Below are 57,671 nucleotides of genomic sequence, written 5' to 3' on the forward strand. Positions count from 1 at the left end.
CCACCATCCATTGGAGACGCGAGGGCATGCGCTACATCATCCGGCAGGCTCCAGGTCCGCAAAATGCACTGGGCAAGGTGAAATTCATGTTCCCGAACAAATACAATGTTTACCTGCACGACACCCCGTCGCGCGAGCTTTTTGCCCGCGACGAACGCACCTTCAGCTCAGGATGCATTAGGGTGGAAAAACCCTTTGAGCTTGCCAGGCTGCTGCTCGACGACCAGCCCGAATGGACCGACGAACGCATCCGGCAGGCCATGAACAGCGGAACAGAACGCACAGTATTGTTGCGCAAACAACCTGGAGTGTACCTTTATTATCTGACCGCCTGGGCCACTGCCGATGGACAAATTGCCTACAGAACAGACATTTACGACCGCGACGAAGAAGTGTTTACAGCGCTGCAGCAAAAAAAGCGCAGTTCGCTTTCATCAAGTGAACCCGATTGAGCATTTTTGCAAGGGACTTTGTGGGATGAAACAGAAGTTATTCCGACTTGCATTGATATTCCTCCTCATGGCTGCCGCCTGGTGGCAAAGACCAGGATATGTTCCGGTTGAACTGCCTGAGCCTGACAATACAGCACAGATCGTGTTTCCGGACGGCATCAATCCCGCACTGAAACAAGCATTTCTGGAACGCTATGAGCTGTTTGGTCAAATGGCCGCTAACCCTGTGATGACCTTTATCGATTACAGCCTGCCTTCGACCGAGCCAAGGCTCTGGGCTTTCGATCCCGCAACAGGTAAAGTATTGTTGCACAGCCTTGTGGCGCATGGTCAGCAGACAGGCGAAAACCAGGCCGTTCATTTCTCAAACCGTGATGGCTCGCACCAGAGCAGCCTTGGATTTTATCTGACGGACGAGGTGTATCATGGCAATCATGGCCTGTCGTTGAGGTTAAGGGGACTTGAAGAAGGCATCAATGACAGGGCCTTCGACCGGGCTATCGTCATTCACGGAGCCGACTATGTGTCGGACGATTTCATACGGCAGCACGGCCGGTTGGGCCGGAGCCACGGCTGCCCCGCCCTGCCCCATGAAAATGTTCCCGAATTCATTCGGTTGACCGCCAAAGGCTCCCTCATCTTTGTGTACCATCCGGAATACCTGGCGCTGTTGCAATCGGTCAGCCAGCCTGTGGCCCAGCAGTTTAGCGAATTGAACAAATCGCAAACAATTGATTAGAAATACGTCAGACCAATCCACCACCTGTCCGTTGTGCAGAGGAAGTTCGGTGTATTTTCACAAGCAAAAAGACCGGGTATTTTTCATATGCACTCAGTGTGGGGGAGTATTTGTGCCAGCATGGCATCATCCCTCAGCTGAAGCCGAATTTCAGAGATACCTCAAACACCGGAACGACGTACACAATCCGGGGTACAAAGCCTCGGTGCAGCCTGTGATTGATTATATCCAGCAAAACTACGCCCCGTCGCACCAAGGTCTCGATTTTGGCTGCGGCCCTGCTTCGGCGGTGATGTACTGGCTAAAGGAAGCCGGCTATAATATCGTTGGTTATGACCCTTTTTTCGAGCCATCCACCCGACTGGAGGAGGAAAATTACGACTACATCACCTGCACCGAAGTGATCGAGCATTTCCGCCGCCCTGCCGAAACCTTCGGCCTGCTTTACAGCCTGCTCCGGCCGGGCGGACAACTGGTTTGCACCACAAAACTCCTGCCCGAGACAGGCGACTTTAAAAATTGGTATTACAAAAACGACCTGACGCATCTGTTTTTTTACACCGAAACCAGCCTGTACAAAGTGGCTGAATTGTGTGGTTTTAAAAGCTATGCTATTGATGGTCTGCTAATTAAATTTGTAAAGTAGATTTTTTGCAAAATTCAATACGGAAAAAATACTGAAAAGTGGCAATCTGGAACCATATCAGTTTTCGGCCAGGCCGCCGTTTTGCCCTGGATTCACTTCTCTCGCAACGGTTTTAAGTGATTCTTTGCGATTTAATAATATGCTTTCAGCGTATCGGGTAAAGCGATTGTTGTAATATTGTGCCTTAAACTCAAATCGGGAATTAGTGGAAACGATTTACTTGATTTTTGTCGTCGTTCTTTTCATTCTGGCTATATCCGACCTGGTGGTTGGTGTGAGTAACGACGCGGTGAATTTCCTGAACTCGGCCATCGGTGCCAAAGCTGCCCCGTTCAGGATAGTGATGCTGGTAGCTGCGCTCGGGGTGTTGGTTGGAGCCACTTTTTCGGGTGGAATGATGGAGATTGCCCGTTCGGGGGTATTCAACCCGGAAATGTTCAATTTTTCGGACATCATGATCATCTTTCTCGCGGTAATGATAGCCGACGTGATCCTGCTCGACACGTTCAACACCCTCGGATTGCCCACATCCACCACTGTATCAATTATTTTTGAATTGCTCGGTGCTTCAGTGGCCATCGCGCTGATGAAAGTGAGCGCTGCCGACAGTGGCCACAACCTCAGTGAGTACATCAACAGCAGCCGGGCGCTGGCCATCATCTCGGGCATCCTGCTGTCGGTGGTGATCGCCTTCACCTTTGGCGCATTGATTCAATACATTACCCGCGCAATTTTCTCGTTTCGTTATGAGCCTCGGCTCAAATACCTGGGAGGTGTGTTTGGCGGTTTTGCCATCACCTCAATTGTTTATTTTATCCTGCTCAAAGGCGCCAAAGATGCCTCTTTCATGACCAAGGAAGCCTATGCCTGGATTTCAACACATGGCAGCACCATTCTTATCACCAGCTTTGTGGGCTTCAGCATCATCCTTCAGGTTCTGTATTCTTTGTTCAAAGTTAACATCCTGAGAATCATCGTACTCACAGGCACCTTTGCCCTGGCCATGGCTTTTGCGGGCAACGACCTGGTGAACTTTATCGGGGTACCGCTTGCCGGTTATGAGTCATACAAAACGTATATCAACAATCCCGGCATCGACCCCAACCTTTTCCCGATGTCGTCGCTGCGCGAAGCCATCAAAACCCCGACAGCCTTTTTGCTTCTTGCCGGGCTGATCATGGTGGTCACCCTGTACACCTCCCGCAAAGCCCGTTCAGTCATCAAAACTTCGGTTGACCTGAGCCGGCAGGACGAAGGACAAGAACGCTTTGGCAGCACACCACTCTCGCGGGCCATAGTCCGGCTTGCATTGAATATTTCGGAGAGTGTATCCCAAATCGTTCCACAAAATGTTAAGACAAAGCTGTCGCAACAGTTCGTGCAGCCGCCACACGACAAACACGATACGGATGCTCCGGCATTCGACATGCTCCGTGCGGCTGTGAATCTGGTGGTTGCGTCTGGTCTTATTGCTTTCGGCACCTCGCTCAAATTACCCCTCTCGACCACCTATGTCACTTTTATGGTGGCCATGGGCACCAGCCTTTCCGACGGAGCCTGGGACCGCGAAAGTGCAGTTTACCGCATCACGGGCGTATTCTCGGTTATTGGTGGGTGGTTTATCACTGCCCTGTCGGCCTTTCTGCTCTCTTTCACCATTGCCATTGCGTTCTACTTTGGAGGCAACATCGCCATCTTCCTCATGATCGGCCTGGCTGTGTTGCTGGTATATCGCACCCATGTGTTGCATCACCGCAAAGAAGCACAGGAAGCCTCGTCGCGCAAAGAGGTGATGGAAATCAATTCTGAAAATATCCTCGACACCTGCATCAACAACATCACCGAAATCCTTTCCCAAACCCAACTGGAATACAAGCGTTGCATCGACGCCGTATCTGACGAAGACATCAAATCGCTGAAAAGACCCGCAAAAAGGTTGAAAAACTTGCAGCCAAAGCCAAAGAGCGCAAAAATAACGTGCCTATTATCATTTCCAAACTCAGGGAAGACGCCTCTGAATCGGGACACTATTACGTGCAAGCCCTGGATTACCTGCGCGAAATATTGCATGCGATGAACTTTATTGTTCAGCCGGCATTTGAGCATGTGGACAACAACCACAAGCCCTTTACGCAGGCACAAACCAACGAGCTCAGACTGTTGAGCCAGCACATCGGCAAGTTCATGACCCATGTGGCAACCGATATAACTGATAAAAACTTCAGCAACCAGGAGTTTATCCTGAGCGAACAACAGAAGCTCCTGGCTACGATCGACCTGTTCAGGAAAAACGAGGTACGCCGGCTAAAAAAAGGCGCCTCTTCAACCCGCAACAGCCTGCTTTTCATGAACATCCTGCAGGAATCGAAAAATCTGCTGCTGTTTGTGGTCAACCTTTACAAAGCTCAGCGCGACTTTGTGAACTACCACGAAATGCGCAAAAAAACACCCCCTCTCCCGCCGGTTGAGCCACCTCAGGCCTGAGGCAGCACTACCTCACATCAGTATCCGAAAAAACAAAGACGCTGCCGGCTGAGGTTCTGGCCGGCAGCGTCTTCTATTTTCTGTGAAAGCAATTATCTTCTTGTTGGCTGGTAAATTTTCTCCGGGTTCCTGTATCCGGGACGGTCTTTGTACCAGTCGTTGAAAAGCTCTCCGCCGCTTTCGGCCCATTCGCCAAACTTAAGGTGGGCATCGAGCACTTCGGTCTTTTCGATGGGGTATTCAAAGCGCTCGACGATGTTGATGGCCCATGGCAGGTTGTTTGAGGTTTTGTAGTAGCGGCCCTGCGAGGGAATGCTGTTGTCGTGGCCACTGCCGAGCAGGGCAGGATCGGCCAGGGCTGTGGGCGCTTTATCAGGCAGGTGCACTTCCACCCCGCGTTGCTTGTTCACGATGATAAACGGATTGAAAGGCGCAATGCCCAGCTGGCTCAGTGGCACAGGCTGGTTGAATACGACATTGACCTGAAGGGTATCGGGTGTGATGAAAGGCACCTCGGGAGTGGTATTGGCCCCGATGCTGGTGCCAACCGGAGGTAAAACGTCGTAGGAGTCATCCCAGACAATAATCACGGCATTGGGCTGATTGGACTCAGTACCATTTGTGTTTAGCTGAATATAGTTGCTGACTAACCGCTGGCCGCTTACCGATTGCACTTTGTCGTAAGGCACGGGCAGTTCGATACCAAAACCATTGTGGTAAAAGGCTCCGTGTGCCCGCAGGATAAAGGTTCCCTGAATCTCAACCACCTGATTGCTGCCATTGGTAATCTGGTTGAAATTGTAGTCGATCACGGCATCGTTGAAGTCGTAGTCGCCGCGATATGGCCACAAATCCTCGAATGCCAGGGTGCCAAAATTACCCTGCGAGAAGAAATAGTTGTTGAAAGCCCTTTCGGGGTCGTCGGGATAATCGTCAAACTGATCGGGGATGCCGTCGCCATCACGATCCTGGCCTGTGTAGTCCACAATCGGGAGTTTGCTCGGATCGATGGACTGTACTGGATTGGCAGTCACATAAAAGATTGCGTCGTTGAAGTCGTGGTCGCATCCACTCTGGGTGCGTTTGATGTCTTCGATGCCCAGCAGGAACAGCTGGCGGCCGGGGTCGCGCAGGAGCACTGTTTGCTGCGACAATGGATTGCTTGCCGGCCCGTTGAGGTGCTTGGTGGAATAGACAATCCAGCGGCCATCGGTGACCTGTCCGTTTTTCCAGCCATCAGCAATGAGCGCAAAGGCAATGGTGGTGCCGGCATTAAAACGCCCGATTTTGACCTTGTTGCCCGGCTGCAGGCCACCTCCGCTCCCCTGCATCGAAGCATTCGGAAAGATGATGGTAATAGAATCAATAGCGGACGGTGTGGCAGGCGGATTGTTGGTGGGATATGTGTAAAAACCCAAAACGTTCAGGTAGCCTGCCCCTTCGGTCACGAAAGTTACCCAAACATCGCAGGTTTCGACCAGGTTGATGTTGTGATCGTATTGCGGAAAGAAATATTCGGGATGGGAAACGTCGAGCCGAACGCGCTCAGGAAGCGTATTGTTGACATCGTCGAGAAATGATGCGGTGATGGGATCGTTGACCGGCTCCAAATAAGCCGGAACTCCCTGGGAGTTGTATGCCCCGAGAAATTTATACACTGCATTGGCAGCCTTTGGCACCATCACCTCCCTGAGTTGCGGAGCCGACGGAACTCCGCCAAACACCACATCGAAACCGTTCGGACCAAGACTCACTTCCCTCGCATTGACCAATCCCACATAGTCGGTGCGAACATACAAACTGGTGTAGTAGGCCGGCACCTGATAATCAACTATATATTTGCCATCCTGGCCAGTCACCCCGCTTGTGATCAATGTACCCCCTTCGGCAGGGTCATGTGTGTACACCTCAAACTTTGCGCCGGAAATGGGCTGACCGAGGTTGTCGAGCGCCCTTATCGAGAACCTGGCATTTTTTGTCGTTTGCCATGTGAAACTACTGGGCACCGAAAGGCGCTCCATCTTTGTTTTTCCCGAATCATCCGGGCCTGTAATCTTGCGGCACGAAACTAAAGCAGCGCAGCAAACTGCCAGGGAAATAAGCGCAAGGTTCTTCATAGCAAAATCGTTTTTTTCCCGCGGGCAAATTTAATGCCAGCTGAACTTAATTACTGTATATCAATCATTTGCGATAAATTACCCTTTTGCCTGTCTCCAAAGAAAAGACGATTTTTCCACGAAAGGAAAACGATATCTCCACAGGAATTGGACCGACCGGGTTCAATTGTCGGATAAAGTTAAAGCTGCTTGGAAAGCTGGTCAAGCCTTCAGGAAAAAATCTTTTAAAAAAAACTCGCCTGTTCAGCTTTAACGGATAAGTCAGCTCCGGCTGTAATTCTGAAAAGCGACCACAAAGCGTTCCCGCCCGTGATGATCCTCGTGCACCCGCACATCGGCCAGACCGGCCTCCTTGAAAAGCTCTGCCACATCGGAAGCATACGCGCTGTGGCATTCCACAGCCAACATGCCCCCGTTCTGGAGTTGTGTTGTGGCCAGCTTTGCCAGGGCATGGTAAAAAATCAAAGGCGATGCATCAGGAACAAAGAGCGCCAGGGCCGGCTCGGCAAGCACATGTTTTGCCAGCGTATTCTTCTCGCTTTCGGGCACGTAGGGCGGATTGGAAAGAATCAGATCATAGGGGGCGTTTTCATCCGGCCCCGGATTAAGCAGATCCTGATGAATAAATTCTACTTCCGCTCCTAAGCTGACCGCATTTTGCCGTGCCTGTTCCAGGGCAGGTAGGGAAACATCGCTGGCCCAAACCTTGACCGAGGGATGCCGCAGCTTCATGCTCACCGCAATGCAGCCCGATCCGGTGCAGGCATCGAGCGCCTTCAGCTCATCTCGTTTTCCGATGAAGCCGGAGGCCAGCATGAGCATCCCTTCTGTCTCCTGTCTTGGTATGAGTACCGCCTCATTGACAGCGAAAGGGTGTCCGTCAAACCAGGCCACACCGGTCACATACTGCAACGGTCGCCCGCTGCGCACCTCTTTAACGGCAAAGTGCACCTCAAGCATCTCGGATTCCGAGATGCGCAAATCCGGTTCGAGGGCCATCGCCATGCGGTCTATTCCAAGAAAATGACGGATGATCTCGCGGACAATATTAACCGCCTCGCGGGCATCATACAATTCGCTGAGCTGACGGGCGTAATAGGACATCACATCACTCAGCCTGTTCGAAGGCACTTTCATGCGTCGGAAAATGAAAAAACCCGGCTTTTGCCGGGCTTGGGTGGCAGATGGGACTCGAACCCACGACCCTCAGAACCACAATCTGATGCTCTAACCGACTGAGCTACAGCCACCGCTGCAAAGATACAATCTTTTTCGAAAATGAAAACAGATTTTTCATCATTTCGCCTTGTGGAGCTTTACTCAGCTTACAACCAATTGTATCACAATAACATCTTTTTCAGCGAGAATTAATTGAGCCATTCATCTGACAGCAAATCATAATTGTTAGCTTTACACGTTCTTTCCACAAAGCAATATCTAACCAAAAACCTGCAGTCATGAAAAAGCTTTTTCTTGCAGCACTATTGCTCAGCCTGACAGGCCTGGCAAAAGCACAGTTCGACCTGGGTCCCAAGGTTGGTTTTACGGCCTCCACCCTCACAGTTGATCAGGATTCCATCACGAACGGATTCCGGAACGACTTTCTTTTTGGTGCATTTGCCCGCATTGGCAACAAAGTGCACCTGCAACCCGAAATTATCTGGTACACCAAGGGCACAGTATTTAAGCCGGTTGAACTCAACTCGCTTTTACCGGTTGAACAGGAAATCACCCTGTCAGGAATTGAAATCCCCGTACAACTTGGCTTTGAGCTGATCGACCTGGAGCTGATCAAACTGCGTGTATTTGGCGGACCTGCTGCCAATTTTGTGGTCAATAAACAGATCCAAACCACACAAGGCAGCTCCTATACCAATCCCATCAAGGAAACAGACATCAAAGACATCTTGTGGGGCCTTAAACTTGGGGCAGGGATAGATATTTTGATGTTTGCCATCGATGTGAAGTATTCCATGGGACTGAACGATGTGATTGGTACGGTGAACATTGGCGGAACCCCTGTGCAGTTCGACTCGCGCAGCAAAGCGTTTGAAGTAAGCATTGGCTGGAAAATCCTCTAAGCACGCATGCAGAAGATCTTTGCCTGGTTTTTCATCTTGCTGATTATCCTATATCTATCTGTGACCAGTTGCAAGTCAGGTCGTAACAGATTCGATATTGATCAGCGCGAATTACCGCAAGTCAGTCTGATTTTCCGAGATTTTAGTTCAGCTTTGTTCGAAGCCGACACCGCACGTTTTGCCGAATACCTACGGCAGCTTCAACCCGACTTTCTTCCTTTTCTGAACGCCAATCTGGAGGATACAGCCAACATCAACAGACTGAAAAACTTTGTTGCTGATACCCTGGCACGCAGGTTATATCACCGGACCAAAGAAGTCTTTAGCCGCACAAACACCTGGAAATCACAACTCGAAACCTCGTTCAGAAGGTTTCGCTACCATTTTCCGGAGATTCAACTACCCGAGGTTTACACCTTTATCTCGAACGTGCAACCCGAACAGGCTGTCATGGTTGGTTCAGGTGAGTTGCTTGTGGCCCTCGACTGTTTTCTGGGAGCAGATGAAGCCGTTTATTCCAAACTGGGGATTCCACGCTACATGGCTGCAAAAATGACTCCTGCACATCTGGTTCCAGCCATATGGTCGGCCATGTATGAAGCGCATATTGAGGACAGAACACTGCGCACCAGGGTGTTGGACGAAATGATAGCCTCCGGCCGGAAATACCTCTTCATGGAAGCCATGATGCCCGATCTGCCTGATCACATCCTTTTTGGCGTGGAGCCTGAAAAGATGCGATGGCTCGAAGCGCACGAGGGCGAGATCTGGCTTTCGCTGGTCAGCGAAGGACTGCTCTACAGCAGCGAACCTGTGGTATTCCGGAAGCTTCTTTCCGATGGACCTTTTACGGCCGAATTCTCCTACGATTCACCGGCCCGTATTGGCGAATGGGTAGGCTGGCAAATCATGCGCAGTTATGCCCAACAGCAAAGCCAGAAGCCCCTGCAGGCTTTGCTTACAGAAGGAGACGCCCAAACCATCCTCAGCCTCTCGAGATACAAGCCAAAACGTTGATTCACTGATGTGTAAAATATGCCCACGTATTTAGAATCCAAAAATAACCCGTAATTATTCCAATCCTAAGCAAACGCAGCGTATTATCCCTTCATTCTGGTAATCATCCCAATCACAAACCAACATGACCACATTTAAGCAGCGCATACAAACCCTACAACCCAAAAGTATTTTCAGGCACCTGGTAGCCGGCTGGGCCATCGGCATGGTGGTTGTCAGCTTTTTCATCCTCACCGCAGACTCCCCTCATCCGGAATGGGGAGCCTTCTGGATGGTGCGACCACTCATCCTCACCCCGCTGATATCAGCCACCGGAATGCTCGCATTTTTCCTGCGATCCCTGGCAGAACCAAAATCAAAGATCGGGAACACACTACTGTTTTTCAGTGGGTTAATGCTTTATCCGATCGCCCTTCGGGTGGGTATTGTGCTTGGTTTCGACGGCACCATGTGGAACTGATAAAGCATTTTCGGCTCATTTTGTTTTTCCGGCTACACTTTGTTACCTTTGGTCAACCAATGACCAAACCATCGTTACATGCTTGTTAAAACATTCGGAAGCGCGCTATTTGGCATCGAAGCCATCACCATCACCATTGAAGTAAATATTGACAAAGGCATACAGTTTTTTCTTGTCGGGCTGCCCGACAGCGCGGTAAAGGAAAGCCAGCAGCGCATCGAAGCCGCCCTTCACAACAAAGGATATAAGTATCCAAAACAAAAGGTTGTCATCAACATGGCTCCGGCCGATATCCGAAAGGAAGGTTCGGCCTACGACCTGCCCATTGCCATCGGCATCATGGCAGCTTCGGGCCAGGTGAAGCCCGATATGCTTGAAGACTTCATTATTATGGGCGAGCTCTCGCTCGATGGCGGCCTTAAACCCGTAAAAGGAGCCCTTCCCATCGCAATCAAGGCACATGAGGAAGGCTTCAAAGGCATGATCATCCCTCGCGAGAACGCCGCCGAAGCTGCCATTGTGTCGGAACTGGAGGTGTATGGGGTGGACAGCATCGACCAGGTGGTGGACTTTCTGAACAACGAATTGGTGCTTGAACGGCAGATGCCGGGTATTGATGCCGACTTTGGGAGCAGCCTCGACGCTTATGAGTTCGATTTTTCGGATGTCAAGGGACAGGAAAACATCAAACGCGCATTGGAGATTGCTGCAGCTGGCGGACACAACGTCATCCTGATTGGGCCTCCAGGCTCAGGAAAGACCATGCTGGCCAAGAGGCTGCCCTCCATCCTGCCACCCCTTACATTGGAAGAGGCTCTGGAAACCACCAAAATACACTCTGTGGCCGGATTGCTTGGCCGCAACACCTCTCTGGTGAGGGTACGTCCTTTCCGCTCGCCGCACCACACCATCTCCGATGCGGGTCTGGTGGGTGGAGGCACCTATCCCCAGCCCGGCGAAATATCGCTGGCCCACCATGGGGTGCTTTTCCTCGACGAATTGCCGGAGTTCAAACGCTCCGTGCTCGAAGTGATGCGTCAACCCATGGAAGACAGAATTGTGACCATCTCGCGCGCCAGGTTGTCGGTTGATTTTCCGGCCAGCTTTATGCTTGTGGCCGCCATGAATCCCTGCCCTTGTGGCTACTACAACCATCCCGAACAGGAATGCGTGTGCGCCCCCGGCCAGGTGCAGAAATACCTCAACAAAATCTCCGGCCCGCTCATGGACCGCATTGACCTTCATGTGGAAGTAGTCCCCGTACCTTTTAAAGACCTTGCCAACCGAAGCACAGGCGAGCCAAGCGCCCTCATCCGGCAAAGGGTACTCATGGCCAGAAAAATACAGGAGGAACGTTTCAAAGCACATCCTAAGGTGTTTGCCAATGCCCAGATGAGCAGCAAGATGCTGCACACCTTTTGCGAAATTGACGATACCAGCCGCAACCTGCTGAAAAATGCCATGGAACGCCTCAGCCTTTCGGCCAGGGCCTACGACCGCATCCTCAAAGTGGCCCGCACCATAGCCGACCTGGACCAAAGCCCTCGCATCCGCCCCGAACATATTGCCGAAGCCATCAACTACAGAAGCCTGGACCGCGAAAATTGGGGGAGCTGATATTGTGCTAATTATCCGCATTAAGATCATCCTGCAACAACTTAATTCAACCATCCTGTAACCGGAAAAAACTGAAGTGAAGCGCTGGGCTTACATTAAAGGTCAAACGACCCTCTGCTGGAGTGAAAATCGTCCGATAGATTCATGTAGCATAAGGGCAGGATTAAGACATCAATAAAAACGCCGGCAGCAAAATTGCCACCGGCGTTTTTAGATTGGAGTTCTTTAAAATATTATTTCATCACCCAGTAGCCCCAGGCTGGCAGGGTTATTGGCTCACCGGAGGCAAGGGTGCGCGTTTCGCCACTGATCAGATCGGTGTAGGTACCGGCAAGGTTGCCATCGTTGATCACCAGCTCCTGAGGTTCGGAGGTGACATTCAGGAACACCATGAGGCGGTTATCGCCTTTCTGCCGGATAAACGAGAGCACTTCCTTGGGTTTGTCTGTTTCAATTTTGTCGAAACTTCCGCCATTATTGGCATTCCACAAGGCTTCGTTTTCCTTTTTGATCCGGTTGAGGGTAGTATAGAATTCGGTGAACTCAGCACCTTTGTTCCAGTCGATCAGGTCTTTTTCGAAGAAGAGCAGGCGGTGATCCAGGCCCACTTCCTGACCGTTGTAGATAAGCGGAAATCCGGGGATGGTATAGGTCATGACGGCAAAAGTTTTGGCGCCCTCACCCATGCGTTCGAATTCGGTGCCGTTCCAGGAGTTCTCATCGTGGTTCGAAGTAAACATCATGCGGTAGGAACTGGGGGCAAACAAGGTGTCTTCCTTGGCAAAGTAAGTCCAGACATCCTCGGCCGTTTTTTCACCTTTGGCCATGCTGTTCATGATATGGTGAAATTCCCAGGCGTAGTTGGCGTCGAAAGCCCGGACCATCAGGTCGCGCTGCCCTTCGTCTTCGGCAAGCATAAACACAGGTTTGATGGCATCGAGCTCGGTGCGGGCTTTTTCCCAGAAAGCTGTGGGGACCATGCCGGCCACATCGCAGCGGTATCCGTCAATGTTGGCCTCCTGCACCCAGAACTTGAGGGCGTCGATCATGGCATCCCACAAGGCGGGGTTGTCATCATAATTGAGGTCGGCCACATCGGTCCAATCGAAAGGCGACACGATGTCGCCATTTTCATCGCGGTTGTACCATTCGGGATGTTCCACAGTCCAGGGGTGGTCGTGGGCCGTATGGTTGGCCACCCAGTCGAGGATCACCTTGAACCCCATGGCATGCGCCTCTTCCACAAGCTGTTTGAAGTCGTCGAAGGTGCCAAATTCCGGATTGACGCCTTTGTAGTCTTTCACAGAGTAATAACTGCCCAGGCTGCCTTTACGATTCTCAACCCCAATGGGGTGAATGGGCATGAACCAGAGAATATCCACGCCAAGCTCTTTTAAGCGGGGCAGATGGGCAGCAAAGGCTTTAAACGTTCCTTCGGGGGTAAACTGCCGGGTGTTCACCTCATAGATGACAGCGTTTTTGGCCCATTCGGGGGTTACCACCTGCGAAAAGGGTTTGGATTTTGTCTCCGCAGTTGTTTTGGTGCCTTTGCAACCAACGAATACCATGCCGGTTACCAGCAAGGTGAGCATGAAAGCGAGGATTTGCAACATGTGCTTTTTCATTACGTTAAGTTTTGGTTATAAATAATTATCTGATATACAATTCATTATCTTCTCCATACCACACAAATCTCAGGTGCCACTGGCCACTGTCGTCGAGCCAGAAACCTGGAACGGGTGCGCTTTGCTGCCGACGGTCGAGCTTGCGCAGCTCGGTTTGACCAAACCTGGCTTCGCGGACGTTTTTATTCTGTCCGTAGAGGATCACCTCAACCAGGCGCGATTCGGGCATCCCGGCCCAGCCTTCGCCCTGGCGCGAAAAATTCAGGCTGATATGGGCAGGTCCCTGCTGGCCTTTAAACCGCAAAAGCTCGTAAGCCCCTGATTCATAGGTGCCAAAGCTTGCACCATCGTCTTCAAACATTTCCCCACTTAAATCCTGGCCCGAGCCCGGAAGATAAGTGTGTAAAAAGAGCTTGCGCGAGCTGTAATGGTCGGTGGTATTGAAAGGCTCCACGCGGGGAATGATGCTTCCGGCTTTGACAAAAACGGGAATGGTTTCGTCGGCGGTTTGCACCTGCATTCTGCGTCCGCCGTTCACGCGCTGCCCGGTCCAGAAGTGATACCATATCCCCGTTGGAAGTTCGACATTGACCGACCTCACACCCGGAGCCGTTACAGGAGCCACGATCATGTCGTCGCCAAAGTAATAGGCATCGAAGTACGCATCGAAGCGCTGGTCGGCCGGGTGATGGAAAAACAATGGCCGGGTGATGGGTATTCCGCTCAGGCTGTGCTTCCACGAGGCCGTGTAAATATAGGGGTGCAGCTCGTTGCGCAGCTTCATGAAGCGACGGACAATGTCCTGTGTTTTCTGACTAAAATAGACAGGCTCCGATGGGATGGTCGAACCGTGAGGCCTGAGGATGGGTGTGAAACAGGCAAACTGCAGCCATCGGGTATAGAGCTCGTCGTCTTTCGTCCCGGTGGCAAAACCGCCGGCATCGGAATGCATGTAGGGCAGCCCTGACAGGCTCATGTTGAGCATGGCAGGCAGCTGGGCTTTGAGCCCGCCCCAGCTGCGGCTCACGTCGCCGCTCCAGGGCACGATGCCGTAGCGCTGTGTGCCGGCAAATCCGCTCCGCGCCAGGAAGAAGAGCCGCCTGTCGGGGAAGTCTTTCCGGAAGTTCTCCCAGATCATCTTTGCCCAGTAATGCCCGTAAATGTTGTGTACCTCGTCGGCCTTGCCCCACACATGCACTATGTCGGACGGATGACTTTCCGGTTCGCCCAGGTCGCCCCAAAGGCCTTCGACCCCAATGTCGAACTGCTTGCGGTATTGCTCCCAAAGCCATTGCTGGGCTTCAGGCCTGAAAATATCAATCAGCGATCCGGTGCCGAAATAGAATTGTTTGTCGAGGTACGACCTGCCCAGGCTGTCGCGAACGAGGATGCCCAGTTCGTCGGCTATCTTCCAGTTGGCCAGGGTGTCGATGATGTAGGGCTCGGAAATGGTGATGGTTTTCACCCCCTTCGACCTGAAATCTGCAATCATCTTTTCGGGATCGGGCCAGGAAGGTTTCCACCAGTCAAGTCGGCCCAGGTGACCCATGATGCTGTCGCCAAACCAGTAAAAATCGAGGATGATGGCATCAATAGGAAAATCGTTGTCAATCATCAGATTAACAATGCTGTCGGTTTCGGCCTGGGTGCGATAGGCCATGCGCGACTGCAGGTTGCCGAATGCCCAGCGTGGCAGCATCGGCTGGGTACCGGTCAGACCGGCATATCGCTGCATCAGGGAAGGAAAATCTTTCCCGACAACCAGGTAATATTGCATCGGCCCGCCTGCAGCACCAAACTCCAGCACCCCGTCGTTTTTCGAATCTACATCGAACCAGGCTTTGTGCGGATTGTCCACAAACAGCATGTATTTCTTTGAGGAGACGAGCAAGGGCACCTGATAGTTCAGATTGTCGGCACCAAACTGGTAATTGTAATCCGGCCGGTTGTACAAACCAAGCTTTCGCCCGCGCAGGTTGATGCCGCTTGCCCGGAAACCCGATCCGTACAACTTTTCATCCTCATCGAGCCGGAAGCGCATGCCCGACGCATCGGTGTGCGCAAACAGACCCCGCTCGTCCTGCAGCAGCAGTTTACCGTCTTTAAAATAACTTACCCTGAAAGGTTTTTTGTTGACAAGCACCTGGATATCAGGCAGATCGTAAATAAGCGCGCTCTCCGATTCAACAACCGTACCATGGATGCGTTCAGGCCTGGCCACCACGGCATGCGAACGGGCAAAGCCTTTGAACCCGGCAGGATGCCAGCTGGTGTGCAAAATCTGTGAGCTGAAAGGCCTGAACACCACATCGCCCCGTGAGGTTTTGACAATCAATGCGCTGTCGGTTTGCTGATAGCCCTGATAACCAAGGTCTTCGAACAGGTATTCGGCAGGCCTGACCACAGGTGGCTTGTATCCTTCAAGCGGGATGTAGATGTCGGTTTCTTCTTTGGTTTTGCCAACCAGCGAACCATCTTCGTTGCGGAAAACGAGGGCAATCTGAAGGACTTTGAGGTCTTTGTCCACCCCAAAAAATTCATAGGGCACAAAACTCACTTCATAAACATCCTGTTTCACCCGATTCATTACTACCCTCTGGTCGGGCTGACCCCAGTTGCCCACCACGAACTTCCAGTCGCGCTCATCGCGACTCTGGGCGGTAATCAGACCTGCATGAAAGTACACCTTACCCTGGTGTCCTTTGAGTGCGGCATTGCCCCGGCTGGCATCGTAGGTGATTGTGATGCGGTCGGCCACACCGGGTTGTGCAGGAATTACCGTAACTTCCTGGGCATGAGTATTTTTTACCAACAGGAAAAGTCCGGCAGTAAAGAGCTCAAACCAATACTTAAGTCTTTTCGACATATTTTAGTCCTCGATTTTAGCGTTTTAGTTCGATGATCCGGGCCGACATGGCCGGTACCGAAATGGTACGAAGCTGGTCGAACCAGGTGCGGTGGAGCACATCGGTACCCGAGGTGAAACCATCCAGGTTTTCAGCAAAACGTTCCGTGGTAAATGTGCGGCTTTCTTCGTTGTTGTTCAGCACCACCATCACCGATTCGTTCTCATCGTGCCTGAAATAAACGTAAACTCCGTTTTCGGGGACATAGTGGGTAGTTTTTCCGTAGTGGATCACCTTTTTATTTTTTCGCCAGTTGAGCAACATTTGCATGAAATCCAGCGCCTCGAGCTGGGTGGGCTTGAGGTTCCTGCGGTCTTTTACGCTGCTTTCATCGCCGGGCCATCCGCCGGGGAAATCTTCGCGGATAAATCCATGTCCGGAATGTTCCCAACCGGTCATGCCAATTTCTGTGCCGTAATAGATCTGCGGGATGCCTCGTACCGTGAGCAAAAATGTCATGGCCATACGAAACTTGCGCATATCTTCGCCCAGGGCCGTAAAGATGCGATCGGCATCGTGGTTGTCGGCAAAGACCACAATATTCATGGGTTCGGAAAACAAAAAGTCGAGGCTGAGGCTTTCGTAAAGACGGGAAACACCTGTGCTCCAACCATTTGACTCATTAAAGGCATCGCGTATGGCATATTTGAGCGGGAAGTCGAAGAGATGTTTCAGCTCCGAGTCGAAACCGTTGGCATTGGCCGCACGGCCCATCCAATAGGCCACCTGAGGGGTGGTGTTCAGCCATACTTCGCCCACAACAGAAAAATTGGGGTATTCCCGGTTGATGCGTTGTTTCCATTGCTTCATGAAAGTCTTTCCGCTGTAGGGATAAGTATCTACCCGGATTCCGTCCAGGCCGGCATATTCTACCCACCATACGCTATTCTGAATGAGGTAGTTAGCAACAAACGGATTGTCCTGGTTGAAATCGGCCATGCTGGTATCGAACCAGCCGCGCAACATGCGCTTTTTATCGGCTTCCGAGGCGTAGGGGTCGGTGAGGGTTCCCCCACGGTAGTTCGATCGGGTGAATTCTGGCCAACGGTTGATCCAGTCGGAAGAGGGAAGGTCGTTCATCCACCAGTGGTTTGTGCCGAAATGATTGAAAACCATGTCTTTAACTATCTTCAATCCTTTGTCATGGGCTTTGGCTATGAACCTGACATAGTCGTCGTTGGTTCCGAATCGGGGATCAACTTTGTAAAAATCGGTTATCGCATAACCATGATAAGAAAATGCGGGCATGTTGTTCTCGAGCACCGGATTTAGCCAGAGGGTCGTCACAGCGAGCTTGTTGAAATAATCAAGATGCGCCTCGATGCCGGCCAGGTCGCCACCATGCCGTCCGTCGGGATTTGATCGATCGGCCTTTTCGAGCATACCCGGCATGTTGTCGTTGTTTGGATTGCCATTGGCAAAACGGTCGGGCATAAGCAGGTAAATGACGTCGGAATTGTCGAATCCCCCACGCAATGCCGAGCCAGGTTTGCGGGCTTTGAGTTCGTAATTATATACCAGTGGTTTTTTCCGCAGGCCGCTGAAACTCAGCTGCATGTTGCCTGGTTGTGCTTCCGGACGGATGAAAAGATTGATAAACAAATAGTTCGGATTTTCAACCATTACCACATCCCTGAGCTCGACCCCCGGATATGAAAGGCTGACGCGGGTTTTTCCGATATCTCGCCCATACACCATAAGCTGCAGTTCACCCTCGGCCATTCCGGTCCACCAGAAGGGAGGCTCAATGCGGCTGATTTCCTGGGCCTGAAGGAAATTGTGTCCCGTAAAAAGGACAAAGGCAAAGGCAAGTAAACGGTGAAAACGGGAAATTTTCATGCGGATTGAAGATTGTTAAACAGAGTTGAAGTTTACTTTGTAAAGATATGAAAATGGCGGTAAGAGGTTGGAAAAACCGCAGCTACAATTTGGCAGGCGCCTGCAAACGGTTGTGATGCTTTAGCAGGTCATGCTTTTGACCAGGCGCTCAATGGTCTGGCGGTCGGGCTTTCCAGAACCGGTAAGTGGGAGCCGCTCGAGGGTGATGATGCGCCTTGGCAATTCTTGTGCCGGCAGCCTGAACTCGGCTGCTTTCCAGAATGAATAGAGCTGACGGGGCGTCAGCCTGCCTTCGAGCACCACAACAGCAATGGCCCCTGCCTCAGGGTCGGGCATTGGAACCACTGCCAGCGGCCCTTCAACCAGGTCAGCGAGACGCTGCTCTACAATTTCGGGATGAATCTTCACGCCAGCGCTGATGATCACATTATCGGCCCGGCCCAGGATTTCGAAACTGTTGTCAGGGTAAAGCCCAACCAGATCGTTGGTTATCAGATGTTTATCTGTAAGCATGGGTGCTTCAATGCACAGGCAACCACGATGGTCGGTGCTCAGGTTGATGCCCCTTAGCGGCCTGAACCTGTTTTCTCTGCCAACTCCGTTCACTTTGCGCAAGGCAATATGACTCACGGTTTCGCTCATCCCATAGGTATGCCAGATTTCGGTCTCCAACACCTGGGCAGATGCTTCGATGGCAGGCGCAATTGATGCGCCGCCTAAAATCAACTTCCGGATACGGCCAAATCGTTCAGGCGATTCGCTCAGTGCCCGTGCAAACTGAAAAGGCACCATGGCGGCAAAGTCAATTTCAGCTTCCAAACCTTTCAGGGGGTTATCTTCCGGCCTGATTACCAGAAGGTTCATCCCGGCAAGCAAAGCCCTGACTACCATAATGCGGCCGCCAATATAGGCAGGAGACATGCAGAGCAGCGCGGTTTGCCCTGATTTGAGACCAAAAAACTCAATGGTCAGGGCTGCACTGTTGCGCATATGGGTTTTGGAAATCCGGATAAGCTTGGGCTGTCCGGTTGAACCCGAGGTTTGCTGGTCAATGAATTCATCCTGATCAAACCACTGGCGCAAAAAAACACCCAGCTCCCGAAGGTGCTGTTCGGGCGAATCTGTAAGCCACAAATGAGTTTCCGGATCCCCGAAAGAGAGATGCTTCCCGTTGATGATCAGTGTGTTAGAGTTACCTATACGCATCATCATAGCTCAGGCAATTTCCAACCCAAACCGGAATCATACCATAGGGATGCATCGCGGATATATAGCGGACTGGGGATATTGTTGTGATAAAGCTGACCGGTGCCCAGACCTTGTGGCATGTTGTTGTGCAAAGTGGCCGTCCATTGGGCGATCGCATTCAAGCCCAGATTCGACTCGAGGGCCGACGTGACCCACCAGCCTATTCCCAGCCTTTCGGCTGCGGCTATCCACAATGCGCTCTTGCGCAAACCACCCAATAAACTGGGCTTCAGTATGATGTAATGTGGACGTATGGCATCCAGCAGATTGAACATCTCTTCGTCGGGCTGGCCAGTCAGCTCTTCATCCAAAGCAATGGGAACCGGGCTCTGCCGGCATAGTTCGGCCATCAGCTCAATCTGGCCAGCTTTTATGGGCTGTTCGATGGAGTGAATGTGATAGTCGGAAAGCCTTTTGAGTTTTTCGAGGGCCTCGTCCGCACGGAAAGCGCCATTGGCATCGAGCCGGAGGGTAATCTGCTCCGGGCCGTAGTGTTTTCTTATTTCGGCAATCAAAGCCAGTTCGTCCTCAAAGTTCAGGGCGCCAACCTTGAGCTTGATGGTAGTGAAGCCCCCGGCGATTTTTTCGTTGATTCGGGCTTTCATTGTTGCAATGTCGCCCATCCAGATCAGCCCGTTGATAGGAATACCTTTTTGCCCTTCTGTAAAAGCTGACGGAAACAGACACATGCTGCCTTGTTTTTCGAGCGAGGCCAGAGCGGTTTCGACAGCAAATGCCAGCGCAGGAAAACGAGCAGCGTGCAGAGAAGTGAATTGGTCAACATCCAGGCCATGGGCCGAAAGTTGCGCAATGAGCTCAGATAGTTCTTGAACCGGATCCGGACTTAGCCCGGGAATGAGGCTGCATTCGCCCAAACCCGTGCGGGCAGGGTCGTCCGGATCGGTAAGGCGGATAAACCAGCCATGCTTTTCGGTGAGCACCCCCCGGGAGGTTCCGGCCTCAAAACGAAATTTTAAGGTGTATGGCCTGGCTTTAAACGCGAGCATCAGAATTGAAGACTTATCCCGTAAACAAGCACAAGCAAAAAGGTTTTGACAGCCTGCCGGCGAAGGTAGGGGTCCAGATCGGCGTAGCCGGGTGAGTTGAGCACGCCCCTCAGGTCTTTAATGAACAGCGGCATCAGCAACAAAAAGAGCCAGGGGGTGAGCCCATCAGTACGGATAAGGTTGTAGATCGACAAAAGCACAAAAGGAGTGATAACCAGAAAAATGTGATAAAGCAAGGCGTTGTTGTAGCCCATGATCACCACCAGTGTGCGCTTTCCGCTGAAACGATCGGCAGCCATATCGCGCATATTGTTGATATTGAGCACGGCTGTGCTTAGCAAACCCACCGCTGAGGCTGGCAGAAAGATGGCCGGATCGAATTGCCCGTCGAGGACAAGAAAATACGTACCTGCCACTCCGGTGAGACCAAAAAACAGAAAAACGAAGAGGTCTCCCAGGCTGCGGTAACCATAAGGTCGGCTGCCAACCGTGTATTTAATTGCTGCCAGGATGGCTGCTAAACCGAGTAAAAGCATGGCTACGGCAGCAGCGCTATTCAGGTTCGACAGGCCAAAAAGCAACCAAAGTCCACTGACCAGCGAGAGCATTGCCATGACAATGACCCCTGTTTTCATTTGAGCGGCACTGATGGCTCCGCTTTGCACCATTCGTTTTGGGCCTACGCGCTGGGCACCGTCAGTACCTTTGGTGGCATCGCCCAGGTCGTTGGCAAAGTTGGATAAGATCTGCAGAAAAAGGGTGGTCAGGGCTGCCCCAAATGCAGCAGCTCCGTTGAACGAGGGCTCCCTGGCTGCCACAAAAGCTCCCATACCCATGCTGGCAAATGCCAGAGGAAGCGTGCGCAGGCGGGCTGCACTGATCCAGTCTTTGATAGGAGCCATCAGAAATCAGGGAAATTTGGGAAAACGATGAAAATCGGGTTCACGTTTTTCGAGGAATGCCCGTTTGCCTTCCTGAGCCTCCTCTGTCAGGTAATACAACAATGTGGCATTGCCTGCAAATTCCTGCAAACCAGCCTGACCGTCGAGTGCGGCATTGAGGCCAAGCTTGATCATCCGCAGGGCAATCGGGCTGCGCTTCATCATAATCTCACACCATTCCACTGTGGCATCCTCGAGCTGCGCGAGTGGCACCACACGATTGACCAGTCCCATCTCAAGCGCCTCGGCTGCAGAGTAGAACAAATTCAGAAACCAGATTTCCCGGGCCTTTTTCTGCCCCACGATACTTGCGAGATAAGAAGATCCAAAGCCGGCGTCGAAACTGCCCACCTTTGGACCAACCTGCCCGAAACGGGCGTTTTCGGATGCGATGGTCAGGTCGCATACCACATGAAGCACATGGCCCCCGCCCACAGCCCAGCCATTCACCATGGCCACTACGGGCTTGGGCATCGAGCGGATCTTCTTTTGTACATCCAGCACATTGAGTCGCGGAATACCCTGTTCGTCTATATAGCCTCCCTCACCTTTCACCTGCTGGTCGCCACCACTGCAAAATGCCTTGTCGCCGGCACCGGTCAGGACGATTACATAGATATCCTGGTCTTCGCGACAAATATCGAGCGCATCGGCCATCTCAAATACCGTCGTGGGCCGGAAGGCATTGTGCACCTCAGGCCGGTTGATGGTGATCTTGCCGATATGGTTCCATTTCTCGAACAAAATGTCTTTGTACTCCTTAATTGACTGCCAGTTACGTTTTGTGCTCATGAGAATCTTTTTGAAAATAACGCCAATTGATATGTTTGGTTCACTGTGCAAAGTTAATATATGAAAAACGAAGGCAGAAACGCGACCCGACCGAAGCTTCGAATCTCGCAGATCAGGCCATCTTTTGGCTGTTGGATGCCAGAAATTTAAAATAGCATTTCAGCATGGCCGCACTTCTGGCTGCGGGGGTAAACACTTCGAGTATCGAAGGTTTGTCGGATGGCGCAAAGAATGCCGGCAAGCTCCGCCGCAGGCTTTCGATATCGCCGGCCACGAAATAGTGGAGCCCGTAAGCCGAGGCCAGCCCTGCAGCACTGGTGCGGTGCGACGCCTCGAAAAAACGCTCCAGCAATCCGCTGTCCGATGGACCATCAATAAACCGGAAGATGCCGCCACCGCCATTGTGGATGACGATGATCTTCAGATCAGGACTCAGATGCTTGTGCCACAGCCCGTTGGTGTCGTAGAAAAATGCCAGGTCGCCGGTGATAAGCAAGGTAGGCCGGCCACTGGCCAGGGCAGCCCCGGCCGCAGTGGAAACGCTGCCGTCGATGCCGCTGGTGCCCCTGTTGGCAAACTGCCTTCGGCCATGCGGATGATCAAAAAGCTGGGCGTAACGCACCGGCGTGCTGTTGGATAGCTGCAGGTCGTAGTCCTCAGGCAAATGGTTGAAAACTACCTCGTAAACCTTCAGATCGCCAAAGCTGCAACGGTCAAGATACTGATCATGAAGCTGTTTACCTTTTTCCTGCAACTGCTGCCACAGCTGCCTGAACGTACTTTCACTCCTCTGGATTCGTCCGGACAGCAATGGCAGAAAAACAGATGGCGCAGCAGGAATATGGATGTTGAGATGCTTGTATGTATCAGGACTGTCATGGGCGGGATCCACATGCCAGTGCTGCATGTTTTTTGCTTTCCTCAGAAAAGCCTTGATGCGCTTGGAGACCACCTGACCGCCCAGAGTGAGCAATATTTCCGGCTCATAGGCCTCCGGTTCCGGCATCACACTCAGGCTGCGGTCGATGGCGCTGACAAAACCATGACCGTACAGGTTGGAGGTGGTTTCGGTGAGCACAACCACTGAGGGATCGGCGGCAAGCAGGCGCACCGCCTCCTGCACCTGAGGGTCAGGCATCATCTGACCCACAAGAATCATCTTCCGGGTGCTGCCATTCCAACTTGCAACTAGCTTATCAAGTTGTTGCGGATGAGGCAAAAACTCACCTCGGAGGATGCTGATATCTTTAATTTCGCCCGGAAATTCAGCCGGCAGGTTGTACAAGGGCTCACGAAACGGCAGGTTGATATGCACCGGCCCGGCAACAGGCCATTGCAGGGCGTTGAGTGCTTCAGCTGACAGGCGGCCGGCAAACCAGAGGTCATCTTCGTTGTGTACTTCGGCAGGTAGGCTGACACTCTTGCGCACATGCAGATCGAACAAGCCTTGCTGGCGGATGGTTTGTCCGTCGGCCTGGTCCACCCATTCGGGCGGACGGTCGGCCGTGAGCAGCAGCAAGGGAATGCGCTGATAAAATGCCTCGGCCACAGCAGGGCCATAGTTGAGGGTGGCTGTTCCAGAGGTACAGGTCAACGCAACAGGTTCGCCTGACTGCTGGGCCAGACCCAGCGCAAAAAACCCTGCACTACGCTCATCCACAATGGTATAGCATTCCATGCCAGGCATGTTGCACAATACTGACACGATGGGTGCATTGCGCGAACCCGGCGAAACTACCAGCCGCCTGATGCCACGCCGGCGAATCAGGGTAGCCAGGTATAAAAGCCCGCTTTTGGGATGTATCATGGTGCAAAGTTGCTCATTTGGCTTCAAAAAGCCAAGAAAGTGTGCCCGACTTCCAGGCTGTTTCGTTCCACTCACGCAGGACGTCCGATCCAGCGGTGATGCCGCCTCCTACATAAAGCAGGCTTCGTGTAGCCGAAAAAGCCATGCATCTCAGGTTGACAAACAGCCAGGCATCGTCATTTGTTGACCAGGGACCTAAAAATCCGGCATAATACCTGCGCCGGTGTTTTTCGATGCGCCGGATCAGCGGCAAGGCGGCCTCTCGCGGACTGCCACAGACGGCCGGCGTGGGGTGCAAGGTTGTGACTATTCCAAGCCTGCTGGTATTGGCCGTCAAGCTGAAGCGGATTTCCGTTTTCAGATGTACTAACCGGCCCGCAGGAGATTCTTTGGTTTTGCCAATCTCAACATGCTCCGCACCGGCCTGCTTTAACTGATCAACGATAAAATCTGTTACAATTTGCTGCTCCTCAGCCTCTTTAGCCGTCCAGTCCATCCCCTGCCCTGCAGGTATAGTACCGGCCAGCGACATTGTAAAAGCATGATCACCCGTGAATCGCACCAGGGTTTCGGGGCTTGCGCCCATCCAATGTTCATGCTGACCGTCGGAAAACACGTAAACAAATGCCTCGGGATAGCGGCTGCAAAGTGCAAAAAAAGCACGCGAAGCTTCGTCAGGTGACAGGCCATGTGTTTCGATGATGCGCGAAAGCACCAGCTTCGAAACTTCACCGGATTTGATGTGATCCAGCACTTCATCGAACTGAGCCTGATAAGCAGAAAAGCCGGCAACTTCATCAGCCTGGTTTCCGGGCGGAAAACCGGCTGCCGGGTACGAGATTTCAGAATGTTCCTCCATCCCTCCGGTAATGATGAGCGGCTGAGCCACTGAGTGGTCAAAAGGATAAAACACAAAGCCCTCTTCCCCTGAGGATGGATTGAAAAGTTTCATGCCTCCGGCAAGCAGATGCACCTCACTGGTTGAGGGCAAGCGCCACGCGGCAAAAGGTACTGCCCGATGGAGCAGCTTTGCAATCTGTGCTTCGTTGACCAAGCCCGTTATGTTTATCTGGCAATGACAAAATTGGTGAGCCGGCAGGTGGACACCATCCTGCCCTGCTCGTCCATGATGTCGATATTCCAAACATGGGTATTGCGCCCACGGTGGATAAGCCTTGCTTCGGCAAACACCCATCCTTCGCGCACTGCACGCAGGTGGTTGCCACTGATTTGTGCACCTCGCACCTCGTACTTTTCGCGATCGACAAGCAAAGCCGAACCAAAACTTCCGACTGTCTCGGCCAAAGCCAGGCTGGCTCCGCCATGCAACAGCCGGTTGGGCTGAAAAGTGCGATGGTCAACCGGCATGCGCGCCTTGAGGAAACCTTCGGCTACCTCAAGATATTCAATACCAAGCTGTTCCATCAACGTCCCTTTGTTCAGGGCATTGAGCTGGCTCATCTCGAGCGAAGCAAAATCAACAGGCTTTTCCATTTATCAAACCAGGTTTAAGTTTTAATTCTTCATCCCCAGTTCTTTGAGCATAAAGGCAAAGATGAGCGCCTGCTCTTTGAGCGCCTGAAAACGTCCCGAAGCACCTCCATGCCCATAGTCCATCTCCGTCTTGAGCAAAAGGGTGTTGTTGTCGGTTTTCGTTGCACGCAGTTTGGCCACCCATTTGGCAGGTTCCCAGTATTGCACCTGGCTGTCGTGGTAACCGGTGGTTACGAGCAAGGCGGGATAATCTTTGGCTTCCACGTTGTCGTAAGGCGAATAGGAAAGCATGTATTCGTAATAAACCGGATCGTTGGGATTGCCCCATTCGTCGTATTCGCCCGTGGTAAGGGGGATGGATTCGTCGAGCATGGTTGTCACCACATCCACGAATGGCACCTGAGCTACAACACCTTTCCAAAGGTCGGGACGCATGTTCATCACCGCACCTACCAGCAGACCTCCTGCCGAGCCGCCCATGGCAAAGAGGCGATCGGTGGAAGTGTACTTTTCTTTTACCAGGTAATCGCCGGCGGCAATAAAGTCGAGGAAAGTATTCTTCTTGTTCAGCAACTTACCATCTTCATACCAGTGGCGGCCCATCTCCTGACCTCCGCGAATGTGCGCAATGGCCCATACAAAGCCCCGGTCGAGCAGGCTCAGGCGCGACGAACTGAAATAAGTATCCATGCTTGCGCCATACGACCCATAACCATAGAGCACCATCGGATTGCTACCGTCGTGGCGGAACAGCGATTTTTTGTACACGAGCGACACCGGCACCATCACCCCGTCGTGCGAGGGTATAAAGAAGCGCTCCGATGCATATTCCTCAGGATTGTATCCCCCAAGTACTTCCTGCTGCTTAAGCAGCTTGCGCTCACGGGTTTTCATGTCGTATTCGTACACCGTATTCGGAGTTACGAGCGACATATAGCTGTAGCGCAGCTTGTCGGTATTGAACTCCATATTGGTGCCCAGGTAGGCCAGCCATGCCTGTTCGTCGAACTGAATGTAGTAATCCTCGCCCGAATTCCAGCCGATGATGCGGATGTTGTTGAGCCCGTTTTTGCGCTCCACCACAGCCATGTAATTGGCAAATATGTCGAAGTCTTCAAACAACACATCATCGCGATGGGCAATCACTTCCTTCCAGTTTTCGAGGGTAGTCTTCCCGACAGGGGTGCGCATCAGCCTGAAGTTGCGTGCTTCGTGGTTGGTGCGGATGTAGAAAAAGTCGCCATAATGATCCACGCTGTAGAGCAGGTCGCGCCTGCGGGGCTGAACCACTTTGAACGCTACGTCCGGCTCGGCGGCAGGCTGAAAACGGTATTCCGACGAAACTGTGCTTTCCGACCCGATAAGGATATAATCCATCGACTTGGTCTTGAAAACAAACACATTAAAGGTGGGATCGGCCTCGTGAAACACAGTCTGGTCAGCTGTTGCCGCCTCTCCAAGCCGGTGCTTCATGATTTTGTAAGGCCTCAGGGTTTCGTCTTTGATGCTGTAATACAAGGTTTTATTGTCGTTGCTCCACGCCATGTTGCCCGAGGTATTCGGAATGGCGTCGGCCAGCACCTCTCCCGTGTTCAGGTTTTTCACATATAAGGTGTACTGGCGACGACTTACGGTATCCACTGCATATGCAAGCAGGTTGTTGTCGTGGCTCACCGACCATCCGCCGATCTGAAAATAAGCTTTGCCTTCGGCCATTTTGTTGCCATCGAGCATCACCTCCTCCGCAGCGCCCTCTTTATCGGCCCTGCGGCAATAGATCGGATACTCCTTGCCCTCCTCAAACCGCGTGTAGTACTCATAGCCATTCAGTTTGAACGGCACACTCATGTCGGTCTGCTGAATGCGCGAAAACATCTCGTTGTAAAGCTTTTCCTGAAGCTGTACAGTGGGTGCCATCACATGGTCGGTGTAGGCGTTTTCGGCTTCAAGGTAAGCAATCACCTCGGCTGCATCCCGTTCGTTGAGCCAGTAGTAGGGATCGATTCGGGTATGGCCGTGAATAGTCAGTTCCTTCGCAACTTGCTTGGCTACAGGAGGTTTCATAGTTTCTTTGGGTTGTTTGCACGATCCGGTCATCAAAAAGAGGATGAGGGCCAGGTAAAATGGTTGTTTCATATTTCAAGGTTTTTGGCTGATCATCAGAAACTTAGCGTCATACCAAGGCTGGGCATGAGGGGCAGTTGCCGCACCACCTGATTGGTAACCTGATCCACGTAGAATACGTTTTTGCGGTTGTATAGGTTGGTGATGCTGAAGTTGATTTCCAGCTCGGTGTTTTCGCTGAAGTAGAACCGGCGTTTGGCATCGAAATCGAGCCGGTGATAGGTGGGCAGCTGTCCTTTGTTCAGCTCGGCATAAATAATGCCCAGCTCGCCGTTGCGACGGATGTAATCGTCGTTGATGCCTCCGGTAAAGGGCAGGTACTCATAAAAACCCTGCACCTGAGTGAAAGGGAATCCACTGCCAAAGTTCCAGCGGGTGCCAATCTCCCACTCTTTTTTGCTACCGGCGGTGTAGCTCAGCACCAGGTTGGTATTGTGCCTGCGGTCGTAGTGTGGACGATAGGTATATAACTGACCCGGGCGCTCTTCGAAGGTCTTATTCACAAAACCTAATGAATATACCGCCCAGACATACAGGTTTTTGGTCTCGTATTTCAGGGCAAGGTCAGCACCGTAGGCCTTGCCTTTTTCGATGATAAAGTCTTTCTTCAGGATATCCGGAACTGTAAAAGGAGCCGTAGATTCGTCGTACAGTTTGTTGCGGTTGAGGTTGGTCAGCTGTCCGAAGTTTTTTAGATAACCTTCGAGGTTGAGGTTCAACTTATTGGTCAGGTCGGCTTCCAGACCCATGATGATGTGGTCGGCCTTCTGCAGCTTGGTGGTCACTTCCCTGCCGTCGAATTTTTTGGGCAGGTTGTCGGGGCCTGACAGAAATCCATAAAACAGGTTGACCACATCGCGGTCGCTGTTTGCTGCAATCAGGTTTTGCGAGTAACGTCCGGCAGCCATCTTCAGCCGCAGATGGTCGTTGATGATATATTTGGCCGAAAGACGTGGTTCAGGCGAGATATTGGCAAGCGAAGCATACCAGTGTATCCTGAGGCTGGGCTCGAAGATGAGCTTTTCGAAGTTGCCTTTGTAGCGCACATAACCTGCAAGCTCGGTGGTGTTTTCGATTTGCTGGATAAGTCTTCCGACGCCATTGGTAAAGTTGAACTCGGTTTTAAAGCCCAGGATCTCGATCCCGTATTTCACAAGGTCTTTGCCCAGGAAATAGGTAAAGTGGAATCCCATGTTAAAACCGTCGATGGAGCTTGAGCGCTCCGGAGCTGATTGCTCGACAAAACGGGCATCGTAGGTGGAATAGGCCAGGTTGCCCTCGATAAGCACGGGCGATTTTCCGGGAATGATCAGAAAATCGGAACCACCGCCAAACGACTTCCACCCAAAATCGGACAAGGCCTTGTAGTTTTTCACCTCGTCGTTGAAGCTGAAGCCGAAAAAGTTGATCTTGCTTCCGTTGGCCGCATTGATGGAGGCTTTCCCGTACAAGTCGAAAAAGTTGAAAGGCAGACCATTGGGGTCAATGTAACTGTAAATGCTTTGGCTGGTTTGCCGCAAGTAAGAGTTTTTAGCGGTAACAAGAAACGAGGCGCTGGTGCCATCGTTGGTTTTGGCTTTTACAATGGGGCCTTCGAGCAGCAGACGCGAACCAAAGGTGCTGGCGCTGGCTTTGCCGGCCAGCCGGTTGCGGTTGCCATCGCGGGTAGTAATATCCATCACCGAGCTGATGCGTCCGCCATAGTCGGCCGAAAAACCACCGGTAAATACCTCGGCATTTCGGATGATGTCGGTGTCGAACACCGAGAAAAGCCCGATGGAGTGAAAGGGGTTGTACACAATCATCCCATCAAGCAATACCTTGTTCTGGATAGGCGAGCCGCCCCGGATGTAAAGCTGCCCCCCCTGGTCGCCAGTGAAAACTACACCTGGTATCACCTGCATATACTGGGCCAGGTCGGCCTGACCGCCAATGGATGGCAACCGTTTCAGGGTTTTTGGAGTAAGGTTGATCACTGAGGTCTTGGTCTCGGTAAGCGCCTCAATACGCTCTGCAGTTACGTTTACCGTTCCCAGACTGACGGCCGACTCGTTGAGGTTGAATTTTTTGTTGATTATATCGCCTTTGCGCAGGGTCACCTCTAACCGGATGGTGTCGTAACCCAGATAGGTCACCAATAGCGTATATTTCCCTGGAGGGATGCGGGTAATGTTGAAATATCCGTTGACATCGGTTGAAGCTCCGTATGTGGTTTTTTCGAGATAAACATTCGAAAACACCACAGGTTCGCCCGTCTTTGCTTCATATACAAACCCACGGATCGAGGCATCCTGTGCGTTGGCGAGAATAGCCGAGAGAATGAAAACTATAAGGAGTGAATAAAACCTTTGGGACATGTTGCAGGTCGGATTGGAAAAGATACACGAAACTTTACGATGTAACAAGCGAGGAGGAATTTTGATTCCTCCCCGCCGTCAATCGCCGTGCAAAGAAACAAAAAAGAATCTTGCCTCTGAGGCCTTCCAATCATTCACTGGACGGGCCAGATAAGTTTGCGGCATTAGCCCCGCCTGAGGTTGCGGGCTTGCGCCAGCAATTGTTTTTCCTGCGCACTGAGGTTGTCGGGCAATACTATCCTGACCTTAAGCAGCAGGTTGCCATGCTTGCCTTCTGTGCCGGCCATTGGCATACCCAAACCCTTGAGCCTGAGCACCGTACCCGATTGCGTGCCTTCGGGCACAGGCACATTTACTTCACCTTTCAGGCTTCTGAAACTTACCTTGCCACCCAAAGCGGCTGTATAAAAGTCCACAGGCAGCTCGGCAATTAGGTCATCATCTTTGCGCTCGAAAACCTCATGTGGTTCGATGTTCACCGTGATGAGCAGGTCGCCGGGCTCTCCGCCATTGGTTCCCGGATAACCCTTGCCTTTCAGCCGCAGCACCTGACCATCTTTCACTCCGGGCTTGATGGGGACCTTCAGGGTTTGATCGCCTACCCGGATGAGACGTGTGGTACCATTCCAGGCCTCTTCCAGACTAATCTGAAGGTTTGCTGCCAGGTTGCTGCCCTTGCGGGCGGCGCGGCGTGCCTCGCCAAACCCCTGGAAACCACTGCCAAAAAAGGCCTCAAAGAAATCGCTGAAGCCTGAGCTCCCGCCAAAAAACGATTCGTAATCCGTACCAAAACCTCCGCCCCCCTGACGTGCCTGCTGCCATTGACCGGCATTGGCATAGGCATGCTCGTACTGCTTCCAGTTGGTGCCGAGCTCATCGTATTTGCGGCGCTTTTCCGGATCGGACAATACTTCGTAGGCCTCCGAGATGCTCTTGAAACGCTCCTCGGCAGCCTTATCCCCCGGATTGCGGTCGGGATGGTACTGCTTGGCCAGCTTGCGGTATTGCTTTTTTATCTCTTCCGCACCGGCCGACTTATCTACACCCAATATTTTATAGTAATCCTTGTATTCCATAGCGCAGCCAGATAATCAAAAAATATGCCATACCACACTGATTGCCAATTAGTCAGTGCAGTATGGCATGCCTGGACGGGGGCTCAGCTCAGCGGCTCACACGACGAATCTCGAAACTCGAAACAGCCGCATCAACCCTGACAAAAATTTTCTGTTCAGCCTGGTCGAAATCCGGGGTTTGGTATTTCCCTTTGGAGATTTTCTGGAATCCCTCGAGGTCGCGGCTCGAGAGTACCGTGGAACCTGAAAGCACACAACCGGCGTTTTCCGGAATCTCAATGGTGATGGACGAGGCGCCGGCATCAATCTCGATATGGGTTTCCGGCTGTTTGTCGCCTATTTTCAGCCTGATGGACGAGGCTCCGGCATCAATATCCAATTTTGAAACCTTGAATTCGGTGAGGTCAAAATCGAAGTCGGCCGCCCCGATATCAAATTTGAAATCCCAGAGTGGCTGTGGGTTCAACATCATGCTAAACTCACTTCCCCTGGTGCGCGACTGCCTGCGGCGGCCTTCCTCCCGGATTTTTATTAAGGCACTCCGGCCCGTGCGCTCCACCTTATATATATAGGTTGCATGGTTGCCCTCCGAGCGACCGACAATAAGCTCGCCAGTGGTGCCACCAAGCCTGAAACTGCCGGCAGCTGCATTGAGCCTGAGGGTTGCATCATCCACACCATCTTCCCAGGGTTCGGTGAACAACTGACCTCCAGCCATGCCCGTGCTGTCCTCATCGTCCCATTCGTAAGAGTAATTATATTCGATGGTCTTTGGGGTGCGCTGGGGCATCTGAACATACAGGATGATTGACAGTGCCGCGATGACAAGTATTGCAACAATCTTATAGGTGCCTTGCACAGGAAGAATGCTGACGCCCCAGAATACCAGCAACATTGGCCATAGCTTGCCCAAAACCCTCCAATCTACGCTCATTACATCCAGCCGGCTGAGCAGCAACAAAACTCCGGCAGCAACAAGCACCCCACCCCAAAAAATATTCTGATGTTTCATGGCTGTTATTTTGAAGATTGATATTGTGAAAATAACAAAGCAAGACCAGTAATGATAAGCACCACCGGCCACAGGTCGCGCACATTCAGCCAACTGATGAAATTGGCCATCAGAAACAGGATACCGGCAAAGATGAGCCCTGCCCCCAAAAGCAACCTCATTTTATTGCCCGAAGCATCCGGTCCGGCATAAGGCTCATAGCTTTTGTTGTAAGGCTCATACTTTGGAGAGTCGGACTGCGATCCGTCCGCAGTTGCCGAATTGCCCGGCAACTCCCACGGTCGCTCAGGTACAATGATCCATAGCACAATGTAGATGAGCAGCCCGCCTCCTCCAAAAAGGGTGAGCAACACGAAAATAAGGCGCAAAATGCTCACATCAAAGTTGAGCCGCTCCGACAATCCGCCGCAAACTCCGCCTATGATGCGGTTGATGCGACTGCGATAAAAAGTTGTCTGGTTGTTCATGGCAAAGAATATTTTACTCCACAATGACAATGGTCCAGGCCAAAGGTTGCAAATTATCCACGACCCTTATTTGGACAAATGTAAAAATAAGCATGCATGCATATTTTCATTTTGCGGTATTGAGGCGTTTTCTTTACTTTTATCACCAAAATCAGGCACGGGCAGTTTTGGAGATCCTTAAACTGATTTTCTAGCAAGCTTTTTTCTTAATTTATTACGTATCAACATATTACAAAACAATAGATTCAAACGTCGCTATATGCAATCCGGAGAAGTTTCAACCTTTGTGCAACAGTTGCATCTAAAACATGAGCTCGCGGATGTTTTTTTTTAAACCATGCAGCGCAATCGTTTGTTATCGCATTCACAAGTGAATTACATAAACACAAATAAGAATATAAATGTCGAATCTGAAAAACGTTCTCAGGGAAAAGATTGAAGAATGGCGTCCACGCACCAAGCGGTTGATGGAAGAATACGGCAAGGTGGAAGTGGACAAGGTTACCATAGGGCAGGTAATAGGTGGAATGCGTGGCATAAAATGCCTTGTGACAGACATTTCGTACCTCGATCCCAATGAAGGCATCCGTTATCGTGGCTACACACTTGAAGAGGTTTTCAGGTTGTTGCCCAAACCAAAAAATGCCGAGATGCCTTATGTGGAAGGCCTGCTTTATCTGCTGCTCACCGGTGAAATACCTACCGAAAGCGAAGCTCATGATCTGGTTGACGAGTTTTCGAAGCGGCGCATCCTGCCACGCTATGTGTATGAAGTGATAGATGCCTGGCCTTGCTGCAGCCACCCGATGGCCATGTTTTCGTCGGCCATCCTGGCTATGGCCCGCGAATCGTTCTTCGCCAAGAAATACAAAGCCGGCATCTCCAAGACCGATTACTGGGACCCTATGTACGAAGACGGGCTGAATATGCTGGCCAAACTGCCCGAAATAGGCACTTATATCTACGCCAAGCTCTATCGCGACGGCAAGCGCATTGTAGGAAATCCGAACCTGGATTTTGGCGCAAACTTCGCCCACATGATGGGCAAGGTACGGCCTTATGACGATGTGGCCCGCATGCACTTCATCATCCATGCCGATCACGAAAGCGGTAACGTGAGCGCCCACACCGCACACCTTGTAGGAAGCTCATTATCTGACGTTTACCTTTCAACCTCTGCCATGATCAACGGGCTTGCGGGTCCGTTGCACGGGCTGGCCAACCAGGAAGTGCTTCGTTGGCTGCAGGATCTGATGGACAAGATGGGAGGCGAAGTACCCACTGAAGATGAAATGCGCCAGTTTGTGTGGGACACCCTCCACAGCGGACAGGTCATCCCCGGATTTGGCCATGCCGTTTTGCGCAAAACCGACCCCAGGTATATGATTCAGCGGGAGTTCAGCCTGAAACATCTGAGCGACGACCCCATCTTCCGCTATGTTGACCTGCTCTACAAGGTAGTGCCGCCCATCCTGAAAGAACACGGCAAAGCCAAAAACCCCTGGCCCAATGTGGATGCCCAGTCAGGTGTAATCCAATGGCACTATGGAGTAACTGAATACGACTTCTACACGGTACTGTTTGGCATCGGAAGGGCCATTGGCGTGGTAGCCAACCTGATCTGGGACCGCGCGCTTATGTATCCGCTCGAACGCCCCAAATCGCTGACCACCGAAATGCTCGAGGAGATTGCTGGTATCAGGGAAAAGAACCTGACCAACGACCTCCAGGACGAATAACACAGGCTTTGATATCTTTACGCTCCGGATTAACCCAAATCCGGGGCTTTTTTCTTGCGTATGATTACCCAGACCGAAATAAAACTCCCGCCCATGTCGCAGGGCATGCACCTGATTACCAATCACATCATCAGACAATTGGAAAAGCTGCCACCACAAGGCTTGCTGCACCTTTTTCTGCAACACACCTCTGCCGGACTCACCATAAACGAAAATGCCGATCCCAGCGTCAGGCACGACCTCGAGCGCTGGTTCGACCGCCTGGTGCGCGAGCGCGACCCATTATACACACATACCCTGGAAGGCGACGATGACATGCCGGCCCACATCAAAAATGCCCTGATCGGCTTTAGCCTTTCAATTCCTATTAAAAATGGAAGGCTTGCCCTTGGCACCTGGCAGGGCATCTATCTTTGTGAATTCCGCAACCATGCCGGCCCGCGAAACATTGTGGCCACAATAATCAGCTAATTTACCCGGCCAGCCCATGCCGTGATGATGGATGCAATGGCCTGAAGTCCATCCGTAAGTGCTGCAGGCCCAGGCTGCAATATGATGGCCGGATCGATTTCGAACACCTGCTTGATGGCAACTGCAGGAATTTCCTCCCAGCCAGGTCTGTTGTACAGCTTCGACGGAATGAAACGCTTGCCGCACCACGAAACCAGAATGATGTCAGGAGCAGCAGCCACAACTTCTTCCGGCTGCACCACCCTGCCTTTAGCCGCAGCCGAGGCTGACAAATGCGCAAAACAATCTTCCCCTCCGGCAAATGCTATCAGCTCCGAAACCCAACGAATACCACTGATCAGCGGACCATACCACTCCTCGAAATACACCCTGGGTTTGCGGGGCAAAAGTTCCGAGGCTGACTTGACCCGTTGTACCGAATCTTCCAGCCTTCGGGCCAGTGTTTCAGCCTCTGCCTGCATTCCGACCAATGCGCCGGTCTGACAAACCAGGCTAAGTATTTCAGAAACAGAACGTTGATTGGAAATAAATACATTAAACCCTTCTTTAATGAGCTGCCTGGCCACTTCGTGTTGCACATCCGAAAAACCCAGAATGAGGTCGGGCTGCAGGCTTCGCACCAAGTCCATATTTACCCCGGTGAAATCGCAAACCACTGGCTTCCGCAAGCGAATACCCTCCGGACGTACCGTATAAGCCGAGATACCTGCAATGCGGTGCTCCTGGCCCAGCAAACACAGGATTTCGGTGTACTCCTCAGTTAGGCAAAGAATTTTCCGGGGATAAAGGTCTCTGGTCATCGCAATATATTTTGATAAAATTCTAAAAAATCATGTCATTTTTTCATTTTTATCGCCGAAAATATGATTTTTTGGCAGCAATATTCCTAATCCTGACTAAAAATCTGATCAGCCATTTCGAGTTCTGTTGTTGCAACGAATTAAAAATCAACAGCCTGGCTGTACCACGACTTTTGCATAACAACTTCCCTCCTGCGCTGGCATACAATTTGCCAATTGAGGAGCGAAAGCAAAAACAACAAACAAAAGAAAGGAGGATTGAGCTATGTCGTTAGTAAGATTTAATCCGCAATTTCCTTCGTTGTTCGAACGCTTTTTCGACACTGAGTTGCTCGACTGGGCAAATCGCAACTTCTCGGCAACCAACACCACCATGCCATCGGTAAACATTCTGGAAACCGATGACCACTATGAAGTGGAAATGGCTGCTCCGGGTCTGCAGAAATCGGACTTCAAGGTACAGCTCGACCGCGATGTGCTTACTGTTTCGTGCGAGAAGAAAGATGAACGCGAGCACAAAGAAGGCGAAAGGTTTACCCGTCGCGAATTCAGCTATCAGTCGTTCAGCCGGTCGTTTACCTTGCCCAACACTGTGGACAACGACAAGATCAAAGCCACTTACAGCGATGGCATCCTGAGGGTGGTGATCCCCAAACGCGAAGAAGCCAAACCCAAGCCGGCAAAACAGATTGAAATTCAATAAGGAATAAAAGAACCGCCTCAGGGCGGTTTTTTTATTCGTATTCCACCACCATGCCGTCGTATGCAAGATACATGCCTTTGGGCAGCATGGCCTGCACACTGGCAAATTTACCCATCAGGTGACTCACGTGGGTAAACCAGGTGGTTTGGGCACCAATGCGCCGGGCAGCTTCGATGGCCTCGGGCAGTGAGAAATGCGAGATGTGTTTTTCCTTGCGCAATGCATCAATGATGAGCAAGCTTACCCCTTTGAGCTTTTGGAAAGTTTCGTCGGGTATATAGCTTACATCGGTGATATAGGCCAGCTTGCCAAACCTGAAACCAAATACCGGCAGCCGGTGATGCATCACCACAAAGGGTTCGACAAGGATATCGCCAACCATAAACGGTTGGACCGTAAGCTCTTGCATATCGAATTCGGGCACTCCCGGATAAGGATGCTCCGAAAAGGCATAACTGAATTCCTGCCTGATGGCCTGCTGGTCGTTGCCGGAGGCATACACCGTCATGGGGCGTTTCATCAGGTAGTTGAATGAGCGCACATCGTCGAGTCCGGCAATGTGATCTTTATGGGTGTGCGAAATCAGGATGGCGTCGAGCGTGCGCACCCCTGCCCGGAGCATCTGTTGCCTGAAATCGGGACCTGCATCAACCACCAGGCGGGTGCGGCCCTGTTCGACCATAATGCTTGAGCGAAGGCGCTTGTCGCGCTCATCCGTTGACAAACATACTTCGCACCTGCATCCGATTACCGGCACGCCTTGCGAAGTGCCGCTGCCAAGTATAGTAACCTTCAATGTGCTCAATTTGGCGCAAAATTAGCATTTCCATCCCTGATTGGGTCTGTGCGTGCCTCACTTAAATATCCATCCCACCTGAAACCTTGCATGGGCGAAAAGCTGTAATTTTACCGCCAAACATTTGCCAACTATGGCACTGAGCTTTTTCTTGCGTCGTAAGATAAAAAACAGCATCCAGCATCAGCGTCCGCCGTCACTCCTGACGCTCGACGAAACAACCGGGCTGATATTGCTGACAAACCTGACAGGAAAAGAAGCTGTCGAACTGCTCAACCATTTGTACGCAAAATATCCCCAGGCACAGAAGCTGGTGTTGGTCAACCAAAACAACGAAAAAAAGCTCACCGTGCTGCGCGACGAACATCGAATGCTCATCGAGGCAGGCAAAAACAACCTGACCCTCTGGGGCAGCCTGAGCAAGGCGTTTAATTCCGCACTTGCAGGCGTGAGTGCCCCGGTGCTGATCAATTGCGACTTCAGCTCGTCCGATATGCTGCATTTGGTGGCCGCAAACATCAAAGCAGGGCTGAAATGCGGGATGTTCAACCCGCACGGGCTGCCACTTTACAACCCGCTCATCACCCCGGAACACGATATGAAAACTGAAGACTTTATTGAAACCGTTAATACCTACCTGAAGTCGCTCACAGGAAAAAGTGTGTAATCAATTCTGAACGAAAAAATATGAATCATCCTTTTACCGGAACCGGGGTGGCACTGGTCACACCCTTTTGCGCCGATGGCTCCATCGACTTTGAAGCGCTGCGCAACATTGTAGATCATGTGATTGATGGCGGGGTGGAATACCTTGTTGCCCTGGGCACCACCAGCGAGGCTGCCACCATGACTGCCGAAGAGCGCGCAAAGGTGCTGCAAACCATTATCGCGCACAACCGCAAGCGGGTGCCTGTGGTGGCCGGTGTGGGAGGCAACAATACGGCCGAAGCTTTACATCTGCTCAAGCAACTGCCCGATGGGGTGGACGGCATTCTTTCTGTGGTGCCCTACTATAACAAACCGACTCAGGAAGGTATGCTGGCTCATTTTTCTGCCATTGCCCGTGCCACTTCCCTGCCCATCATCCTTTACAATGTGCCCGGACGCACTGCCAGCAACATGAAGGCTCAAACCACCCTCAGGCTGGCTCATGATTTTCCAAATATTGTTGCAGTGAAGGAAGCTTCGGGCGATTTGTTGCAAATGATGGAAATCATTGCCTCCAAACCCTCCCATTTTGCCCTGCTGTCGGGCGATGATGCGCTGACCCAGCCAATTATCGCCATGGGTGGCCAGGGAGTTATTTCCGTGGTCGCCAATGCCTGGGCGCGCCCGTTCAGCGATATGGTGAGGCATCAGCTGGCCAACCGGACAATCGAGGCGCAGGGCCTGCATTACCTGCTGCTCGAAACCATCAACCTGCTCTTTGCCGAGGGAAACCCGGGAGGAATCAAAGCCCTGCTGAACAGCATGGGACTGTGCGAAAACGTGTTGCGCCTGCCATTGGTGAGTGTCAGCGATTCGCTCCGGGCCAGAATGAACGAACAACTTCACAGGATAAACCAGAACCTCAAACCATAACCTTCAATGAAACGCTTACTTTTCTTTGTTTTGCTCCTGCTTGGCCAGGTAGGGCTGCTGGCTCAACAATCCGAACTCTTTCAGCTTCAGGCACAAAGGCAGGAATTTTACTTCAGTCTTCCAGCCCCAGAAGCAAAAACGCTCGCCGAACTGTCGAAGCTGATCTCGATTGATGAAATTTTACCCGGCAAGGTGATTGGCTATACCAACCCTGAGCAATATGCAAAGCTGCTCGGGCTGGGCTTCGAACCGGAATTGCTTTTGCCACCCGGCTTGCAGATCGCCCCTGAGGAATTGCGCATGCTGGATGTGGATGAGCTGGCGCAAAAGAGCAACTGGGATTTTTACCCCACCTACCCCGCATATGTGAGCATGATGCAGGAATTCCAGACCATCTATCCCAACCTGTGTACCATCCACAATATCGGCACGCTGAACAGCGGCCGGCAACTGCTTGTGGCCAGGATCAACAACGGCAATCCCATCGGCAAACCCCAGTTCCTTTACACATCGACCATGCACGGGGACGAAACCACTGGTTACGTGCTCATGCTCAGGCTGATTCATTACCTGCTATCGAACTATGGCATCAATCCCCGGGTGACAAGCCTGGTGGATCAAATGGACATCTGGATCAATCCCCTGGCCAACCCCGATGGCACATACTGGGGCGGCAACAACACCGTTTTCGGTTCGAGGAGGGGCAATGCCAATAATGTGGATTTGAACCGGAACTACCCTGATCCGCTCGATGGCCCCCATCCGGACGGCAATCCCTGGCAGGCTGAGACTCAGGCCTTCATGAACTTTGCCGACCAGCACAACTTCGTTATGGCAGCAAATTTTCATGGCGGCATCGAAGTAATCAATTATCCCTGGGATACCTGGCAGCGCCGCCATGCCGACGACAACTGGTGGATCTACGTGAGCAGGGAATATGCCGACACCGCTCATGTAAACAGCCCGGCCGGATATATGACGGCATTTAATAACGGTATCACCAATGGGTACGACTGGTACCGTGTTTCGGGAGGAAGGCAGGATTATATGAACTACTTTCAGAATTGCCGGGAACTGACCGCCGAAATATCCAATACCAAAACCCTTCCAGCCGCCCAACTGCCCGCACACTGGAACTACAACTACCGCTCGTTGCTCAACTACATGAACCAGGCCTTGTATGGTATCCACGGTACGGTTACAGACTCGCTCACCGGTCAGGCTGTTGCTGCCAAAGTGGAGGTTATTGGCCATGAACTCGACAACTCACATGTTTTCAGCGCTTTACCTGCAGGAAACTACCATCGGCCTATCAAAGCAGGCACCTATAACCTGAAGTTTACTGCTACAGGATACCACCCCAGGATCATCAACAATGTGAGTGTTGCCGACAAACAAAAGGTTGTTGTGGATGTGCAGCTTGTGCCCGGCGTCATCATTGCCGACTTCACCGCCAGTGCATACAGTATTCCCAAAGGCGGCTCGGTCAATTTTACGGATGCCTCCTACGGCCAGAACATTGTGTCGTGGGAATGGCAGTTTCCGGGCGCCAATCCCTCTTCGTCCACCCTGCAAAACCCCACTAATATCGTATATCCAAATGCCGGTTCGTTCGATGTGCAGCTCACCGTGACCAATGCCAACGGCGACTCCCACACCGTGCTCAAGCCCAATCTGATCAACGTCACCTCGCAGTATATCATGGGCAACGGACAATATTACACCTGCGAAGGAACCTTTTACGACCCGGGCGGACCAAACGGAAATTATGGAAACAACCAGGAGTTTATCGCAACTTTCTTCCCTGACACTAATGAAGCCCTGATGCGGGTACAATTTACCGATTTCGATCTTGAAGCAAGTGCTACCTGCGCCTACGACTGGCTCAAAATATACAACGGCGCCAGCACCATGGCGCCATTGCTTGGCACCTGGTGCGGCACCAACTCGCCCGGTACGATCACCGCCAGCAATCCCCAGAAAGCACTCACCTTCCATTTCAAATCCGATGGCTCGGTAGTGCGTTCAGGCTGGGCAGCCAACCTGAGCTGTTTCTCAACCGTTGACCTGAAAGAAAAACAAAATGCCCGCGTGACCATCAGCCCGAATCCTGTGCAAGATGGCAGGATCAATATCGAATCGGATACACCTCTGCTCAGCGTAACCATTAAAGACTACAACGGAAGGATGCTTCGCCAGATATCAGCAAATGCCGACTTGCAATTACAGCTTGAAACAAACAACCTTAAATCAGGCATTTACCTCCTGGAAGCACAGACCATCAAGGGCAAAATCATTCAGAAAATGGTAATTCAATAGCCTTGCTATTCACAGAAAAAGAAGCTGTGCCCTGAAAAGCACAGCTTTTTTTTGCAAAAAACCCAGCATGTACTACCATGCAGAGATCACTCCGCCATTGTCGAGCTTTGCACTCATCTAACCTGCATTTACCGCCAAAAACCACCAATCTGAAGATGTTACCATAATCAATTGAACATTTAATCCTACACACCATATCAAATCATTGCCCCACAAAGTGTTTGATCATCGCGCAATTGTTTGACCTGCCTGAGTGAAAATACCTATTGATACGGATGAACATTACCTAATGATAAGGATGAATAAAAATCCATGCAGGAATACCTTTGTCCTATCATTTACAGAATAACTTATTTCGAATCAATAATTACAATCTGATGTATGTTTCATATCATTCATCTAATTGATCAAGTGAGATTTACCCTAATAAAATAAGCATAATTACTTTTAAGTGTTTTCAATGTTCAGGTAATTACGACAAAGATCTGACAATCAACCAACATCATGAATTAAAAACAAATTGAAAAAAGGAGGTAAACATGAAAACTCAGAATGCAAAATCCCTGATGATCTTTTTCCTTGCATTTGGTTTACTGCTGACCGCTTGCAAAAAAGATGAAACAGACCCGACACAGCTGAGTGTGGGTCAGATGACAGCAAAAATTGATGGTAAAAAATGGAATGCATCGTCTGGTATGATGGGCACGACGCTTGCAACTTATGCAGCATCCATTCTAACTATTTCGGGAACAGAAATTTCTGGCACAAAAACAACTACAATCCAGCTTATTGTTAGCAATGTGACCGGTACGGGTGATTACACACTTGGTTCAGAGCTTTCCGGACAAGGTTTGCTTTCTATTGCAGATGCAACAAATCTGGCAGACCAGAAAGCCTATGGCACCACAGGCGAAGGAGAATTTACAGGCACATTAAAGATTACCAAGTTTGATCTGGAAAATAAAGAAATTGCCGGCACCTTCTCTTTCACTGCGCTGGAAGGCGAACAGAAAGCTTCGGGAGAGAAGAAAGTGGTAACCGACGGTGCATTCAATTTAAAAATGCAGAATTGATGCCCGTTTAATCACAAAGGGTGCTGTCGGCTTCGCCCTGCACATAACCTGGCGAGGCAACAAAAAAACAGGACTCCGGCCCAAAACCGGAATCCTGTTTTTTAATTGTATTAATGTGATTCGTTGATCTGGCTAATTCCAGTCGATAAAGTAGGTTCTGCTCATCACAACCCGACTTACAACATAGAAAACTGCTGCGGTCACGATAAGCCCTTTCATCAACCGGAAGCTGCGCTGGTCATCCTCTTCGAAGAGCAAATCATCCATGTAGAGCGACCTGGAATAGAAGATGATGAGCATCACTCCCAGCACTATCCATCCATAGCGTTCATGGAACATTGGCTTTGGATAGAAATAAAGGTACAACAGCAACGAGCCCAGAATGTAGGGCACAAAAACCTGAGCGGTGATGAAAAACGGGGCCATTTTCTCGTTGTACTTTTCGAAATAGGCATTGGCCGAAATTGCTACCCAATAGCCCGACATCAGGGCAATGACCAGCAAGCCGAAAAAGCCCGTGAGCGAGATGAGCATGCGCGGCGTATCGAGCAGATACATCCAGTTGAACACATGTCCAATGCCTTGCGTCATGAGGTTGCCCAACAACAAGCCACCGAACACAAAATTTCCTGCATGCATCACAAACCAGAAAAAGAACACCTTTACTGGCAGGGCGTCGGGCAGGATGTAGTAAAAGCCGAGAAGCATTAGCAGACCAAAGATGAGCGTAAGCACATATCCTGAGGAAAAGATCAGGAACACGGCATCGTGTATCCACTGGTAGGGCTCGATGTGCCAGGCTACGGTGGCATAATCCACGGAAACCGGATATCCGTACATGCCCGAGGTGAGCACGTAGGAAAGCTGATTGAGGTAGAAAATAATAAGATACGACAGCACAAAAGATGCCAGCGAGTTGGTCGCAATTATCCAGAAGTTGCGTCTTGTTAGTTGCTCCATGCTGGCTTTTTACAATGGCATCTTCAGGTGCTTCAATCAATCAGTTCTCAGAACGCGGCCATTTCGGTGGAGTAAGCTTTGTTGTCAAGCTTCTCCTTAACCTCCTTAAAGGCATTTATGGTGTAGGCCACATCATCGAGCGTATGCACGGCGGTTGGAATAAGCCGGAGCAGGATGACGCCTTTGGGCACTACGGGATAGGAAACGATGGAGCAGAAGATGTTGTAGTTCTCGCGCAGGTCGTGTGTGATCTGGGTAGCCTCGCCCACACCACCGTTCAAAAACACCGGAGTTACAGGCGATTGCGTATTGCCAATGTCGAGGCCGGCTTCCTTGAGGCCCGACTGCAGGGCGTTGACGATGGTCCAAAGTTTTTCGCGTAGTTCGGGCATGGTGCGGATCATGTCGAGGCGTTTGAGCGCGCCCAGTACCATCGGCATGGGCAGCGATTTCGCGAAAATCTGCGATCGCATGTTGTACATCAGGTATTTGATCACCTTTTTGTCGCCTGCGATAAATCCGCCAATACCTGCCATCGACTTGGCAAAAGTGCCAAAGTAGAGGTCCACCCCGTGTTGCACACCCAGATGCTCATCCGTACCAGCTCCGGTAGGCCCCATGGTTCCGAAGCCGTGGGCATCGTCAACCAGAAGACGGAAGTTGTACTTCTCTTTCAGGGCCACTATCTCTTTGAGCTTGCCCAGATCGCCCGACATACCGTACACCCCTTCGGTGATGACAAGGATGCCGCCTCCGGTTTCGGAAGTCAGCTTGGTTGCCCTTTTTAACTGTGTTTCAAGGCTTTCGATATTGTTGTGCGGATAAACGAAACGCTTGCCAAAGTGGAGGCGCATGCCGTCGATGATGCAGGCATGGGCTTCGGAATCGTAAACGATCACATCGCGACGGTCAACCATGGAATTGATCACCGACACCATGCCCTGGTAGCCGTAGTTGAGCAGATAAGAAGCTTCGCGGCCCACAAAAGCAGCCAGTTCGCGCTCCAGCTGTTCGTGATATACCGACTGCCCCGACATCATGCGGGCACCCATGGGATAAGCCAGACCAAATCGTGCAGTGGCCTCAGCATCAGCTTTGCGCACTTCTGGATGGTTTGCCAGACCAAGGTAGTTGTTCAAGCTCCAGATCAGGCGTTCTTTTCCCATGAAAATCATTCGGTTACCAATCTCTCCTTCGAGCTTGGGAAACATATAATAGCCTTCGGAGCGGTCGGCATACTGGCCCAACGGCCCCATGTTGACTGTGCATTTGTCGAAAACGTCGTTCATATTACAGAATTTTAAAGAAATAGAGCGGTTGAAATTTTCGCGCAAAGGTAGAAATTTCGTCAAAGTCAGTAAGCGCTGTACCTGCATGAAAATAGCACAGCTTTATTGCCGCACCCGCACAAAACAAGTGTTGATTTGCACCGTTTTAGTGCCACACAAAAAATTGTAATTTTGCAGCATGAAAAAAGTTCTGATCCTCGCTCTCGTTTCTGTAACAGTGGCCCTGGGCGCCTGCAGCAAATACCAGAAACTGCTCAAAAGCACGGACAACGACCTGAAATACGAAACAGCCATGGACCTGTTCGAAAAGAAGGACTACAACCGCGCCCTCGAGCTCTTCGATCTTTTGCAGGCGGTTTACCGTGGCACGGCACGAGGCGAAGAAATCAGCTTTCACATGGCCTATTGCTACTACCATCTGAAAGATTACACCCTGGCTTCTTACTATTTCAAGCGTCATGCCCAGACTTACCCCAATACCCCGAGGGCTGAGGAAGCTTTGTTTATGAATGCCTACTGCTACTATCTCGACTCGCCCCGACCCAGCCTCGATCAGGCCAATACACATCTGGCCATCAAAGAGTTGCAAGAGTTTATCAACACCTATCCGCGCAGCGAGAGGGTGGCCAAAAGCAACGAGCTGATCGACAACCTGCGGGATAAGCTGGAACAAAAAGATTTTAATATCGCGATGCTCTACTTCCGCATACGCGACTACCAGGCTGCAATCACCAGTTTTCAGAACATGCTCAGGCGTTATCCGGATACCAAAAGGGCAGAAGAAATTTATGCCACCATGGTACAGGCATATTTTGAATATGCCGAGCGGAGCATCCCCTCGCGCCAGCAGGAACGCTATGCCGCCTCGGTGGAAGCCTACAACAACCTGCGCATCCAAAACCCCGAAAGCCCGAGACTCAAGACACTGGAACCGGTGTACAACAGGGCACGAAACAGAATTGTAAACTAATTAGTTACACATCAATATCACCTATGGACTTCAAAAAAATCAAGACAGAAACAACCGCAGTAACCCGGCAAAAGGAGCTTTTCAACAAGCATACCGGCAACATCTACGAAACCGTGGTTATCCTGTCGAAGAGAGCCAACCAGATTTCGGCCGAGATGAAGGAAGAGCTGAACCGCAAGATTGCCGAATTCAGCTCTGCCTCCGATAACCTGGAAGAAGTGTTCGAAAACCGTGAGCAGATCGAGCTGGCCAAGTTTTATGAGCGCCTGCCCAAGCCCACGCTCATTGCCATTCACGAGTTTTTGAACGACCAGATCTACTTCCGTAACCCGCACCGCGAAAACAACGAATACTGACCTGCCTGCGGGGCAAAAGCGCAATCCCATGCTCGAAGGCAAAAAAATCCTTGTCGGCGTCACAGGCGGCATTGCTGCTTACAAGATACCCTTGCTGGTCAGGCTGTTGCGCAAAGCAGGCGCTGAAGTCAAGGTGATCATGACCCCATCAGCAAGAGATTTTGTCACCCCGCTTACCCTCTCCACACTCACAGGTCACCCGGTCTATTCCGATTTTTTCGACAGAAACGACGGCACTTGGCATAGCCATGTGGATCTGGGACTTTGGGCCGACCTTTTTGTGATAGCCCCGGTTACGGCCAGCACCCTCGGCAAAATGCACCATGGCATAGCCGACAATCTCCTGCTCACCACTTACCTCTCGGCCAGATGCCCGGTCATGCTTGCCCCTGCCATGGACCTCGACATGTACAGGCATCCTTCCACCCAAAACAACCTGAAGGCACTGGAAGGTTTCGGCCACATCATCATCGAACCAGGCACCGGTGAACTGGCCAGCGGCTTGTGCGGCGAAGGACGCATGGAAGAGCCGGAAAACATCTTCAAAAGAATCAAAGATTTCTTTGCCACAGAAAACTTATTTGCAGGCAGGCATGTGCTCATCACCGCCGGACCAACCTACGAACCTATTGATCCGGTGCGTTTTGTCGGTAACCACAGCACAGGTCGCATGGGCATCGAACTGGCAAAAACATTTTCCCGAAGCGGAGCCAAAGTTACCCTTGTGCTTGGCCCCACATCGCTCAGCGTAAAACACCCTGATATTGAAGTCTTTCCCGTGCAAACTGCAAGCGAAATGTACGATGCCTGCATGGCACTGGCCGACACAGCCGATATCATTATAATGAGCGCCGCGGTGGCCGACTATCGTCCTGCCCATCCCGAAACACACAAGATCAAGAAAAGCGATGAGCGCATGCAGCTTGAGCTTGTACGCAATCCTGATATCCTTCAGGCTCTGGGTAAAAGGAAAAAAACCGGACAACTTCTGGTGGGATTTGCACTCGAAACCAGGGATGGCGAGGCGCACGCCCGTGCCAAACTCAAAAACAAACATGCCGACATGATTGTGCTGAACTCCCTGGCCGACGAGGGCGCAGGATTCGGTCACACAACCAATAAGGTCAGTTTTATCACGCCGGAACAAACCACACATCTTCCGCTGATGCAAAAATCGGAAGTGGCTGCCCACATTGCTGCCAAAATCAACCAATTGCTCGGGTAGCAGCAATAAACCGGCAAAGGCGTTGTTATTAACCAAAATGCCTGTAAGCGAATGAAAAAAACGTTTCTGAGTCTTTTCCTCCTGTTAATACTTCTAAAAACCAGCAACGCACAAGAGTTTCAGTGCGACATCTCGGTGCAGGCACCCACCATTGAGGGCACCGACCGCCGGGTGTTTGAAGCCCTGCAAAGCTCATTGTACGAGTTTATGAACAACAGGAAATGGACCAATGTAAACATCAAAAACCTCGAACGCATCGAGTGTACAATGATGATTACGCTGCGCGAAAGGGTGTCGTCCGACGAATACAAAGGCAACATCACCGTTATCCTGCGCCGGCCGGTGTATAAGACTTCCTATAATACGGTGCTGCTCAATTTTATTGACGAAAACTTCCAGTTCCGTTACCTGGAATCGCAGCCCCTCGATTTCAACGAGAACAGCTTCCTTTCGAACCTGACCTCGGTGCTGGGATTTTATGCTTACGTGATGCTCGGCCTCGACTTCGACAGTTTTTCACCCAACGGTGGCGACCCCTTCTATCAGGCAGCCGAGAACATCGTGAACAACGCACAGAATGCCAACGAACGCGGATGGAAGGCCTTTGACGGCAACCGCAACCGTTATTGGATTATTGAAAACCTTCGCAATCCCTCGTATCGCATGCTCAGGCAGTTCATCTATGAGTATCACCGGCTCGGACTTGATGTGATGGCCGACAATGCCGACGAAGGCAGGGCAGCAATAGCGGAGAGCCTCAAATACCTCGAACAGGCCTACCGCACCCGATCGAACCTGTTGTTGCTTCAACTGATTCTGGATGCCAAGCGCGACGAAATCATCAATGTTTTTTCCAAAGGCAGCCCGCAGGAGAAAACACGTGTGGTAAACATCATGCGCGAAATAGACCCCTCCAACGCTTCGAAATACGAGAAGATTTTGCAATCCTGAGCCACTTGGGACAGCCGGAGGAATGTGTTACCTTTGCCATGCATCATGGTGAAGCATGCTGAAAAAACTTCGCATCAGCAATTACGCACTTATCGAACACCTCGAGATTGACCTGGAGACAGGTTTTTCGGTAATTACCGGTGAAACGGGGGCCGGAAAATCCATCCTGCTGGGTGCGCTTGGGCTGGTTTTGGGCGACAGGGCCGAATCGGGCGTGCTCTTCGACCCGCAAAACAAATGCATTGTCGAGGCACAATTCGACCTGGACGGGCTGGCACTTGAGCCATTCTTCGCACAAAACGAACTCGACTACGAACGCGAGTGCATTATCCGGCGCGAGATCAGTCCCGGAGGCAAATCAAGGGCGTTCATCAACGACAGTCCGGTCAACCTGAGCCAGATGAAAGAGCTGGGACAACGTTTGGTGGACATCCACTCTCAACATGATTCGCTGCTCATCAGTAATGCAGCCCACCAGCTTGCCATCATCGACGATTTTGCCCAAACGCATAGCCAGCTTGAGGCTTACCGGAAAACATACAACAACTACAAGGCACAGCAACAGCAACTGAGCGCGCTGAAGCAAACGGTTGAAGAAAACCGCCAGCGCCTCGACCTGATCAGCTACCAGCTGAATGAACTCGACAAATCCAAACTCAGCGAGGGAGAGCTGGATCTCATTGAGCAACAGCTCCAAACCCTCACCCACAGCGAAGAAATCAAAACCGCCCTCTGGACGGCCGCACACAACCTCAACCAGGCCGAGATCAACGCGCTGGGCATGGTAAAGGATGCCCGCGCCGGGCTGGCAAAAATTTCCTCCTACCTGCCTGAAGCCGCTGAACTGGCCGAACGCCTGAACAATGTGCAAATCGAGCTGGGCGACATTGCCCGCGAGGCAGACCGCCTGGCCGACAAAGTGAGTTTCGATGCCGGGGAACTTGAAAAGCTCAACAAGCGCTATTTCGACCTCAGATCGCTGATATCCAAATACAAAGCCACCTCCATTGAGGAACTCATTGAATTGCGCGAAAAACTCAGGGCACAGCTCAACACCATCGAAAACAGCGATCTTGAGATAAATGCCCTGCAAAAACTGCTTCGCGAAACCGAAAACCATCTGCACAAGCTGGCTGCGGAGCTTCGCCAGAAGCGCCTGGCCGAAGTGCCCAATCTGGAGCGGTCAATCACGCAAACTTTGGCCAGCCTGGGCATGCCCAACGCGCGCTTTCACATCCGGCTCAACCTGCTCGAAAGCCCTGGCCCCACAGGCACCGAAGAGGTAAAACTGCTTTTTTCAGCCAACAAGGGCATGCCCCCCAACGACCTCGACAAAATAGCCTCGGGCGGTGAACTTTCGCGGCTCATGCTGGCGCTAAAAAGCACCTTTGCAGCACGCAAAAGCTTCCCAACCATGGTGTTCGACGAGATCGACACCGGAATATCGGGCGACATTGCCGCCAAAGCCGCCCGCATCATGTCGGGCCTGGCCACCAAAACCCAACTTATTGTGATCACCCATCTGCCGCAGATTGCTGCCCGGGCAAACCAGCATTATTTTGTGTTTAAGCGTGAAGACAAGCAACGCACTAAAACAATGATTATCAGGCTCAACGAGAAACAACGCGTAGAAGAAATTGCCTCCATGCTGAGCAACGACCGCGTTACCGAAGCAGCCCGTCAGGCCGCCCGCGAACTGATGAAAGGGTTTTAGTGCGTGTTCAGACTGTTATTTTTTCACAATCAGTTTTTATAATATTGATTTTCAATTACTTGACAGAATAGCTGAATTTGACGGATTTTGTATCTTTGCCGCCCGGAAGTTCATTCAACCAAAAACAACATTATGGCTTATAACCTACTCAAAGGAAAAAAAGGGATTATTTTCGGCGCGCTCGACCACAAGTCTATTGCATGGAAAGTAGCTGAGCGGGCGTTTGAAGAAGGAGCTGTATTCACCCTGAGCAATACCCCGACCGCCCTGCGTTTTGGTGAGCTTGACGAACTGGCCGCACGCACCGGAGCCACCATCATACCAGCCGATGCCACCTCTGTGGCCGACCTGGAAAACGTATTCAAAACCAGCATGGAAGTGTTGGGTGGTCAGGTTGATTTTCTGTTGCATTCCATCGGCATGTCGCTCAACGTTCGCAAGAAAAGGGTGTACAACGACCTGAATTACGACTACCTGATGAAAACCCTCGACATCTCGGCTGTGTCGTTTCACAAAATGCTTCAGGTGGCCTACCGCATGGATGCCATTCGCCGCGGAGGTTCGGTGGTGGCCTTGTCGTATGTGGCTGCACAGCGCACGCACTACGGATATAACGATATGGCCGATGCCAAAGCTTTGCTCGAATCTATTGCCCGCAGCTTTGGTTACATTTACGGCCGCGAACGTGGTGTGAGGGTGAACACCGTTTCGCAATCGCCCACCATGACAACCGCCGGAAGCGGCGTAAAAGGCATCAATGCCCTGATGGACTTCACCGATCGCATGTCGCCGCTTGGCAATGCCGATGCGCTGGAGTGTGCCGATTATTGCATCACCCTCTTCTCCGACCTCACCAGGAAGGTAACCATGCAAAATCTGTACAACGATGGCGGTTTCTCGAGCATGGGGATGAGCCTTAAAGCCATGCAGATGTACAACAAAAGCCTGGAATGCGACTGCGACAAACCAGGCAGCATTATCGAAGACTAAACCGGTTTTTCAGTTCAATCTCGGGTGCAAACGCGCACCTCTCCCGTAGATTCATACCAAACGATTACCTACCTTTGTGTCTTGTGAAAAATTCAGGAAACACTGGTAGGTATTTGCTTTTATTAGCAGCCGGTCTCACGGCCCTGATCACAATAAGCCTGCTCGAACCATTGCGCACGTTTGAGGTTGCAGCAGCAAGCCAATCTTCTGTTGTTCAGGACCTTGGGGACAAATGGAACCAGGCGATGATGCATTTGCCAGCCAAAGCCTATTTCTGGATGTTGCTGGTGTATTTTGCGGGCGGCCTGGCCGGAGGCTTGCCACTGTTGTTTAAACACATTACTTTCAGGGAAATACATTACCTGGCAGTTGCACTGGCAGCCCTCACGCTGGTTCACCTCAGCTACACCCCCAACCCCTGGTGGTTTTGGCTGAGCGCACCGGTTGCCACTGCAGCTCCGCTTTATCTGCCAAAATATTTATTTCGGAAACAACAAAATTGATCCGCATACCATGAGAAAAATCTTAGCACTTACATTCATGATGGTCATTGCAAACTATGCAGGCATGGCGCAATCTAACTTTATTTCGCAAGCACAGACAGATGCGCTGTTCGGGAAGCTCAAAAATGAAAGCCACCCCTCTCAGCACGAGCGCATTGCACGGGGTGTGAAACAGGTTGCCGCTTTCTGGCGTCAGGAGGACGGAAACCCGGAGGAATTTGCTGCCTTTTGCAGCGAGTACAACGCCACCGACGAGGCGATGCGCGAAGCCATGTTCCATCGCTTTCAGGACAACTTCGAACTGCTATGGGGCAGCTTCAACAAAATAAGCGTGGGGCTCAAATACCCTTTGCATGTTGATAAGGGAGAGATCATGCCGGTAGACCGCATCTTCGGCGGTTATGACGCAGGCGCGCACCTGACGGACGATTTTTTTGCCAATAAGCTGGCCTTCGTGGTCATGCTGAATTTTCCATTTTACACACTGAACGAAAAAGAGACCCTGGGAGCGTATTGGTCGCGGCTCGAATGGGCTTATGCCCGCATGGGCGATGTGTTTAAATCGCGCATTCCGGCTGCGGCGCTCCAGGAATATGCACAAACCATGAGCAATGCGGACGCCTACATTTCGGACTACAATATTTATATGGGCAACCTGCGCGACAACCGCGGCCGCAAACCATTCCCAAAAGACCTCAAACTGATCTCGCACTGGGGCCTGCGCGACGAAATAAAAGCCAACTATGCCAGCAGGGATGGTTTTGGCAAGCAAGCGCTAATCTACGAAGTAATGCAACGCATTATCCGCCAGGAAATTCCCTCACAGGTAATCAATAATCCGGATTTCGAATGGGCGCCTTTCCGCAATGAGCTGTTCAGAGGAAATCAGAAAGTTGAAGTCACGCCCGAACAGGATGTGCGTTATGCCCATTTGCTGAATCTTTTCAAAGTAACCCAAAAGATTGACAATTTTTCGCCATTGTTCCCCAACTATATCACACGGAAATTTGAGGATGAGATGGAAATACCTGTGGAACAGGTAGAAGCAATTTTTACTGACCTTGTTTCGCATCCGGTGCTGAAAGACGTAGCCCTCATCATTGAGAAGCGCCTCGGGCGTAAGCTCCAGCCCTGGGACATTTGGTATGATGGTTTCAAAACTCGTTCGACCCTGGATGTGGCCAAACTTGACCAGATGCTCAAACAACGGTATCCCGACAAAACAGCCTTCGAAAACGACCTGCCCAACATTCTGATAAAGTTAGGTTTCAATACCGACTCGGCACATTCCATCGCAGCGAAAATTGCTGTGGATCCTTCGCGCGGAGCCGGACATGCCTGGGGTGCAGCCATGCGGGGCGACAAAGCCCGCCTGCGTACCCGTATAGGTCGCGATGGCATGGATTACAAAGGTTACAACATCGCCATTCACGAATTCGGCCATAACGTAGAGCAAACCATCAGCCTGTACAACGTGGATTATTACATCCTCAACGGCGTGCCCAATACCGCATTCACCGAAGCACTGGCATTTACTTTCCAGGCCCGCGATCTGGAACTGCTGGGCATGGACAACCACAACGAAATGACAGACCATCTGAATGCGCTCGACAACATCTGGGGCATGTACGAAATCATGGGAGTTTCGCTGGTTGACATCAATGTTTGGCGCTGGATGTATGACCATCCCGATGCAACGCCTCAGGAACTGAAAAAAGCTGTCATCCGGATTGCCACCGAGGTATGGAACAAGTATTATGCACCCGTGTTTGGGATAGCAGATGCACCCATCCTGGCCATCTACTCGCACATGATTGATTATCCGCTCTACCTGCCGGCCTATCCGATGGGGCAAATCATTGAGTTTCAGTTTGGCGAACACCTGAAAGGCAAAGACTTTGCCAGTGAAGTGTACAAGGCTTTCACCCAGGGCAGGCTCACCCCCCAGCACTGGATGCGCGGAGCAGTGGGGAGCGAAATCTCGACCGAACCCATTGTGAATGCCGCAAAAGCAGCTGTGGAAGCCCTGTCAAGATAAACAGGCATGAAAAAGCGGACAATGCTGTTGATAAGCGGAATAGTTGCTGGTGTTGTCATCTTGCTTGTGCTGTTGCGTCAGGCCGGAAACTGGCTGATCGACACCGACCAGCCTGCTCCGGCCGACCTTATGGTGGTGATGATGGGACCGGTGCCCGACAGGGCTTTGCAGGCAGTAGATTTGTTCAAAAGTGGTGTTGCCCATGCAATTGTTTTTACCGACGAATATCAGCCCGGCGCTGAGCAGCTGAAGCCTTTCGGCATTGAGCTCGAAACCACTGCTCAGGTGTTTCGCAAAGCCCTCGTCAAACTCGGGGTGCCGGATACGGCAATCCAGATCCTGCCTTATATCTCCTCCAGCACGGTGGATGAAGCCATCAACCTTGGGAAATTTCTCCAAGACAATCCAAAATCCGGACGGGTCATTGTGGTGAGCTCTTCGTACCATACAAGGCGCACAAAAATGATTTTCAAAAAGCTCACAAAGCTGCTCGATCATCAGACCACCTTTATCATCAGCCCCAATCCATACACCGAATTCAACAGCCGGCAGTGGTGGACCGACAGGATGAGCACCAAGCTGTTGGTGCTTGAATATATCAAGATGATGAACTTTGTGCTGAATGAACAGTTTCAGATGCGAAAACAGCTGAGTGCTGCTGAAACCGGCCGGTAGAATCGGGCAGCTGGAGATCGCAACTGCGCTGAAGTTCAGTTTCCGATTTTACGTTCGTCCAGGGCAAATTGATTCAATACCTTCTCAACTTGCTGCCATTGCACGTCGTTGAATAATTCATCCACGCAATAGATCCGTGCATAACCCGATTGCAGGGGCAGAAAGTTGCTGAGCAGGTTGTACCCTCCCGAACGGAATATAAGATCCAGCGGCCTGTTTACCGTCAGGTTTGCCGGATGAAAAACGCCCTGTGGATCGCGTGCTATCGCCTGGTTGATCTCGAAAACGGGATGGTAAAACAGGCATATGTTCAGCCGGGGAAGCCCTTCAGCCTGACCGTCTTCAAAAGCATTGAGCACTTGCTTATTCATGTATTTTCCGATCAAATCGGTCTGGCCGACCAAACGACAATCCGCTATGCCTGTCCTGATAAACTGATTGATAATCAGCCTCAGGGCATCGTGGGCCGAGGCTAGCAGTTCATCAACCTCGGCGGCACTTCGCTTCAGGTTTTCGAAACTAGCTGCATACACACTCACCTCCTTGACTCCAAGGTCAAAAAGCTTATGCGCAAAACCGGCAAGTTTCGACGAGGTGAGGCGGTAAGCTTCACCAATGCTGCATGTGTGCAATTTTGCCCAACGCCTTCCGCCATCAGGTATCAGGCCGACATGCTGCGGAAAACCGGTTGCTGATGGATAAAGCACAGCCTTTTGGATTTGGATAAAAAAGGAAACCGGAAAGAATCCGGTTTCCTTAAGATGATGTCTTTGTTAATTTCCTCCCCTTTGATAGATCTTGCTGTTGTCGCGATAGCCCGTCTTGGGCATGTACCAGTCCATGTAACTGAAACCGGAACTTTGCACCCATTGCCCGAAAACCAGGTGGGCATCAATGATAGGTTCGCGTTCCTGCGGGTAATCGAACCGGACCGGAGTATGCATGCCCCAGGGCAGGTTGGTTTTCGACTTGTAGTATTTTCCGGTGGAAAGATTGGTATCGTCATCAGCTGTGCCAAACAGCGATGGATCAGCTTTGTCGGTGGGCGCATATCCGGGCAGATGTACTTCGCGTCCGCGGTTTTTGTTTACGATGATGAAAGGATTGTATGGAGGCAGCGATAGTGCTGTAAGCGTCTGTGGTTGAGTGAGTTTAATTGTGACAGTAATGCTCTTTGGCTCCACGTAGGGCATGCCTGGCCGGGTATTGATAAATCCTGAAGTGATCTGTGGAGCAAACAGATTATACACATTGTCGAATGGAATAATCACCGCTTTCGATTGGCTGGCCTCTGTACCGTTTGGCGACAGGGTAACAAAATTCTCCCGATGGTTCATTCCGGTTACAGATTGCACAAGCGACGGAGGAATGTTGAGCTGGAAACCAAATCCGTTTTTGAAACCTGCACCAACCGCATCCACCGTGAAGGTTGCCCTGATTTCGGCAACAAGGTTCTGAGCGTTGGTTATTTGGTTGATGTTGTAAGACAACACCATGTCGTTGAAGTCGTAGTCGCCTTTTTCGGGCCAGAGGTCTTCGAACGAAAGCCCGCCCTGTTGGTTGCGTCCGGGGAAATAATTGTTGAACGCGAGGTTCGGATCGTTCGGGTAGTCGTCGATGGCATCCACCACACCATCCCCATCGCTGTCGATCAGGTTGGGATCCACAAGGGGCATGCTGGTATAGTCGATGGCTGTGATAGGATTTGAGGTAACGTAGAAAATTGCATCGTTGAAATCGTTGTCGCAGCCTGAGCTCATGCGGTTAATATCCTCAAAACTAATAAGAAACCTCTGACGCTCAGCATCGTAGAGCAGTACGTTGTGCTGACGTTTGGATGGATCGCTTTCAGGATTGAAATTCGGATTGGAGTAATAATGAGGTTTGTTGCTGTTGAAGGTAAGGTTCTGAAAACCATCGGCAATAAGCACCCAACCTATTCCTGTTCCAGCAGGAAACGTGCCGAGCTTAACTTTATCACCTGAACGAAGACCACCGCCACTGTTAAGGTATGAAAAGTTTGGAAAAGCCAGATAGATTGTTTGAATCTGATTTACAGAGGTGGGTGGATTATTAAGATCGTAGGTGTAAAATCCTATTGTGTTGCGATAGCCGGCACCTTCGTGCACAAAGGTGATCCAGACATCCGCATCTTCCAGGATGCGCAGGTCGGTTTGGTTTCCTTCGGCGAGGTAGTGCGGATTATATTGGGGTACAGGCCTGCGTTCGGGCAAGGCGGCATTGACGTCGTCGAGAAAATCGGATGTGATCACATCGCGAGGCAAAATCAGACAGGAAGGTACACCCTGGCTGTTGTAAGAGCACAAAGGCTGGTAAGTTGCGTCCATCTGTCCGATGCCATACGAGCCTTTGAATTGTGGTTCCGGCTGTGGCCCGCCAATGGTCACATCGAGTGTGCCATTCGTAACACGGGCGGTGGTTACAGCCGGCAAACCAATGTAGCGGGTTACCAGATAAAGGGTATCAGCAATGTTTTCCAGAGGATATTGGCTCTGAAAAACACCCTGGGCATTTGAGATGCCCGTCAGCATCAGCGCACCTTCGTCGGTTTCCTCGTTGTACGATCGGTAGATCTCAAGACGTACCCCTTCAATTGGTGTCCCTTGAGGATCTTTCACCGTCACCTTAAGGTTCGACTCGCTGACCATGGTGTAATTAAAGTTTGGCGAAACCACCAGCTCATCCATCGACTTGATGGGTTTATCCTTGGGGTCGTCTCCCTTTTTGCACGAAGCAACAATCAGCAATAATACAATCGAAAGGTAGCTCAGGTATTTCATATGACAGAATTTTCTTTGAAATTATCAATTTATATGCCACAAACTATATATATCTGACATCATGACACTTATACACTTAATACGCAGTAGTTGTTTTCCAAAAAAGACATTTTTTCCGATTTCAGGAGAACATAGAAAAATACTTTTCCGGATCACCATGAACGAGCTCAAACCTTGCCAGTTTTTCATCAGGGACAGTTACCCGGAATGTATAGTCTCCCAAAGTTACAAAACAAGTCTGGGAGGTGTCAATAAGCTTGTTTAATCCGTTGGTCTCGATGAGCCCGTGCTTGTCAAAATCTGAAGCTGCACCAATCAGCCCCCTGAGTTCGGTCAGTGGCGTTCCGGGCAGGCAGTTTGTATGATAAATGGGTTTGATGGGCAGATAGGCAGGCCGGATGCCAGAGGAAAGCAGCTGAAACAAAAGCGCATAAAAACCTTCAAAACGCTCATTACCTGTAAGTTCCAATTGATCGGGTGTGAGCATCTGAAGATTGAATCCCCTGAAACCACAGGCCACATCAGGAAGGGCCAGCCCAAAAAGCTCGCGTACAAGCTGACAGGCAAAGAGATTGGATGCCACCTTGTAGGTCGGAACAGTCGCCAGGCTGTCGAACCTGCGCCCCGATACAAACGGTTGTTGATTCAGCAAATGGAAAAATGCAGGGATATTTTCAGGCTCATGCTGACCGTCGGCATCCATAAGAAGCAGGCGATGCACCCCGGTTTGCCTGGCATAACTGAAAATCTGGCGATAAACCTCGGACAAGCCCCGGTTGATCCCAAAACCTATCAGCTGGAAACCATGCTGACGGATCAGCGCCCGGCTGGAATCGCTGCTGCCATCGTCCACAAAAAGTACGTAAGGCTTATGGGCGCTAAGCCTGGCAAGCAAACCAGGCAGCCGCTCCTGCTCGTTGAAAACCGGTATGGCAAGGAGTTTGCGATGCACTACTTGAAGATGAACTGAGTAACTTTAGATAAGTTTTTGAATATCAGCGTATGGATGTGGCCAACACCATTGTCCCGGATTGCTTTCCAGTCTTCCTTGCTTTTGCGGATAATGTTTTTGAGGCTGCGGTTGCTTGCCCCACCCACACGCATCTTCACCATCACCTCCGGCAAATAGGCTGTGCTGATGCGATGCTTTCCCAAAAACCGAAGAATGATGTCGTAATCGGCCGCTATGCGAAACTCGGTCCGGAACATGCCGTAATTATCGTACACTGTCTTTTTGACATAAAACGTAGGATGTGGCGGCATCCAGCCCCAGAGCAGTTTTGTACGACTAAAACTTCCTGATTTCCAGTAGCGAAGCACCTTGGAGGTATCGCTTTTATAGACATACTGTAAATCGCCGTACACCGAATCGGCACCGCTTCGCTTCATCAGTTCCACCATGTGGGCAA

The 57,671-nt window shown here is 51.2% G+C and carries 48 protein-coding genes, 1 tRNA gene and 1 pseudogene (2 of these 50 cut by a window edge); 24 read left to right on the forward strand and 26 right to left on the reverse strand.

What is annotated here, in order from left to right:
• The 4 genes and pseudogenes from IPM52_05650 to IPM52_05665 form a co-directional block, all read left to right on the forward strand.
• A protein-coding gene (locus IPM52_05650) for a L,D-transpeptidase family protein (GenBank protein ID MBK9291091.1) crosses the window boundary here: on the forward strand, window positions 1-452 show its final stretch. It extends 1,300 nt beyond the left edge of the window; the window shows 452 of its 1,752 coding nt (coding positions 1,301-1,752); its start codon lies off the left edge, out of view; it ends in the stop codon at window positions 450-452.
• Window positions 453-477: 25 nt separating this feature from the next.
• Window positions 478-1,191 carry a murein L,D-transpeptidase catalytic domain family protein gene (locus tag IPM52_05655; protein MBK9291092.1) on the forward strand — a complete coding sequence of 238 codons (714 nt, stop codon included), beginning with the start codon at window positions 478-480 and terminating at the stop codon, window positions 1,189-1,191.
• Window positions 1,184-1,837, forward strand: a complete 654-nt coding sequence (locus tag IPM52_05660) for a class I SAM-dependent methyltransferase (protein MBK9291093.1) — start codon at window positions 1,184-1,186, stop codon at window positions 1,835-1,837. The genes IPM52_05655 and IPM52_05660 overlap by 8 nt, the downstream gene beginning before the upstream one ends.
• A gap of 205 nt (window positions 1,838-2,042) precedes the next feature.
• A pseudogene (locus tag IPM52_05665) lies at window positions 2,043-4,321 on the forward strand (inorganic phosphate transporter).
• A 92-nt stretch (window positions 4,322-4,413) separates the two neighbouring features.
• On the opposite strand, the gene IPM52_05670 reads toward IPM52_05665, so the two are convergent.
• From IPM52_05670 to IPM52_05680, 3 genes are all read right to left on the reverse strand, one after another.
• Window positions 4,414-6,438: an LruC domain-containing protein gene (locus IPM52_05670; protein MBK9291094.1), complete on the reverse strand. Its 2,025-nt coding sequence runs from the start codon at window positions 6,436-6,438 to the stop codon at window positions 4,414-4,416.
• A 261-nt stretch (window positions 6,439-6,699) separates the two neighbouring features.
• Window positions 6,700-7,575 (reverse strand): peptide chain release factor N(5)-glutamine methyltransferase, encoded by an 876-nt coding sequence (gene prmC, locus IPM52_05675; protein MBK9291095.1) that lies wholly within the window; start codon window positions 7,573-7,575, stop codon window positions 6,700-6,702.
• Between the two features lie 39 nt (window positions 7,576-7,614).
• A tRNA-His gene (locus IPM52_05680) sits at window positions 7,615-7,688 on the reverse strand.
• A gap of 207 nt (window positions 7,689-7,895) precedes the next feature.
• On the opposite strand from IPM52_05680, the gene IPM52_05685 reads away from it, so the two are divergent.
• The 4 genes from IPM52_05685 to IPM52_05700 all read left to right on the forward strand — a co-directional run bounded on the left by IPM52_05685 (window position 7,896) and on the right by IPM52_05700 (window position 11,613).
• Window positions 7,896-8,519, forward strand: coding sequence for a PorT family protein (locus IPM52_05685; GenBank protein MBK9291096.1), 624 nt, complete (start codon window positions 7,896-7,898; stop codon window positions 8,517-8,519).
• Between the two features lie 6 nt (window positions 8,520-8,525).
• Window positions 8,526-9,536 carry a hypothetical protein gene (locus IPM52_05690; GenBank protein ID MBK9291097.1) on the forward strand — a complete coding sequence of 337 codons (1,011 nt, stop codon included), beginning with the start codon at window positions 8,526-8,528 and terminating at the stop codon, window positions 9,534-9,536.
• Window positions 9,537-9,660: 124 nt separating this feature from the next.
• Complete coding sequence (locus IPM52_05695; protein MBK9291098.1) at window positions 9,661-9,996, forward strand: potassium transporter KefB; 336 nt, start codon at window positions 9,661-9,663, stop codon at window positions 9,994-9,996.
• Window positions 9,997-10,074: 78 nt separating this feature from the next.
• A complete protein-coding gene (locus IPM52_05700) occupies window positions 10,075-11,613 on the forward strand; it encodes a YifB family Mg chelatase-like AAA ATPase (protein ID MBK9291099.1) in 1,539 nt (512 codons plus the stop codon).
• Window positions 11,614-11,846: 233 nt separating this feature from the next.
• Here IPM52_05700 and IPM52_05705 read toward each other — a convergent pair whose 3' ends face one another.
• The 15 genes from IPM52_05705 to IPM52_05775 all read right to left on the reverse strand — a co-directional run bounded on the left by IPM52_05705 (window position 11,847) and on the right by IPM52_05775 (window position 32,308).
• Entirely contained in the window at window positions 11,847-13,205 is a 1,359-nt protein-coding gene (locus IPM52_05705) for an alpha-glucosidase C-terminal domain-containing protein (GenBank protein MBK9291100.1), read from the reverse strand.
• A 58-nt stretch (window positions 13,206-13,263) separates the two neighbouring features.
• Entirely contained in the window at window positions 13,264-16,104 is a 2,841-nt protein-coding gene (locus tag IPM52_05710) for a DUF5110 domain-containing protein (GenBank protein ID MBK9291101.1), read from the reverse strand.
• Window positions 16,105-16,120: 16 nt separating this feature from the next.
• On the reverse strand, window positions 16,121-17,983 hold the full coding sequence (locus IPM52_05715) for a glycoside hydrolase family 13 protein (protein MBK9291102.1): 1,863 nt from the start codon (window positions 17,981-17,983) through the stop codon (window positions 16,121-16,123).
• Window positions 17,984-18,103: 120 nt separating this feature from the next.
• Window positions 18,104-19,195 carry an AMP-binding protein gene (locus IPM52_05720; GenBank protein MBK9291103.1) on the reverse strand — a complete coding sequence of 364 codons (1,092 nt, stop codon included), beginning with the start codon at window positions 19,193-19,195 and terminating at the stop codon, window positions 18,104-18,106.
• A complete protein-coding gene (gene menC, locus IPM52_05725) occupies window positions 19,192-20,238 on the reverse strand; it encodes an o-succinylbenzoate synthase (GenBank protein ID MBK9291104.1) in 1,047 nt (348 codons plus the stop codon). Before menC ends, IPM52_05720 begins: the two co-directional genes overlap by 4 nt.
• Complete coding sequence (menA, locus tag IPM52_05730; protein ID MBK9291105.1) at window positions 20,238-21,140, reverse strand: 1,4-dihydroxy-2-naphthoate octaprenyltransferase; 903 nt, start codon at window positions 21,138-21,140, stop codon at window positions 20,238-20,240. The genes menC and menA overlap by 1 nt, the downstream gene beginning before the upstream one ends.
• A 6-nt stretch (window positions 21,141-21,146) precedes the next feature.
• Window positions 21,147-21,971 (reverse strand): 1,4-dihydroxy-2-naphthoyl-CoA synthase, encoded by an 825-nt coding sequence (gene menB, locus IPM52_05735; GenBank protein MBK9291106.1) that lies wholly within the window; start codon window positions 21,969-21,971, stop codon window positions 21,147-21,149.
• A gap of 112 nt (window positions 21,972-22,083) precedes the next feature.
• Window positions 22,084-23,778 carry a 2-succinyl-5-enolpyruvyl-6-hydroxy-3-cyclohexene-1-carboxylic-acid synthase gene (gene menD / locus IPM52_05740; protein MBK9291107.1) on the reverse strand — a complete coding sequence of 565 codons (1,695 nt, stop codon included), beginning with the start codon at window positions 23,776-23,778 and terminating at the stop codon, window positions 22,084-22,086.
• A 13-nt stretch (window positions 23,779-23,791) separates the two neighbouring features.
• Window positions 23,792-24,832, reverse strand: a complete 1,041-nt coding sequence (locus IPM52_05745) for a chorismate-binding protein (GenBank protein ID MBK9291108.1) — start codon at window positions 24,830-24,832, stop codon at window positions 23,792-23,794.
• Window positions 24,833-24,843: 11 nt separating this feature from the next.
• The gene (locus tag IPM52_05750; GenBank protein MBK9291109.1) at window positions 24,844-25,239 is read right to left on the reverse strand and encodes a hotdog fold thioesterase; all 396 of its coding nucleotides are present in this window, start codon (window positions 25,237-25,239) and stop codon (window positions 24,844-24,846) included.
• Window positions 25,240-25,293: 54 nt separating this feature from the next.
• Window positions 25,294-27,408, reverse strand: coding sequence for a S9 family peptidase (locus tag IPM52_05755; GenBank protein MBK9291110.1), 2,115 nt, complete (start codon window positions 27,406-27,408; stop codon window positions 25,294-25,296).
• 23 nt (window positions 27,409-27,431) lie between these two features.
• Window positions 27,432-29,753, reverse strand: coding sequence for a TonB-dependent receptor (locus tag IPM52_05760; GenBank protein MBK9291111.1), 2,322 nt, complete (start codon window positions 29,751-29,753; stop codon window positions 27,432-27,434).
• Between the two features lie 164 nt (window positions 29,754-29,917).
• Complete coding sequence (locus tag IPM52_05765; protein ID MBK9291112.1) at window positions 29,918-30,829, reverse strand: J domain-containing protein; 912 nt, start codon at window positions 30,827-30,829, stop codon at window positions 29,918-29,920.
• A gap of 88 nt (window positions 30,830-30,917) precedes the next feature.
• Window positions 30,918-31,841: a hypothetical protein gene (locus tag IPM52_05770; GenBank protein MBK9291113.1), complete on the reverse strand. Its 924-nt coding sequence runs from the start codon at window positions 31,839-31,841 to the stop codon at window positions 30,918-30,920.
• A gap of 5 nt (window positions 31,842-31,846) precedes the next feature.
• On the reverse strand, window positions 31,847-32,308 hold the full coding sequence (locus tag IPM52_05775) for a PspC domain-containing protein (protein MBK9291114.1): 462 nt from the start codon (window positions 32,306-32,308) through the stop codon (window positions 31,847-31,849).
• Between the two features lie 401 nt (window positions 32,309-32,709).
• Between IPM52_05775 and IPM52_05780 the strand changes: the two genes are divergently transcribed.
• Window positions 32,710-34,047 carry a citrate (Si)-synthase gene (locus IPM52_05780; protein MBK9291115.1) on the forward strand — a complete coding sequence of 446 codons (1,338 nt, stop codon included), beginning with the start codon at window positions 32,710-32,712 and terminating at the stop codon, window positions 34,045-34,047.
• Between the two features lie 60 nt (window positions 34,048-34,107).
• Window positions 34,108-34,518, forward strand: coding sequence for a YjbQ family protein (locus IPM52_05785; protein MBK9291116.1), 411 nt, complete (start codon window positions 34,108-34,110; stop codon window positions 34,516-34,518).
• Here the strand turns inward: IPM52_05785 and IPM52_05790 are convergent.
• Window positions 34,515-35,318, reverse strand: coding sequence for a cobalamin-binding protein (locus tag IPM52_05790; protein MBK9291117.1), 804 nt, complete (start codon window positions 35,316-35,318; stop codon window positions 34,515-34,517). The two genes, IPM52_05785 and IPM52_05790, sit on opposite strands and share 4 nt — an antisense overlap.
• 265 nt (window positions 35,319-35,583) lie before the next feature.
• Here IPM52_05790 and IPM52_05795 point away from each other — a divergent pair, with 265 nt between their 5' ends.
• Complete coding sequence (locus IPM52_05795; protein ID MBK9291118.1) at window positions 35,584-36,021, forward strand: Hsp20/alpha crystallin family protein; 438 nt, start codon at window positions 35,584-35,586, stop codon at window positions 36,019-36,021.
• Window positions 36,022-36,052: 31 nt separating this feature from the next.
• Here IPM52_05795 and IPM52_05800 read toward each other — a convergent pair whose 3' ends face one another.
• Window positions 36,053-36,817 (reverse strand): MBL fold metallo-hydrolase, encoded by a 765-nt coding sequence (locus tag IPM52_05800; GenBank protein ID MBK9291119.1) that lies wholly within the window; start codon window positions 36,815-36,817, stop codon window positions 36,053-36,055.
• A gap of 133 nt (window positions 36,818-36,950) precedes the next feature.
• Here IPM52_05800 and IPM52_05805 point away from each other — a divergent pair, with 133 nt between their 5' ends.
• The 4 genes from IPM52_05805 (at window position 36,951) to IPM52_05820 (ending at window position 41,790) form a co-directional block, all read left to right on the forward strand.
• Complete coding sequence (locus IPM52_05805) at window positions 36,951-37,484, forward strand: hypothetical protein (GenBank protein MBK9291120.1); 534 nt, start codon at window positions 36,951-36,953, stop codon at window positions 37,482-37,484.
• Between the two features lie 20 nt (window positions 37,485-37,504).
• Window positions 37,505-38,398, forward strand: coding sequence for a 4-hydroxy-tetrahydrodipicolinate synthase (locus IPM52_05810; GenBank protein ID MBK9291121.1), 894 nt, complete (start codon window positions 37,505-37,507; stop codon window positions 38,396-38,398).
• A 6-nt stretch (window positions 38,399-38,404) separates the two neighbouring features.
• Window positions 38,405-40,717 carry a carboxypeptidase regulatory-like domain-containing protein gene (locus IPM52_05815; GenBank protein ID MBK9291122.1) on the forward strand — a complete coding sequence of 771 codons (2,313 nt, stop codon included), beginning with the start codon at window positions 38,405-38,407 and terminating at the stop codon, window positions 40,715-40,717.
• A gap of 539 nt (window positions 40,718-41,256) precedes the next feature.
• Complete coding sequence (locus IPM52_05820; protein MBK9291123.1) at window positions 41,257-41,790, forward strand: hypothetical protein; 534 nt, start codon at window positions 41,257-41,259, stop codon at window positions 41,788-41,790.
• A gap of 132 nt (window positions 41,791-41,922) precedes the next feature.
• Here IPM52_05820 and IPM52_05825 read toward each other — a convergent pair whose 3' ends face one another.
• Complete coding sequence (locus tag IPM52_05825) at window positions 41,923-42,750, reverse strand: hypothetical protein (protein ID MBK9291124.1); 828 nt, start codon at window positions 42,748-42,750, stop codon at window positions 41,923-41,925.
• A gap of 47 nt (window positions 42,751-42,797) precedes the next feature.
• Window positions 42,798-44,006 (reverse strand): aminotransferase class I/II-fold pyridoxal phosphate-dependent enzyme, encoded by a 1,209-nt coding sequence (locus tag IPM52_05830; protein ID MBK9291125.1) that lies wholly within the window; start codon window positions 44,004-44,006, stop codon window positions 42,798-42,800.
• Window positions 44,007-44,217: 211 nt separating this feature from the next.
• Between IPM52_05830 and bamD the strand changes: the two genes are divergently transcribed.
• From bamD to IPM52_05875, 9 genes are all read left to right on the forward strand, one after another.
• The gene (bamD, locus tag IPM52_05835) at window positions 44,218-45,009 is read left to right on the forward strand and encodes an outer membrane protein assembly factor BamD (protein ID MBK9291126.1); all 792 of its coding nucleotides are present in this window, start codon (window positions 44,218-44,220) and stop codon (window positions 45,007-45,009) included.
• 23 nt (window positions 45,010-45,032) lie between these two features.
• Window positions 45,033-45,365, forward strand: a complete 333-nt coding sequence (locus IPM52_05840; GenBank protein MBK9291127.1) for a DNA-directed RNA polymerase subunit omega — start codon at window positions 45,033-45,035, stop codon at window positions 45,363-45,365.
• 28 nt (window positions 45,366-45,393) lie between these two features.
• On the forward strand, window positions 45,394-46,590 hold the full coding sequence (gene coaBC / locus IPM52_05845) for a bifunctional phosphopantothenoylcysteine decarboxylase/phosphopantothenate--cysteine ligase CoaBC (GenBank protein MBK9291128.1): 1,197 nt from the start codon (window positions 45,394-45,396) through the stop codon (window positions 46,588-46,590).
• 51 nt (window positions 46,591-46,641) lie between these two features.
• A complete protein-coding gene (locus tag IPM52_05850; GenBank protein MBK9291129.1) occupies window positions 46,642-47,541 on the forward strand; it encodes a DUF4835 family protein in 900 nt (299 codons plus the stop codon).
• A gap of 55 nt (window positions 47,542-47,596) precedes the next feature.
• The gene (gene recN, locus IPM52_05855) at window positions 47,597-49,255 is read left to right on the forward strand and encodes a DNA repair protein RecN (protein MBK9291130.1); all 1,659 of its coding nucleotides are present in this window, start codon (window positions 47,597-47,599) and stop codon (window positions 49,253-49,255) included.
• Window positions 49,256-49,387: 132 nt separating this feature from the next.
• Window positions 49,388-50,245 (forward strand): SDR family oxidoreductase, encoded by an 858-nt coding sequence (locus tag IPM52_05860; GenBank protein ID MBK9291131.1) that lies wholly within the window; start codon window positions 49,388-49,390, stop codon window positions 50,243-50,245.
• Window positions 50,246-50,358: 113 nt separating this feature from the next.
• A complete protein-coding gene (locus IPM52_05865) occupies window positions 50,359-50,748 on the forward strand; it encodes a hypothetical protein (GenBank protein ID MBK9291132.1) in 390 nt (129 codons plus the stop codon).
• A gap of 10 nt (window positions 50,749-50,758) precedes the next feature.
• Window positions 50,759-52,786 carry a hypothetical protein gene (locus tag IPM52_05870; GenBank protein MBK9291133.1) on the forward strand — a complete coding sequence of 676 codons (2,028 nt, stop codon included), beginning with the start codon at window positions 50,759-50,761 and terminating at the stop codon, window positions 52,784-52,786.
• Window positions 52,787-52,792: 6 nt separating this feature from the next.
• Window positions 52,793-53,461: a YdcF family protein gene (locus IPM52_05875; GenBank protein ID MBK9291134.1), complete on the forward strand. Its 669-nt coding sequence runs from the start codon at window positions 52,793-52,795 to the stop codon at window positions 53,459-53,461.
• Window positions 53,462-53,496: 35 nt separating this feature from the next.
• Here IPM52_05875 and IPM52_05880 read toward each other — a convergent pair whose 3' ends face one another.
• The 4 genes from IPM52_05880 to IPM52_05895 all read right to left on the reverse strand — a co-directional run.
• Window positions 53,497-54,168 (reverse strand): undecaprenyl diphosphate synthase family protein, encoded by a 672-nt coding sequence (locus IPM52_05880; protein ID MBK9291135.1) that lies wholly within the window; start codon window positions 54,166-54,168, stop codon window positions 53,497-53,499.
• A 66-nt stretch (window positions 54,169-54,234) separates the two neighbouring features.
• On the reverse strand, window positions 54,235-56,262 hold the full coding sequence (locus IPM52_05885; protein ID MBK9291136.1) for an LruC domain-containing protein: 2,028 nt from the start codon (window positions 56,260-56,262) through the stop codon (window positions 54,235-54,237).
• A gap of 121 nt (window positions 56,263-56,383) precedes the next feature.
• Window positions 56,384-57,214 (reverse strand): glycosyltransferase family 2 protein, encoded by an 831-nt coding sequence (locus IPM52_05890; protein ID MBK9291137.1) that lies wholly within the window; start codon window positions 57,212-57,214, stop codon window positions 56,384-56,386.
• On the reverse strand, window positions 57,214-57,671 hold the 3' portion of the coding sequence (locus tag IPM52_05895; protein ID MBK9291138.1) for a glycosyltransferase. 289 nt of this gene lie beyond the right edge of the window; the window shows 458 of its 747 coding nt (coding positions 290-747); the start codon falls outside the window, past its right edge — the gene reads right to left on this strand; its stop codon occupies window positions 57,214-57,216. Before IPM52_05895 ends, IPM52_05890 begins: the two co-directional genes overlap by 1 nt.

The sequence above is a fragment of the Bacteroidota bacterium genome (genome assembly GCA_016715945.1).
Lineage (GTDB): Bacteria > Bacteroidota > Bacteroidia > Bacteroidales > F082 > JALNZU01.

Coding starts and splice junctions, on each gene's coding strand:
- IPM52_05825 (MBK9291124.1), bottom strand. CDS start 42,750: ATGGAGCAACTAACAAGACGCAACTTCTGGATAATTGCGACCAACTCG.
- menC (MBK9291104.1), bottom strand. CDS start 20,238: ATGCTCGCGTTTAAAGCCAGGCCATACACCTTAAAATTTCGTTTTGAG.
- IPM52_05760 (MBK9291111.1), bottom strand. CDS start 29,753: ATGTCCCAAAGGTTTTATTCACTCCTTATAGTTTTCATTCTCTCGGCT.
- IPM52_05710 (MBK9291101.1), bottom strand. CDS start 16,104: ATGTCGAAAAGACTTAAGTATTGGTTTGAGCTCTTTACTGCCGGACTT.
- IPM52_05875 (MBK9291134.1), top strand. CDS start 52,793: ATGAAAAAGCGGACAATGCTGTTGATAAGCGGAATAGTTGCTGGTGTT.
- IPM52_05685 (MBK9291096.1), top strand. CDS start 7,896: ATGAAAAAGCTTTTTCTTGCAGCACTATTGCTCAGCCTGACAGGCCTG.
- IPM52_05775 (MBK9291114.1), bottom strand. CDS start 32,308: ATGAACAACCAGACAACTTTTTATCGCAGTCGCATCAACCGCATCATA.
- IPM52_05860 (MBK9291131.1), top strand. CDS start 49,388: ATGGCTTATAACCTACTCAAAGGAAAAAAAGGGATTATTTTCGGCGCG.
- IPM52_05715 (MBK9291102.1), bottom strand. CDS start 17,983: ATGAAAATTTCCCGTTTTCACCGTTTACTTGCCTTTGCCTTTGTCCTT.
- IPM52_05805 (MBK9291120.1), top strand. CDS start 36,951: ATGGCACTGAGCTTTTTCTTGCGTCGTAAGATAAAAAACAGCATCCAG.
- menD (MBK9291107.1), bottom strand. CDS start 23,778: ATGATACATCCCAAAAGCGGGCTTTTATACCTGGCTACCCTGATTCGC.
- IPM52_05755 (MBK9291110.1), bottom strand. CDS start 27,408: ATGAAACAACCATTTTACCTGGCCCTCATCCTCTTTTTGATGACCGGA.
- IPM52_05840 (MBK9291127.1), top strand. CDS start 45,033: ATGGACTTCAAAAAAATCAAGACAGAAACAACCGCAGTAACCCGGCAA.
- IPM52_05700 (MBK9291099.1), top strand. CDS start 10,075: ATGCTTGTTAAAACATTCGGAAGCGCGCTATTTGGCATCGAAGCCATC.
- IPM52_05750 (MBK9291109.1), bottom strand. CDS start 25,239: ATGAGCCAGCTCAATGCCCTGAACAAAGGGACGTTGATGGAACAGCTT.
- IPM52_05785 (MBK9291116.1), top strand. CDS start 34,108: ATGATTACCCAGACCGAAATAAAACTCCCGCCCATGTCGCAGGGCATG.
- menA (MBK9291105.1), bottom strand. CDS start 21,140: ATGGCTCCTATCAAAGACTGGATCAGTGCAGCCCGCCTGCGCACGCTT.
- IPM52_05705 (MBK9291100.1), bottom strand. CDS start 13,205: ATGCTCACCTTGCTGGTAACCGGCATGGTATTCGTTGGTTGCAAAGGC.
- IPM52_05810 (MBK9291121.1), top strand. CDS start 37,505: ATGAATCATCCTTTTACCGGAACCGGGGTGGCACTGGTCACACCCTTT.
- IPM52_05695 (MBK9291098.1), top strand. CDS start 9,661: ATGACCACATTTAAGCAGCGCATACAAACCCTACAACCCAAAAGTATT.
- IPM52_05870 (MBK9291133.1), top strand. CDS start 50,759: ATGAGAAAAATCTTAGCACTTACATTCATGATGGTCATTGCAAACTAT.
- IPM52_05670 (MBK9291094.1), bottom strand. CDS start 6,438: ATGAAGAACCTTGCGCTTATTTCCCTGGCAGTTTGCTGCGCTGCTTTA.
- IPM52_05850 (MBK9291129.1), top strand. CDS start 46,642: ATGAAAAAAACGTTTCTGAGTCTTTTCCTCCTGTTAATACTTCTAAAA.
- IPM52_05780 (MBK9291115.1), top strand. CDS start 32,710: ATGTCGAATCTGAAAAACGTTCTCAGGGAAAAGATTGAAGAATGGCGT.
- menB (MBK9291106.1), bottom strand. CDS start 21,971: ATGAGCACAAAACGTAACTGGCAGTCAATTAAGGAGTACAAAGACATT.
- IPM52_05720 (MBK9291103.1), bottom strand. CDS start 19,195: ATGATGATGCGTATAGGTAACTCTAACACACTGATCATCAACGGGAAG.
- IPM52_05795 (MBK9291118.1), top strand. CDS start 35,584: ATGTCGTTAGTAAGATTTAATCCGCAATTTCCTTCGTTGTTCGAACGC.
- IPM52_05820 (MBK9291123.1), top strand. CDS start 41,257: ATGAAAACTCAGAATGCAAAATCCCTGATGATCTTTTTCCTTGCATTT.
- IPM52_05885 (MBK9291136.1), bottom strand. CDS start 56,262: ATGAAATACCTGAGCTACCTTTCGATTGTATTATTGCTGATTGTTGCT.
- recN (MBK9291130.1), top strand. CDS start 47,597: ATGCTGAAAAAACTTCGCATCAGCAATTACGCACTTATCGAACACCTC.
- IPM52_05770 (MBK9291113.1), bottom strand. CDS start 31,841: ATGAAACATCAGAATATTTTTTGGGGTGGGGTGCTTGTTGCTGCCGGA.
- coaBC (MBK9291128.1), top strand. CDS start 45,394: ATGCTCGAAGGCAAAAAAATCCTTGTCGGCGTCACAGGCGGCATTGCT.
- IPM52_05690 (MBK9291097.1), top strand. CDS start 8,526: ATGCAGAAGATCTTTGCCTGGTTTTTCATCTTGCTGATTATCCTATAT.
- IPM52_05815 (MBK9291122.1), top strand. CDS start 38,405: ATGAAACGCTTACTTTTCTTTGTTTTGCTCCTGCTTGGCCAGGTAGGG.
- IPM52_05790 (MBK9291117.1), bottom strand. CDS start 35,318: ATGACCAGAGACCTTTATCCCCGGAAAATTCTTTGCCTAACTGAGGAG.
- IPM52_05655 (MBK9291092.1), top strand. CDS start 478: ATGAAACAGAAGTTATTCCGACTTGCATTGATATTCCTCCTCATGGCT.
- prmC (MBK9291095.1), bottom strand. CDS start 7,575: ATGAAAGTGCCTTCGAACAGGCTGAGTGATGTGATGTCCTATTACGCC.
- bamD (MBK9291126.1), top strand. CDS start 44,218: ATGAAAAAAGTTCTGATCCTCGCTCTCGTTTCTGTAACAGTGGCCCTG.
- IPM52_05765 (MBK9291112.1), bottom strand. CDS start 30,829: ATGGAATACAAGGATTACTATAAAATATTGGGTGTAGATAAGTCGGCC.
- IPM52_05830 (MBK9291125.1), bottom strand. CDS start 44,006: ATGGGGCCGTTGGGCCAGTATGCCGACCGCTCCGAAGGCTATTATATG.